Here is a 57,671-nt window from a genome sequence, read left to right as displayed (position 1 = left end):
GCCGGGGCGGCGGGCCGTGACACGCGCGGGCTGATCCGTCAGCACCAGTTCGAGAAGGTTGAGCTCGTCCAGATCGTCCCGGCCGGCGAGTCCGAGCGGGCCCTCGAGGAACTGACCGGGCACGCCGAGACGGTCCTCAACGCCCTGGGATTGCCATACCGCCGGTTGGTGCTATGCACCGGCGACATGGGCTTTTCCGCGGCAAAGACCTACGATCTCGAGGTCTGGTTGCCGGGTCAGGATCGCTATCGCGAGATCTCGTCGTGTTCCAACACCCGCGATTTCCAGGCCCGCCGCATGCAGGCACGTACCCGTAACGCCGAGGGCAAGCCCGAGCCGGTACATACCCTCAATGGCTCCGGCCTGGCCGTCGGGCGGACCCTGGTGGCGGTGCTCGAGAACTATCAGTGCGAGAACGGCGACGTCATCGTGCCGGAGGTCCTGCGTCCCTACATGGGTGGGGTCGAACGTCTCGAGGCGAGGGCATGACGCCGAACACCAGTGCCATCCCGGCACGGGATCCGCTGTTCGTGTCGGTCCGTGACGTGATCGTCCAGACACTCGATCTTGTCGGGCCCAAGCAGCGCTTCACCCCGGAGAGCGGGCTGTTCGGCGAGATTCCGGAGCTCGACTCGATGGGCGTGGTGCTCCTGCTCACCGCGCTCGAGGACCGCTTCGACATCCAGTTGTCCGACGATGAGATCGATGCCGAGTGGTTCGAGACCTTCGGCTCGGTAGCGACCTTCATTCGCGAGCGCGTAGATCAACCGGGCTGAGACCCGGCGCCCCGGCTCGTGGGCACCCAAGGTGACCCAGACGTGAAAAGGCCCGCCAAACGGCGGGCCTTTTGCGTTTCCTCGATCGCCCCCTGGGGCCAGGAGCCGGATCAGCTGCCGGTAAGCTGATGGTACTTGTCCATCAGCTGGTCTTCGGTCTCTTCGTTGTCCGGGTCGGTGATGATGCAGTCGACCGGGCAGACCTCAACGCACTGAGGCTCGTCATAGTGACCCACGCACTCGGTGCACAGGTTGGGTGCGATCTCGTAGATCTCGTCACCCTGGGAAATGGCGCCGTTCGGGCATTCCGGCTCGCAGACGTCGCAGTTGATGCATTCGTCGGTAATCAGCAGGGACATGCGGAATCCTCCCCAAGTATCTCGTCGGTTAATGCCGCATAGGATAACAGCTAAACCCGGCTTTGGTGCGCCGGACCGGCAAATTTCGCAGTGTCACGCTCGGTTAATGTCGGCAAGTGCCTCGACCACGGCCGGCGGGACGAAATCGGCCACGTCGCCGCCGAGTCGGGCGAGCTCCCGCACGATACTCGAGGAGATGAAACCAAGATCCTCGGCCGGGGAGAGGAACACCGTCTCCAGCTCGCTGTTCAACCGACGGTTGATGGCGGCCAACTGGATCTCGTACTCGAAATCACTGACTGCCCGCAGGCCTCGCACCAGGGCGGTGGCACCGACTTCCTGGGCAAATTCGACCAGCAGGCCGTCGAAGGATGCCACCCGAATCTTGCCGTCACTCTCACCAATCGCCTGTTCCGCCAGTGAGCGACGTTTATCGAGCGGAAAGAGGGTGCGCTTGCCCGAGTCGCCAGCCACGGCGACGATCACCTCGTCGAACAGGCGGGCGGCGCGATGCGCGAGATCGACGTGCCCAAAGGTGATCGGGTCGAAGGTGCCCGGGTAGACCGCGATGCGTTTGCTGGCTGTCATATGCAGGCCCCCCAAGGGTGTCGAGGTCAAGAGCAAATCGGTGTCGGCTCGGCTCAGGCGAGGATCATGTGCACGCCCAGTCCCATTAGGACGAAGGCGAAGATGCGCTTTAGCGTCCGGGCCGGCAGTATCTGCGCGAGTTTGGCACCGATGGGGGCGAAAAGCACCGAGAACACCGCGATCCCGATCAGTGCCGGCAGGTAGACGTAACCGGCCGTCATCTCGGGCAGGCCCTCGATGGTCCAGCCACTGACCACGTAGCCGGCCGCCCCGAACAGCGCGGTGGGCAGGGTCAACGAGGCGCTGGTGGCAATCGCGTTGCGCGCCGTGATGTTGCAGTAGAGGAAGAACGGCGTGGTCATGGCGCCGCCGCCCATGCCCATGATCGAGGCGATCGCCCCGAAGGTGCTCGACACCCCGGTCAGCGGCACGATCCCGGGGAGTTGCCGACTCGCCGGCGGGGTCTTGCCGAAGGCCATCTGTAGCGCGACCGCGATTTCGAGCACCCCGAACACGATCTTCAGCACGTCACCGGGCAGGTAGTGGGCCACGGTCGAGCCGAGGATCGCGCCCAGGGCCATCCCGGGGGCGAAACGCGCGAATACCCCCCACAGCACGCCACCGTGACGGTGGTGACTGTAGACCGAGGTGATCGAGGCAAAGACGATCGCGGCGAGCGAGGTGCCGATCGCGATATGCACCAGGTGGGGACCGCTGATGCCGATGGTCGGAAAGATCATCAGCAGCACCGGCACCATGATCAGCCCGCCACCGATGCCGAGCAGGCCGGCGGCCACGCCACCGACCATCCCCAGGATGGCGAACAACAGGTATTCCACTGGCCTTCTCCCTTTGCCGGCGCCCGATCAGCGTTTCTTGGGCGGCAACAGGTCCGTGATCGTGCCTTCGGCCATCTCGGCGGCAAAACCGAGCGTCTCCGACAGGGTGGGGTGCGGGTGGATGGTCAGGCCGATATCGGCCATGTCCGCGCCCATCTCGATGGCCAGCATGGCCTCCGCGACCAGCTCGCCGGCGTTCGGCCCCACGATGCCGGCACCGAGGAGACGATGCGTTTCTTTGCAGAACAGGGCCTTGGTCAGCCCCTCGTCCCGGCCAAGGCTGAGCGAACGGCCCGAGGCCGCCCAGGGGAAGGCGCCTTTCTCGTACTCGACGCCCTCGGCCTTGAGCTCTTCCTCGGTCTTGCCAGCCCAGGCGACCTCGGGGTCGGTGTAGGCGACACTGGGGATGCCCATCGGGGTGAAGGCCGACGGCAGGCCGCAGATGACCTCGGCGGCCACCTTGCCCTCGTGCACCGCCTTGTGGGCCAGCATCGGCTGGCCGACCACGTCGCCGATGGCGTGGATGTACTCGACATTGGTCCGCTGGCGTTCGTCGACGGCGATAAAGCCGCGTTCGTCGACCGACACGCCGGCCTTCTCGGCATCGATCTTCTTGCCGTTGGGAGCACGACCGACGGCGACGAGAATGCGATCGAAAACAGCCGTTTCCGGCGTCTTCTTGCCCTCGAAGGTGACGTGCAGACCGTCCTTCTTCGCCTCGACGTTGGTCACCTTCGCGCCCAGGAAGATGTCCTTGTAGCGCTTCTTGAGGATCTTCAGCAGCGGACGCGTCAGGTCCTTGTCGGCCCCCGGGATGATGGTGTCGGCCAGCTCGACGATGGAGATCTCGGCACCGAGCGAATCGTAGACCTGGGCCATTTCCAGACCGATGATGCCGCCGCCGATCACCAGCATCTTGCCCGGTACTTCCTCGAGCTCGAGGGCGTCGGTGGAATCCATCACGCGCGGGTCGTCGTGCGGAATGAACGGCAGCTTTACCGGCTGCGAGCCGGCGGCGATGACGGAATGCTCGAAGCGCACCAGCGTCTCATTGCCCTCGTCGTCGACCACCTTGACGTGGTGGGGATCGACGAAACGGCCGTAGCCGCGCACGATCTGGACCTTGCGCTGCTTGGCCAGGGCCTCGAGCCCGCCGGTTAGCTTCTTGATGGTCTTTTCCTTGAAGCCGCGCAGCTTGTCGAGATCGATCTTGGGCTCGGCGAAGGTGACCCCGTGGTCGCTCATCGAGCGGGTCTCGTTTAGGACCTCGGAGACGTGCAGCAGGGCCTTGGACGGGATGCAACCGACGTTCAGGCAGACGCCACCGATGACCGGGTAGCGCTCGATCAGCACCACCGTCTTGCCCAGATCCGCGGCGCGGAAGGCAGCGGTGTAACCGCCCGGGCCGGAGCCGAGTACGCAGACCTCGCACTCGACGTCCGCCTTCTCGTCGGTGGCGGCAGCGGCGGCCGGGGCAGGGGAGGACGCCTCGTCTTCGCTGCCAGACGCTTGCTCGGCGGGCGCATCGGCGCTGTCGCTCGACTCGCCGGTGCCGCCGGCGGCCGGCTCGTACTTGGCGATCGGCTTGCCCGTGCTCACCTTGTCGCCCACGCCGACCAGCATCTCGGTGATCGTGCCGGCGGCCGGGGCCGGGATCTCCATGGTGGCCTTGTCGGTCTCGAGAGTGATCAGCGAGTCCTCGGCCTCGACGGTGTCGCCGGCCTCGACCAGCACCTCGATGATCTCGACTTCGTCAAAGTTGCCGATGTCGGGCAGGTTGATGGTTTCGATGGTCATCCGGCGCTCCTTACAGCATCAGTTCGCGAAGATCGGTGAGCGTGCGCGAGAGCGTGGTCATGAACCGCGCGCCCTCGGCGCCATCGATGACGCGGTGATCGTAGGAAAGGGCCAGCGGCAGCATCAGGCGCGGCTCGAACTCCGAGCCGTTCCAGACCGGCTGCATGCTGGCCTTGGAAACCCCCAGGATCCCGACTTCCGGCCCGTTGACGATCGGCGTGAACTGCGTGCCGCCAATCCCGCCGAGGCTGGAGACCGAGAAGGTACCGCCGGAGAGGTCGGCCCCGGTGAGCTTGCCGTCACGGGCGCGTGCCGAAATCTCCATGAGTTCCTCGGAGAGCTCGAAGATGCCCTTCTGGTCGACGTCGCGGACCACCGGCACGACCAGGCCGTTCGGGGTATCCACGGCCACGCCCAGGTTGATGTACTTCTTGACGATCAGGTGCTCGCCGTCCGGGGCGAGCGAGGCGTTCATGTTGGGGAATTCCCGCAGCACGTGCGCCAGCGCCTTCAACACGAACACCAGCGGCGTCATCTTGATACCGGCCTTCTCGGCCCGCGGCTTCAGCGACTTGCGGAAGGCCTCGAGCTCGGTGATGTCGGTCTCGTCGAACTGGGTGACGTGCGGGATGTTGAGCCACGCGGTCGACAGGTGCTTGCCCGAGAGCTTCTTGATCCGGGAGAGCGGACGCTCCTCGATCTCGCCGAACTGCGAGAAGTCGATCTCCGGCAGGGGCGGGATGCCGGCCCCGGTGGCGGCACCGCCCTTGGCCACGCCTTCCATCACCTTCTTGATCGCGCCCTCGACGTCCTCCTGCCGGATCCGCCCCTTGGGGCCAGTGCCGGTTACGTTGGCGAGATCCACGCCCAGCTTGCGAGCGAACAGGCGCACCGACGGGCTAGCGTGTGACTTTGCGCCGGCACTCTGGCGATTGACCGGAGCGGCAGCCGGGGCGGCCGGTTCAGGAGCCTTTTCGGCAGCCGGTGCCGGCGTTTCCGGCTCGGCCGGCTTCTGCTCGGCAGGTGCCTCGGATGCCGGCTCCTCGGCCGGCTTTTCCTCGGCCGCCGGCGCCTCAGCCTCGTCGTCGGCCTCGATCTCGGCGATCAGGTCGCCCTGGTTGAGGGTGTCGTCGACCTTGACCAATACCTTCTTGATCTCGCCCGTGTAGGGGGACGGGATCTCCATCGTGGCCTTGTCGGACTCCAGCGTGATCAGCGAGTCTTCCTTTTCGACCCGGTCACCGGGCGAGACCAGCACCTCGATGACGGGGGTGTTGTCGTAGTTGCCGATGTCGGGGAGGGTGATCGACTTGATGGCCATCAGCCTGTCTCCATGAAAGGTTGCATGCGCGCCCGCAAGGTCCTGCAGGCGTCGGATCGAATGGGGCCATGCCACCGGCCGACCATTCGGTCACCGATGGCGGGCGTGGCGGGTCTTAGCGCTCGATCGGCGGGGCGCAGTCCGGATCGATGCCGTACTTCTTGATCGCCTCGCCGACCTTGGATGCCGGGATGCTGCCCTCGTCGGCCAGCGACTTGAGCGCGGCGACCACGATGTGCGCGGCGTCGACCTCGAAGAACCGGCGCAGTGCCGCCCGGGTATCGGAGCGGCCGTAACCGTCGGTACCCAGGGTGGTGTACGAGCCGGGCACGAAGCGACGGATCTGGTCCGGGTAAGCCTGGATGTAGTCGGTGGCCGCGATCACCGGGGCCTCGCGCTCGGCGAGTGCCGTGGTGATGTACGGCGTCTTGGGATCCGCGTCCGGATGCAGGCGGTTGTGACGCTCGCAGGCCTGGCCTTCACGGGCCAGCTCGGTGAAGCTCGTGGCCGACCAGACGTCGGCGGCGACCTTCCACTCGTCCTCGAGCATGACGGCGGCGGCCTCGGCCTCGCGCAGGATGGTACCGGAGCCCATCAGCTGCACCCGGTTCTTGAGCTTCTTCTTGCTCTCGCGCAGGCGGTAGGCGCCCTTGAGAACCCCTTCCTCGACATCCTCGGGCATGGCCGGGTGCGAGTAGTTCTCGTTCATCGCCGTGATGTAGTAGTAGCAATCCTGCTTCTCCTCGACCATCGCCTTGAGGCCATCACGAATAATGATCGCCATCTCGTAGCCGTAGGTCGGGTCATAGACGCGGCAGCTCGGTACGGCGGAGAACATCATGATGTTGTGGCCGTCGTTGTGCTGCAGGCCCTCGCCCTCGAGCGTGGTCCGACCGGCGGTCGCACCGATCAGGAAGCCGCGCGCTCGGATGTCGCCAGCCAGCCAGGCCAGATCCCCGATGCGCTGATAGCCGAACATCGAGTAGTAGATGTAGAAGGGCACCATTGCCTCGCCGTAGTTGGCGTAGGCGGTCGCCGCGGCCAGCCAGGAGGACATGGAACCGGCCTCGTTGATGCCTTCCTGCAGCACCTGGCCGTTGGCCGCCTGCTTGTACCAGGCAACCTGGTCGGCATCGACCGGCTCGTAGAGCTGACCGGCCGGGTCGTAGATGCCCACCTGGCGGAACAGGCCCTCGAGGCCGAAGGTCCGGGCCTCGTCCGGGATGATGGGCACCACGCGCTTGCCGAGCTTCTTGTCGCGCAGGATCATCGCGAGGATACGACCGAAGAGCATGGTCGAGGACATCTCGCGCTCGCCGGTGCCCTTGAGGATCATGTCGAACGCCTTGAGGTCCGGCGCCGGGATCGACTCGGCCCGATCGACGCGGGCAGGCAGGTAGCCGCCCAGGTCCTTGCGTCGCTCGTTCATGTACTTGATCAGCTCGTGGCTGTCGTCCGGCTTGTAGAACGGAACGTCCTTTTCCAGCTGCTCGTCGGAGATCGGCAGGCCGAAGCGATCGCGGAAGTACTTGAGGCCTTCGTTGTCGAGCTTCTTCTGCTGGTGGGCCGTCATCGCACCTTCGCCGAACGGGCCCATGCCGTAGCCCTTGATGGTCTTGGCGATGATGACGGTGGGCTTGCCCTTGCAATCGTTGGCCGCCTTGTAGGCCGCGTACATCTTGCGCGGGCTGTGGCCGCCGCGGGTGAGCGAGAAGATCTCGTCGTCGGTCATGTTCTTGACCAGCTCGGCGGTCTCCGGGTACTTGCCGAAGAAGTGCTCGCGCACGAAGCCGCCGTCCTTCGCCTTGTAGGCCTGGTATTCGCCGTCGGGGACTTCCATCATGCGCTGGATCAGCTTGCCCGACTTGTCGCGGGCGAGCAGCTCGTCCCAGCCCGGGCCCCAGATGACCTTGATGACGTTCCAGCCGGCACCGCGGAAGCTGCCCTCGAGTTCCTGGATGATCTTGCCGTTGCCGCGTACCGGGCCGTCGAGGCGCTGCAGGTTGGCGTTTACCACGAAGACCAGGTTGTCGAGCTTCTCGCGCACGGCCAGGCCGATCGCGCCCAGGGATTCCGGCTCGTCCATCTCGCCGTCACCGAGGAAGGCGTAGACCTTGCGGCTGTTGACCTTGCCGAAGCCGCGCGCGTCCATGTACTTCATGAAGCGCGCCTGGTAGATCGCCATCAGCGGGCCGAGGCCCATGGAGACGGTCGGGAACTGCCAGAAGTCGGGCATCAGCCAGGGGTGCGGGTAGGAGCTCAGCCCGTCCTTGTGTGCCTCCTGGCGGAAGTTGAGCAGCTGCTCCTCGGTGATCCGTCCCTCGAGGAAGGCCCGGGCGTACATGCCCGGGGCCACGTGCCCCTGGAAGAACACCATGTCGGCGCCTTCCGGGTGGTCGTGGCCCTTGAAGAAGTGGTTGAGGCCGACCTCGTACATGGTCGCGCTGGACTGGTAGGAGGCGATGTGGCCCCCGACCGAGTTTTCCTTGTTGGCTCGCACCACGATCGCCATCGCGTTCCAGCGGATCAGGGCGCGCAGGCGCTGCTCGATCTGACGGTCGCCGGGATACTGCGGCTCGTCCTCGGGCGGGATGGTGTTGATGTACGGGGTGGTGGCGGCGTACGGGGTGTCGATGCCGTGCTGGCGCGCCAGCTCGATCATGTGGCCGATCAAGTGTCGGGCCTTTTCCGTGCCTTCGAAGCTGACAACCGCCTCGAGCGCGTCAAGCCATTCCCGGGTTTCCTGCGGATCCTGATCGATGTAATCGGTCACAAGCACTCCTCAAAGCTGTCGTTGGGTGCGTTCGAAATCCTCGCAAACCGCATCAGGGCGGGGTTTCGATGGTCGCACCGGACCTAAATTTGCGCCTCATTATGCGCGATTCCGTCGTGATTTCCTATGTTCGAGCGCACGGGCAAGCCGTTTCACGCCGTTTTGTCGGACCCTCGGTGGCGCGGCGAGTGCCGTATTGACGCCGCTCGTGGTGGTGTAATCGGGGGATTGAAAAACCCTATGCCCTGTCAAGGCGCGGCGGTGTCTATATAATGGCGCGATCACGTGCCACGCACATCGCAAACACAAATCGAAATCAGGAGTTCTGATGAGCAATCCCGCGGCCCCCAAGAAGCTCGGCAAGGTGGTTCTGGCCTACTCCGGCGGCCTGGACACCTCGGTGATCCTCAAGTGGCTGGAAGAGACCTACGACTGCGAAGTGGTCACCTTCACCGCGGACCTGGGGCAGGGCGAGGAACTCGACCCGGCACGCGAGAAGGCCGAGAAGATGGGCGTCAAGGAGATCTACATCGACGACCTGCGCGAGACCTTCGTCCGTGACTACGTCTTCCCGATGTTCCGCGCCAACGCCATCTACGAAGGCGAGTACCTGCTGGGCACCTCGATCGCCCGCCCGCTGATCGCCAAGCGCCTGGTCGACATCGCCCGCGAGACCGGCGCCGATGCGGTCGCCCACGGTGCCACCGGCAAGGGCAACGACCAGGTGCGCTTCGAGCTCAACGCCTACGCGCTCAACCCGGAGATCCAGGTGATCGCCCCGTGGCGCGAGTGGGACCTCAACTCCCGCGAGAAGCTGATGAACTACGCAGAGAGTCGCGACATCCCGGTCGATTTCGCCGCGGCCGGCAAGAAGTCGCCGTACTCGATGGACGCCAACCTGCTGCACATCTCCTACGAGGGCGGCAACCTCGAGGACCCGTGGTGGGAGCCGGAAGAGGAAATGTGGCGCTGGTCGGTCAGCCCCGAGCGTGCCCCGGACGAGGCCACCGAGATCGTCATCGGCTTCGAGAAGGGCGACCCGGTCTCGATCAACGGCGAGAAGCTCTCGCCGGCCGAACTGCTCCTCAAGCTCAACCAGCTGGGTGGCGCCAACGGCATCGGCCGTCTCGACATGGTCGAGAACCGCTACGTCGGCATGAAGTCGCGCGGCTGCTACGAGACCCCGGGCGGCACGATTCTCCTCAAGGCTCGCCGGGCACTCGAGTCGCTGACGCTCGACCGTGGCGAGGCCCACATGAAGGATGAACTGATGCCCAAGTACGCCGAGTTGGTGTACAACGGGTACTGGTTCGCCCCCGAGCGCGAGATGCTGCAAAAGGCCATCGACGCGACCCAGGCCAACGTCAATGGTGACGTGCGTCTGCGCCTGTACAAGGGCAACGTGATCGTGGCGGGTCGCCAGTCGGACAACAGCCTGTTCGACCCGGCCATCGCCACCTTCGAGGACGACGCCGGTGCCTATGACCAGCGCGATGCCGAGGGCTTCATCAAGCTCAACGCCCTGCGCCTGCGCATCGGCGCGAAGGCCGGCCGCCGAGGTTGAGTCATCGCCCCGCCGAACCCCGGTGACAACCCCGGGGGCGGGCGCCAGGGACGAGCCGACCCGACCCCGCAAGGGTGTGTTTCACAGGCAAGGGATGTCTGGCATGCAGCGTGTGGCAAACCGCAGGAAGTTCGGCACCAATCCGCAAGGGCGGGGCGTGACGTCGGTCACGGCCCGCCTTTTTCATGTCTGCGGTCCCGTTCGTGGGGTCGCCTGCTGGGCGCAAGGCGTGATGGCACTCCTGTTGACGGCCTTACTGCTGCTCGGCGGGCAGTCGACGGCACTCGCCCAGGCCTGGGCGAGCGAGGATCGGCTGATCACGATCGGTGTGCTGACCATCACCAGCAAGGAGGAGGCGCAGGCGCGCTGGAACCCGACCGCGGATTTTCTCAGTGACCGAATCGATAGGACGCGATTCGAGATCCGGCCACCCTATCTTCAGGAGGTGGCTCGAGCGGTTCGCCAGAACGAGCTGCACTTCGTCCACCTTCAACCGCTGCAGTTCGTTCAGTTGCGCGCCGATTACGGGCTCGAGGCGCTGGCCACGCGGGTGGTCAACGGGGCGGGCAGTCCGAGCAACCGCTTCGGCTCGGCGATCGTGCGGTTGAGCGATCGCGAGGAAATCCAGGATCTGGCCGATCTGCAGGGGGCGATCGTCGCGGGGGTCGCCCCCAACGCGCTCGGCGCCTGGATCCTGGGCATGGAGGAGATCGAGCGGGCGGGGCTATCCATCGAGGCGGACATCCTGCCGCTGTACGTCGGCCTGCCGATGAGCAACGTGCTCGGCGCGGTGGCGGCCGGTCGGGCCGATGCGGGTATCGTGCGGGCCGACGTGCTCACCCGCGAGATCGAGGCCGGACGGTACGGACCGGAGACCTTCACCGTCCTCAACCGGATCAGCGAGCCGGGGTATCCACACCCCCTGTCCACGCGACTGATGCCGCAATGGCCGCTCGCCGCCACCTCGCGGGCCGAGGAACCGTTGCGTGAGCAGGTGCGGGCAACGCTCCTGACCATGCCGGCCGATTCGGCGCCCATGCAGGCGGCGAACCTGGCCGGCTGGTCCGAGCCGGTCGATTACAGCGACCTCCAGACGCTCGCCGACCGTTGGTTGACGCCCCCGGTGAGCGTGGTCGACTGGTTGCGCGCGCACTGGTGGGTGGTCCCGGTGGCACTCAGCGCGGTGTTGTCGCTCCTGCTCTGGCAGCAATGGCGTGCCCGGCAATTGCTGACACGTCGGGAACGCGAGCACCGCGCCGCCCTGACGGCGATGCACGAAGCGGTCATCACGCTGGACGGGGAAGGGCGCATCCAGTTTCTCAATCCGTCGGCCGAGCGGCTGCTGCCCGAGGGCTGCGACGCGGCCACGGCGATGGGGCAACGACTGACCGACGTCTTCGCCCTGATGCTGCGCCACGACAACCATGACTTCTCGCTGGTGGGCATGCTGGAACAACTCGCGACCCGCCAGTGGATGGAATACGCCGTGATACTCGCCCACGGTCACCCCCGGCGGGTGCTCAACCTGACCGTTGCGCGCATGGATTCGGCAGGCGAGCCCACGCGGCGCCTGGTCGTCTCGATGATGGATATCACCGAGCTCGACGAGACCAGCCGACAGCTGGCCTACCGCGCCACGCATGACGAACTGACCGGCCTGCTGACGCGTCGACACTTCCTCGAGAAGATCCGCGGCCTGTTGCACCCAGACGACGCCACCCGGTCGATCGAGGAGGGCATCCTGCTGTGGCTGGACCTGGATCATTTCCGCCTGGTCAACGAGGGTGGTTCCCACCGCATGGGCGACGAGCTGGTGCGCCGCCTGGCCGGCTACCTGCGGGTGGTGCTGCCGGCGAACACCCCGGTCGGGCGCGTCGGCGGCGACGAGTTCGGCATTTTTCTCAGGGGCGCCGACGCTGGCAGCTGGCCGGAGCGTATCCTGCAGGCGATCCGGGATTTTCGCCTCGACGGTGAGGGCCGGGCGCTACGCACCTCGGCGAGCATCGGTGTCCGGCCGCTGGCCGCCGGGGGCAACTACAACGCGGAAACCGTCATCGAAGAGGCGGAATCCGCCTGCGTGACCGCGCAGAAGCTGGGCGGCAATCGCCTGGTGATATTCGAGGAAAGCGGGGCCGAACGCTCCCTGCGTCAATCGGATTTCGCCGAGCTCAACCGGCTCAAGCAGGCGGTCGAGCAGGATCGCTTCGTGCTGCATGCCCAGGAAATCCACGCCATCGGCGCCGCGGAGACGGTCGGCGTGCGTCTGGAGGTGCTGCTGCGACTGGCGGACGAGGCCGGCAACCTCGGCTCGCCGGCGCCGCTGATCGAGCTGGCCGAGCGATTCAATTTCATGCCCCAGATCGACCGCTGGGTGGTTCGACGCGCGCTCGAGGGGCTGCGCGCCCACCGCACCGACACCGGCGAGCCGCCAGCACGGCTCACGATCAACCTCTCGGGTCAGTCGATGCAGGACGGCGAGTTGATCGGGTTCGTCCGCGAGGAATTGCAGCGCAACGAGATCGACCCCACCTGGCTGTGCTTCGAGATTACCGAGACGGCGGCGATCTCGAATTTCGATCAGGCGGCGGAACTGATAGCCTCGCTACGCGACGTGGGATGCCTGGTGGCGCTTGACGACTTCGGTGGCGGGTTGATCTCGTTCGAATTCCTGCGTCAACTCAAGCCCGACATCGTCAAGATCGATGGCAAGCTGGTCAGCGACCTGGAACACGACCCGGTCGCCGCCGTGATCGTCGAGTCGATCCACGAGGTGGCACGCGTGATGGGGGCGCGGACCGTGGGCGAATGGGTCGAAACCCCGGCCACGCTGGCCCAGCTGGAAACGATCGGCGTGGATTTCGCGCAGGGCTATCTCCTGCATCGCCCCGAGCCGTTGATCGCGCGGCTGGCCCTTGAGCAGCGAGCGCTGGCCGATTGACGAAAACGCTTCCCTGGCCCGTCTTGGCGCGGCCCGTTCGGTGTGGGGCACGTGGACGGACTGGCGCCCGCCAACATCGGCTCGCGAGTGCGCGGGGCAATCCAACGGATACGGAAGGTGAGATTGGCATGCCGCGAAACGGCAAGGACTGGCTGCAGATGATGAGCGCGCGTGTTCCGGGGCGGCTGCCGATCAACACGGTGGTGCCTCGCTTGCTTGTCGCGGCCATCGTTTGCCTGGCGGTGATCGTCGCCGGCCCGGCCGAGGCCCAATCCGCCGGCACGGAGAAATCCGCCACCCCGATCCATGTGGGCGTGCTCGCGTATGCCGGCAAGGACGAGGCGATCAACCGCTGGCAGGCGACCGCCGACTACCTGAGCGAACGCAACCCGGGGTATCGATTCGAGATCGTGCCGCTGTTCCTGTCGGAGTTGCGCCACGCCTTTGTCCAGGGACGGCTCGATTTCGTGCTGACCCAGTCGTTGCAATACTCGGAGCTCTCGCGGCTCGGCGCGATCTGGCCGCTGGCAACCCTCGTGGTCAGGGGAAACGGCGGTGAGCTCGAACAGTTCGGGGCCGTGGTGTTCACCCGCCAGGGCACCGGGTTTGCCGCACTCGACGACCTGGTGGGTACCCGGATTGCCGGCACCAGCCCCAACGCGTTGGGCGGCTGGCTGCTTGGCATGCAGGCGTTGGAGAACGCCGGTCTCGATGTGGAACACGAGATCACCCCGATATTCACCGGATTGCCCTTGGAGGCGGTGGTCGACGCGGTGCTCGACGGACGCGCCCACGCCGGCGTGGTGAGGGCAAGCTTCTTCCAGCGCTATCTCGAGGCCTATCCCGACAGCCGGCTGATCCCTGTCGGCGAGGCGAAGCGCGAGGGCTTTCCCTACCCAAGCAACACGCCACTGGTCCCGGAGTGGCCGTTTGCCGCGACCGAACGCGCCCCCGACGGGCTCGCGGCCCGGGTCGCCCGCCAGCTGATCGCCATGCCCGCTCAGGCGTCGGCCGCCGAGCAGGCCCGGATTGCCGGCTGGCGTACTCCGCTGGACTACTCGATCGTCGATCGCCTGCACGACAAGTGGTTGCCGGATCCGGTGTCCCTGGGTTCCTTGCTGCGCCATTTCTGGCACTACCTGGTGCTGATTCTCGCCGTCGTGCTGGCCCTGTTCGCCTGGCAGGCACGGCGTGCGACCCGCCGCCTGGGCGCCGAGAAGCGCCGCCTGCGCCGGGCATTTTCCGGCCTGCACACCGGCGCGGTGCTCACCGATACCGAGGGTCGCATCCTGTTGACCAATCATGCCGTCGAGGCCTTCGCGCACCCCGAACTGACGGGGCAGCTGGCCGGGCGGGCGTTCTGCGATGCCTTCAACCTGCAGATCGATGGGTTGTCACCGCAATGTGCCTTCGGTGACCTGGTCGAGCGCGTCGAGACGCGGGAAACGCAATCGATCGACGGGGTGATCGAACGGGACAACCAGCGTCTTGACGTGAACGTGAAGATCAGCCGCCTGGAGGCCCACGGCGACGAGGGTGACAGTCAGTTGCTCGTTTCCATGCTCGATGTCACGGATCTGCGTTCGGCCAACGCCTTGCTCACGTACCGGGCCACACACGATCGCCTGACCGGGGTGCTCAATCGCGAGGCGATGGAGGAATTTCTCTCCCAGGCCATGCCGGGCAAGACGCCGCGCAACGAGCCGACCCATGCAAGCTGCCTGGTCTGGATCGATCTCGACGAGTTCCGTCTGCTCAACGAGATCGGTAGCCGTGAACTGGGGGACCGTATCCTCGCCTCGCTGGCCAGCCACTTCTCGCTGGAATTACCCTCGGATGCGGTCCTCGCACGCATGGGGGTAGACGAATTCGTCATCTGGATGCCGCTGTCCAGCCGGGATACCTGCACGCTGGTCGCGCGCGAGGTGCTCGAGATCATCCACGCCTTCCGTCTGCCGGACGAACACGAGCACCTGCGCCTGAAGGCCAGTGTGGGCGTCACGCGCATCGACAGTGACGATCTGCTGGCCTCCCGCCGCCTGGAGGATGCCGAGCGTGCCTGCCAGAGCGCCCAACGGCTCGGCGGCGACCGCGTGGTGCAGTTCTCCGGCGAGGACACCGAACTCCTGGAACGCGAGCAGCAGATCGAGCGCTACAACGCCTTGCGTGCCGCCATCGCCGAGGACCGGCTCGATCTGGCGGCCCAGCGAATCGCCCCGGTCGACCCGGCTCGCGGCGTGATCCACGAAATGCTCCTGAGGGTGACCGACGCCGATGGTCGGATGCGTTTCCCCAGCGAATACATCGAGATCGCCGAGAAACATCACGCCATGGGTGAGATTGACCGGTGGGTGATTCGACAAAGCTGCCGTTGGTTGTCGCAGCAGCCCGCGGAGGCCGGCACGGTCAGTATCAACCTCTCGGGGCATTCGGTGCAGGACCCCGAGATGCTCGAGTTCATACGCCAGGCACTGGGGGAATCGGGCGTCGATCCGGCTCGGGTGATCTTCGAGATCACGGAGACCGCCGCGATCCTCAATCTCGACCAAGCCGAGCGCCTCATCGGCGCGATGCGTCGCATTGGTTGTCGCTTTGCCCTGGATGACTTTGGTGGAGGGTTCCTCTCGTTCGAGTATCTGCGGCGCCTGAACCCGGACATCGTCAAGATCGACGGACGATTGATCGACGACCTGTCGCACGATCCCGTGGCCGCAGTGATCGTCGCGGCCATCGCGCAAGTCTCACGGGTGATGGGGGCGCAGACCGTGGCCGAATGGGTCGAGACCGACGATCAGTACGACAAGGTGATCGAGGTGGGCGTCGACTACGTACAGGGCTTCCTGCTGCACCGTCCCACGCCGCTGACCCGGCCCTGATGACCTCCTGATCATCGGGATGCCGGCGGCGCTCGCAAGCATCGACCGGATCGACTAGAGTCTCGCGCCCACGCTCTCGTTAAAGACACCCATCCACCCGTGGAGATCAATTATGCGCATTTTGCACACCATGATCCGTGTCAGTGACCTGGAAAAGTCGCTGGCCTTCTATACCGACGTGCTCGGCATGAAGCTGCTGCGCCAGCAGGATTACCCGGCCGGGGAATTCACGCTCGCCTTCGTCGGTTATGGCGACGAGAGCGAAACGGCCGTGCTGGAGCTCACCTACAACTGGGGCGATCATCAGTACGACCTCGGCGACGGCTATGGGCACATTGCGATCGAGGTGGATGACGTCTACGAGGCGGCGGAAAAGATTCGTGAGAAAGGGGGCAAGATCCTGCGCGAACCCGGCCCGATGAATGCCGGTTCGACCATCATTGCCTTCGTTGCCGATCCGGACGGTTACGCGATCGAGTTGATCGGCGCGAAATGATGGGAAAAATCGCCACTGTCAAGGGTTGACAGCCGGCATTTTCCACATCAACAAAGGCGCAACGTCGGTTGCGCCTTTTTCGTGGACGACGAATCAGTCAGTTAGGGAGCGTTCGTCGATAACCCGTTGTTATTCATGGGTTTGGCCTCGAGGGTGACGAGATGGCGAAAAAATGACCAACAACGTCTCCTGCCTTGTGGGACCGTGGATTCTCGGGTTCTTCCACACAGTTATCCACAGTTTCTGTGAAAAACTCGGGACGGCCGGATTCCGGTCGAATCAGGCCAAAATCTTGACGTCGTCAACGGCATGAAAATCGGCGGGTGTCGGGGCAAGGCAGGGTGGGTCTCACGTCCGGGCAGTGAATCGACCTCCCTTGAGGGGCAGTTCCGCGTCACGCGGTCGGGAACCGAACGACATCCTCTTGTCATAATCCCGGGCTAGGATCGCCGTAATATACTTCGTAACGCATATAAAAGGCGTCGACCGCGACGGCCTTGAGACACCCGTAGCTCGGCGGGCGGGAAGGTTTCCTCGATCACAACCAGGAGTTTGATGACATGACCATCCGTGTAGGGATCAACGGCTTTGGCCGGATTGGGCGCCTGGCGTTCCGGGCGCTTGCGGATCGACCGGAGCTCGACCTGGAGGTCGTGCACATCAACGAAACGGCCGCGGATGCCGCCTGCATGGCCCACCTGACCGAGTTTGACTCCGTGCACGGACGCTGGTCGCGTTCCCTTGCCGGGGAGGGCGGCACGCTCGCGCTCGACGGGCGTGAGATCCGTTTCACGCAAAGCGACGCCATCGAGGGGATTGATTGGCGCGGATCGAACGTGGACGTGGTGATCGAGTCGACTGGCCGCTGGCGCCAATTCGACGAAATCACGCCGCACCTGGAGCAGGGCGTCTCTCGCGTGGTCGTCGCGGCACCGGTCAAGCACGCCGACGTCGTGAACATCGTCATGGGCGTGAACCACCAGCGCTTTGATGCCACCCGGCATCGGATCGTCACCGCGGCCTCCTGCACCACCAACTGCCTCGCCCCCGTGGTCAAGGTCCTGCACGAAGGCCTGGGTATCCGGCGTGGCACGATGACCACCATGCACGACCTCACCAACACCCAGGTGGTGGTCGACAAGGGTGACAAGGACTGGCGCCGCGCCCGGGCCTCGTCGATGTCGCTGTCACCGACCACCACCGGATCGGCCAAGGCGATCGGCGCGATCTTTCCGGAACTCGACGGCCGTCTCAACGGGCTGGCCGTGCGGGTGCCCTTGCTCAATGCCTCGTTGACCGACTTCGTCTTCACCCCCGAGCGCGCCACGACTGTCGAGGAGGTCAACGACTTGCTGCGTGTCGCCGCCGAGCGCGGCCCGCTGGCCGGCATTCTCGGATTCGAGACCCGCCCCCTGGTCTCCGTGGATTACGTCAACGACCCGCGCTCCTCGATCGTGGATGCCCCCTCGACCATGGTGATCGACGACGACCTGGTGAAGGTGCTGGCCTGGTACGACAACGAATGGGGATATGCCCAGCGGCTGGTCGAGCTCGTCTCGATGGTCGGTCGGGCCTGAGTCATCAACCCATGCCACTCGCCATGACCCAGGCATTGCGCCATTACCTGACCATCACCGGCAACTATTGGCTGTTCACCCTGACCGACGGGGCGATCCGCATGCTGGTGGTGCTGCATTTCTATCAGCTCGGCTACTCGCCGTTCGCCATCGCGATGCTGTTCCTGTTCTACGAGTTCTTCGGCATCGTCACCAACCTGGTCGGTGGATGGCTCGGGGCGCGCATCGGCCTGAATCGCACCATGCAGCTTGGCACCGGTCTGCAGATCGTCGCGCTGTTGATGCTCACCGTGCCCGATGCCTGGCTCACGGTGGCCTACGTGATGCTCGCCCAGGCGTTGTCCGGCATCGCGAAGGATCTCAACAAGATGTCGGCCAAGGCCGGGGTCAAGCTGGTGGCGCGCGAGGGCAACGCGCAGTTGTTTCGCTGGGTGGCGTGGATTACCGGCTCGAAGAACGCCCTGAAGGGCGCGGGGTTCTTTCTCGGGGCCGTGCTGCTGGCCGCACTCGGCTTCCAGGGGGCGATGGGGGCGCTCGCCGCCGTGCTGGTCGCGGGTTTCCTGATGACCCTGACGTTGCCGGGCGGTTTCGGCGCGATCAAGGAAAAGACCGGCTTCCGTCAGATGTTCTCGCGTGAGCCGTTGATCAACTGGCTGGCCGCGGCGCGCCTGTTCCTGTTCGCGGCCCGGGATGTCTGGTTCGTGGTGGCGCTGCCGGTGTTCCTGGTCTCGATCGGCTGGGATTTCCACTGGGTGGGTGCCTACCTGGCCCTGTGGGTGATCGGCTACGGGCTGGTCCAGTCGAGCGCCCCGTGGCTACTCGGGGCGCGACGCAAGCCGGGGGAGGGCCATGCCAACGGGCCGGGCGCCCGCACCGCCGTGATCTGGAGCTTCGCGCTGGTCCTGCCGCTGGCCGCGCTGTTGCTCGCGATCGCCTCCGGACAGACCGCCGGCTGGATCATCACGCTGGGCCTCGCCTTCTTCGGCATCGTGTTCGCGCTCAATTCGGCCACGCATTCCTATCTCGTGCTGCGCTACTCGCCGGACGTGAAGGCCTCGCAGAACGTGGGCTTCTACTACGCGGCCAACGCCGGCGGGCGCCTGCTGGGCACCGTGCTTTCCGGGGCGAGTTACCAGTGGCTGGGCATCGCCGGGAGCCTCGGTTTTGCCTTGGCCTTCGTGGTAATCGCCGGGCTGATCAGCACCCGACTGGTCGCGCTCGAGACCGCCCACGAGACAACGGCAGGCTGATGCCGTTCCGCGCGCACCATCGTGTCGTCAGTCAGCGACGTTCTCTGCCGGGCCCTGGAGAGTGGCTGCGGCGTCGACCAGCTCACTGAACGCCTCGGCCAGCGGGTGGGGCGCTCGACCGAGCGGCGTGATTTCTCCCAGGCGTCGATGCGGCAAGCGATCGTCGCCATTGCCCCCGGGGTCGCCCAGGTCCAGGCGTACGAGATCGTCCCGTAACAGCGTGGGCGGCAGCACCGCCCAACCAACGCCGGTGGCGGCAAGGACCGCGATCGAGTCGAGCTGGTTGATCTCGATGATGGCCGGCGGCAGTAATTGCCGGTCGTCGAGCCAGCGGTCGATGGCCGTGCGGGTGCTGGTCGCCTCGGCCGGCAGGATCAACGGCAGGCGCTTGCCGATCGCCTCGAGGCCAGCCGGCATGCCGCCGGGACAATGGCGGCGGGCGACCACCGGTTGCATGACTTCTTCCCACAGCACGCGGGTGCGCACGCGGTCGTCAAGCCGCGGCGGCAGGGTGGCGTAGGCCAGCGCGGTTTCGCCGGTGGCCACCTGGTCGATGGCCCGCTCGGAGTCGTGAAAACTCAGATCCAGCAGCACCTGCGGGTAGCGTTCCGAGAATCGCTCGAGCACCCCGGGCAGCAGGTGCAGGCCGGCGTAGTGGCTCAGCGACAGCGCGAGTCGGCCGCCGAGCGCCTCGCCACTCACCTCAGCGGCCGTGAAGATGTCGTCCAGGCAGCTCTGCATCTCGCGCACTGCCGGAAGCAGTTGCTCGCCCCGGTAGGTCAGCACGACTCGCTGCCCCATCCGGTCGAACAGCGCGAAGCCCAGCCGGTCTTCGAGCTGCGCGAGTCGCTTGGATACCGCCGGCTGGCTGATGTGCAGCCGCAGGGCGGCCGACGAGAACGACCCGGTCTCGGCGACGGCGAGAAAGGTGAGCAGTTGCTGGGTATCGAGGTGAAGGGGGTTCATCGCGTCTCTCCGCGTCGTGCCTGCGCGTGACTATAACCATAAGATATAGCACTCATGCGCGATTTCCATTTTAGTTATTGGTCGGGCATCCCTATGATTGCGCTATGACAAACGCCGCCCTCAACGTGCTTGGCCTGCCACTGGCGAAATGCTCGGTGGATCCCGTAACCGGGTTCTACCGCGACGGCCGATGCCTGGTCGGCGCCGAGGACGGCGGGGTGCACGGCGTCTGCGCCGAGCTCGATGACGCGTTTCTCGACTACACCGCCGCGCAGGGCAACGAGCTGCGCCGGCCGATCCCGGCCTACGACTTTCCGGGACTGACCGCCGGCGATCGCTGGTGCGTCTGTGCCTGGCGGTGGCGCGAGGCCTTCGAGGCCGGCGTGGCGCCGCCGGTGGTGCTGGCCGCGACGCACCACGAGGTGTTGCGCGTGATCAAGCTACGCGACCTGATCGAGCATGCCGTCGACCCGCCCGCCTCGGGGCTGGACGACGGATTTTACGAGTTTTAGCGAACAAGACCTCGCAAGTCACTGACCCAAATTACTTATATGGCGGAATGAATCCCGAGCGGCCTGCGGCGCCGCCCGGGTGATCCGGAGGAAAAGGCCATGGCCGGAAAGACACTCTACGAAAAGCTCTTCGACGCGCATGTCGTCCACGAACAGGACGACGGTACGGCGCTTCTCTATATCGACCGTCACCTCGTTCACGAGGTAACCAGCCCGCAGGCCTTCGAGGGTCTGCGCCTGGCCGGGCGCAAGCCGTGGCGCACCGGCGCGATGCTGGCCGTGCCGGATCACAACGTGCCGACCACCAACCGGGCCGGTGGCATCGTCGACCCCGTCTCGCGCGAGCAGGTCAGCACGCTCGACCGCAATTGCCAGGAATTCGGTGTGCAGGAATTCCCGATGGCCGACATGCGCCAGGGCATCGTCCACATCATCGGCCCCGAGGAGGGCTTCACGCTGCCCGGCGCCACGGTCGTGTGCGGGGATTCGCATACCTCCACCCACGGGGCGATCGGCGCGCTGGCCTTCGGCATCGGCACCTCCGAGGTCGAGCACGTCATGGCCACCCAGACCTTGCTGCAAAAGCGCACCAAGACCATGCAGGTGCGCGTCGAGGGCGAGCTTGGGCCGGGCGTGACCGCCAAGGACGTCGTGCTCGCGATCATCGGCAAGATCGGCACCGCCGGCGGGACGGGCTACGCGATCGAATTCGCCGGTTCGGCGATCGAATCGCTCTCGATCGAGGGCCGCATGAGCGTATGCAACATGTCGATCGAGGCCGGCGCCCGCGCCGGCATGGTGGCCGTCGACGAGAAGACGGTCGACTACTTCCGGGACAAGCCGTTCGCGCCCACCGGCGAGATGTTCGAGCGCGCGGCCGAGTACTGGCGCACGCTCAAGTCCGACCCGGACGCGGTATTCGACAAGGTGGTCACGCTCGATGGCACCAAGATCGAGCCGCAGGTCAGCTGGGGCACCTCGCCCGAGATGGTCGTGCCGGTCAATGCCCGCGTACCGGACCCGGCGGCCGAGTCCGACCCGGTCAAGGCCGAAGGCATGCGCAACGCGTTGAAATACATGGGGCTCGAGGCCAACACGCCGATCACCGACATCCAGATCGACAAGGTGTTCATCGGCTCGTGCACCAACGCGCGCATCGAGGATCTCCGCGCCGCCGCCGCGGCGATCAAGGGCAGGCACGTCGCGGACAACGTGACGCTCGCCATGGTCGTGCCGGGCTCCGGGCTCGTGCGCGAGCAGGCTGAGAAGGAAGGGCTCGACAAGATCTTCCTCGAGGCCGGATTCGAGTGGCGCGAGCCGGGCTGCTCGATGTGTCTCGCGATGAACGCCGATCGCCTCGAGCCGGGCGAGCGCTGCGCCTCGACCTCGAATCGAAACTTCGAGGGTCGACAGGGGCAGGGCGGTCGCACCCACCTCGTCAGCCCGGCCATGGCCGCCGCGGCCGCCGTGGCCGGGCACTTCGTCGACGTCCGTCAAGCGTAAGGAGATTCATCATGCAGGCATTCACCACCCACAAGGGAATCGTCGCGCCGCTGGACCGCTCGAACGTCGACACCGACGCGATCATCCCCAAGCAGTACCTCAAATCGGTCAAGCGCACGGGTTTCGGCCCGACCGCCTTCGACGACTGGCGCTACCTCGACCCGGGCGAGCCGGGCATGGATCACAGCCAGCGCCGCAAGAACCCGGATTTCGTGCTCAACCAGGAGCCGTTCGACCGCGCGACCATCCTGTTGGCCCGCGAAAACTTCGGCTGTGGTTCCTCGCGCGAGCACGCCGTCTGGGCGCTGACCGACTTCGGTTTCCGCGCCGTGATCGCGCCGTCGTTTGCCGATATCTTCTTCAACAACAGCTTCAAGAACGGCCTGTTGCCGATTGCTTTGAAGGAAGAAGAGGTCGACGCCATCTTCAAGGCCGTCGCGGCCAACCCGGGGCTCGAACTCGAGATCGACCTGCCGAACCAGGTGGTCAAGGCGCCCGACGGCAGCGAGTACGCCTTCGAGATCGACAGCTTCCGCAAGCACTGCCTGATCGAGGGGCTCGACGACATCGCCCTGACCCTCGAGCACGCGGACAAGATCAAGGCCTACGAGACCGCCCAGATGGAAAAGACGCCGTGGCTGTTCAACGACCTGCGCGGCAACGTCGGCGGCTGAATACCGAACAACGATTTGAAGAAAGGAAACGCAACACCGTGACAAGCAAGAACATTCTCGTGCTGCCGGGCGACGGCATCGGCCCGGAGATCACCGAACAGGCGGTCAACGTGCTCAAGGCGGTGGTCGAGGGAAGCGACCTCGAGCTGTCGTTCACCGACGGGCTGATCGGCGGGGCGGCCTTTGATGCCGAGGGTCAGCCGTTCCCCGAGATCACGCGCCAACAGGCCAACGAGGCCGATGCCGTCCTGCTCGGCGCCGTCGGCAGCCCGCAGTACGACGAGCTCGATCGCCCGCTGCGCCCGGAGCGCGGCCTACTTGCCATTCGCAAGGAACTGGGCCTGTTCGCCAACCTGCGCCCGGCGATGCTCTACAGCGCGCTGGCCGATGCCTCCTCGCTCAAGCCCGAGGTGGTCTCGGGGCTGGACATCCTGATCGTGCGCGAGTTGACCGGCGGGGTGTACTTCGGCCAGCCGCGCGGCATTCGCGAGGTCGATGGCCAGCGCGAGGGCTTCAACACCATGCATTACAACGAGGGCGAGATCGAACGCATCGGTCGCGTCGCCTTCGAAGCGGCGCAGAAGCGCGGCAAGCGCCTGTGCTCGGTCGACAAGGCCAACGTGCTTGAGACCTCCGAGCTCTGGCGCGAGGTGATGAACCGCCTGGCCGCCGAGTACCCGGACGTCGAGCTCTCGCACATGTACGTCGATAACGCCGCGATGCAGCTGGTGCGCGCGCCCAAGCAGTTCGACGTCATCGTCACCGAGAACCTGTTCGGCGACATCCTCTCCGATCAGGCGTCGATGCTGTCGGGCTCGATCGGCATGCTGCCCTCGGCCTCGCTCAACGAAAAGGGGCAGGGCCTCTACGAACCCAGCCACGGGTCGGCCCCCGACATCGCCGGGCAGGGCGTGGCCAACCCCATGGCCACCATCCTCTCGGCGGCGATGCTGCTGCGCTATTCGTTCGGCCGCGGCGATCTGGCCGAGCGGATCGAGAACGCCTGCGTGGCGGTGCTCGATCAGGGGCTGCGCACGCCGGACATCATGCAGGCGGGCATGCGACAGGTCTCGACCGCCGAGATCGGCGAGGCGGTTGTCAATGCGCTTGGCAACTGATTCCCCAATCCATTTCCCGCTTCGGTCGCCCGGCGTCATGCGCTAGGCTAGAGGCATTGCAGACAGCGGGCACGCGGCCGGTTAACGGCGGGCGGCCCGCCCACGATTTGCACCAGACTTCCAATCCCAAGGAGAAATCTTCATGAGCAAGACGGTCGACGTTGCTGTCGTCGGTGCCACCGGTGCCGTTGGCGAGACCATGCTGTCCATCCTGGCCGAGCGCAATTTCCCGGTCGGCAAGGTGTACGCGCTGGCATCCGAGCGTTCCGCCGGCAAGAAGGTGGCATTCGGCAACTCGTTCCTCACGGTCGAGGATCTGGCGACGTTCGATTTCTCCAAGGTCCAGGTGGGTCTGTTCTCGCCGGGTGGCGCGATCTCCCGCGAATTCGCGCCCAAGGCCGCGGCCGCCGGTTGTGTCGTGATCGACAACACCTCCGAGTTCCGCTACGACGATGACGTGCCGCTGATCGTTCCCGAGGTCAATGCCCACGCGATCGCGGGCTACACCCAGCGCAACATCATCGCCAACCCGAACTGCTCGACCATCCAGATGCTGGTCGCATTGAAGCCGATCTACGACGCCGTCGGCATCGAGCGCATCAACGTCGCCACCTACCAGGCGGTCTCCGGCTCGGGCAAGGAGGCGATCGAGGAGCTGGCTACCCAAAGCGCCCGCAAGCTCAATGGTCAGGACGCGGATGCCGTGGTCTATCCGAAGCAGATCGCCTTCAACGCGCTGCCGCAGATCGACGTGTTCCAGGACAACGGTTACACCAAGGAAGAAATGAAGATGGTCTGGGAGACCAAGAAGATCTTCGAGGACGAGTCCATCCTGGTGAACCCGACTGCCGTTCGCGTACCGGTGTTCTTCGGGCACTCGGAAGCGGTCCACATCGAGACCCGCGACAAGATCACCGCCGAGCAGGCCTGGGAGCTGTTCAAGAACGCCGAGGGGATCGAGGTGCTCGACACCCGGCGTGACGGCGGCTACCCGACGGCCGTGACCGAGGGCGCGGGGCACGACCCGGTCTACGTCGGCCGCATCCGCGAGGACATCTCGCACGAGCGCGGCCTGAACCTCTGGGTGGTTGCCGACAACGTGCGCAAGGGCGCGGCATTGAACAGCGTCCAGATCGCCGAGTGCCTGGTGCGCGACTACCTCTGATCTGTGGCACAATCGGGCTCGAAATGGGGCCAAGGGGAACTCTGCACGAATAACCAACGCCTCGGCGGGTCGCCAGGCGTCCAGATGCTAGGCGCAGCGCGCCGCCAATGGCCGTAGTCATTGGCAAGCGGTGCAACACCGCAGATGGGCGCCTGGCGACCCGCCCGAAGGGGCTTGCCATAGGCATTGGGTATTCGAGCAGATTTCCCCATAAGGAAGGCGCCGGAGCGTAGAAGGGGAGCTACCCATCACGCCGGCACGAGCAAGGAGTCAGTGACATGCGGAAGTTGAGTTTGGTGATTGCGGGTATTCTGGGTGCCGGGACCCCGTTGATCAGCCAGGCCGCCACCCTGGGCGAGGCCCGGGTGCAGTCGTACTTGAGCCAACCCCTCGACGTGCGGGTGCCTCTGGCGCGCTCTAGCGACGAGCCACTCGACGAGATCACCGTCAAGTTGGCCCCGCCCTCGTTCTACCGGGAGGCCGGGGTGCCCTTGGAGAACATCACGGGGAATCTCACCTTCCGCATCGCATCCGAGGGGGGGCGGGAGTTCGTCGTGATCGGGTCCAAGCGCCCGATTCGCGATCCGATCCTGAGCATCCTGCTCGAGGTCGATTCGCCGCAGGGGCGAATGATCCGCGAGTACAACCTCTTGCTCGATCCCCCGTCGATCGGCGCCTCGCAGCAGTCCCGCGTCACCGCGGGCAGCACCGACCAACCGGCCACAACCGCTTCGACACCCCGTGCCAAGCCGGCCTCCACCGCATGGCAGCGCGTGGAGCCGGCTCGTGACGTATCGCTCGACGCCACCCGTGACGTTCAGCGTGGAGACACCCTCTACGAGATTGCCCGCGACTACGTGGACGACGGCGCCGACGTGCGTCCGATGATGCAGGCGATCATCGATGCCAACCCCGAGGCGTTCGCCAACGGCAACGGCAATGCCCTCATGGCGGGGGCCCGTCTGAAGGTGCCCGGCAACGCGTCTGCCGATAGCGTGGCCAGCGATACGGCCGACGCAGGGCAGGAAGAGGGCGCCTCGCCGGTCGAGCGGCTGCCGGCGCTGGAGCTGCTGGGCCCCGAGAACGAAGGCGGTGAAACCGCCGCCACACCGACCGAGCTTGGCGGTTTCGGTGACCTGTCCCGCGAACAACCCCTGGCGGCGATCGCCGACAGCACGCAGGCATCGCCCGATGCCACTGTCGACCGCGAGACGGCGCTCGATCAGGAAGAGGTCGAGTCCGTGCGGGCGGAGAACGAGGCGCTCACGGAACAGCTCCGCGCGCTCAAGGACCAGATCGATTCGGTCAAGGTCGCGATCGACGAGCGCGACGCGCAGATCGCCGAGTTGCAGGAAGTCGTGCAGCAGTCGCGCGCCGAATTGGCCCAGGCCCAACAGGATTCCGGAAATTTCTGGGTCCAGTGGGGCAAGTACCTCACCGGCGCGCTGGGTCTGGTCGTCATCGCCTTGTTGATCGCCCTTGGCCTGCGACGCGGTCGTCGTGACGAGGAGCCCGCCATTGCCATGCCCGTCACGGCGGACGCCGCCGATCGTTCCGACACGCGCCGCAGTGAGCGCGAGCCGGTGGTCGAATCGACCCCGCCCGGTTCTTCGGCGGCAACCACCGCCGGTGCCGCCGCCTTTGGCGCGGCTGCCGTTGGTGCCCAGTCGTCTGCCGGGGCGGCTTCCGAGGATGCGTCGGAGGAGTCGACCTCCGCGTCGGCCACGGGCATGGACGACCCGATGAACCCGGAGATGGCGCTGGAAGAGGCGAGGGTGCTCGAGTCGTTCAACCTGACCCACCAAGCAGTGGAATTATTGCAGGACAGCTTGGCGGAGCATCCGGGTCACGCTGGCCTTCAGTCGGCGCTCAACCGACTCAAGGGCATCGAGGACGCCGAAACCCACAACGCCGCCGTGACGCCGTCCGACGTGGACGCGTCCGGTGAAGGGACTCAAGAGGATGACCTGACCCCGGAGATTGGCGACTCGGATGCTTCGACCGCCGGTGCACCGGAATCGACCGACGATTGGAGTGCCGCGGAACCGGAAGGTCAGGAGGGTGCGGTCGATTGGGACGATGCCGACGACATGCTCGCCACGCCGGAGCCTGAAGCGACGCCGTCCGAGGACGATCAGCTGATGGACTTCGATGACTCGTTCGCGCTGGAGACCCCGGCCGCCGAAGAGGGCGATGCCACGGCATCGACCGCGACGAGCGGCGAGGAACCGGGCGAGCTCGAATTGCCGAACAACGAAGCGCCAGCGGCCAGTGTCGAGGATCAGGGCATCGAGACGGGCGAACCCGAACCGCTGGACCTGGACCTGTCCGGTTACGAGCCGGCCGGAGAGGCACAAGAGCCGAAGGCCACGCCGGACGAGGACGTGGGCCTTGATCTCGATCTCGGCGAAACGCCGGCCAGCGACGAGCAGGCCCAGGACGAGGCGGAGGCGCTCGAGAGCGCTGCCGCCGAGGAGAAGGCCGCGGCGGCGGACGCCGAGGCCGATATCGACACCCGCGTTGGTCTGGCCGAAGCCTTCCTGGACGTTGGCGATCGCGAGAGCTTCGACATGATCGAGTCCGAGCTGCGGGAGGAGGGCGCAACGGCCGCCCTGGAGCGCCTGGAAGCGCTCAAGGCGCGTTTCAACGCCGGCTGACGGCTCGGGGCGCTGCCTCGGGTGGTCCTTTTGCCGCCTCCCGAAGTGGAACAACGAAAAAAGGCCCACCAACGGCGGTGGGCCTTTTGTTATTGTCGGAGGCGGTTCCCGTCCGGATCACGTGGTCCGAAAACGAAAAAGGCCGAGACTGCGTGAGTCGTCGGCCTTGATCGGGTCTTGAATTTGGTGCCCAGGAGAGGACTCGAACCTCCACGGATCTCTCCACTAGTACCTGAAACTAGCGCGTCTACCAGTTCCGCCACCTGGGCAACGCGGCGCATATTAGGAATCCTGAGAGGGGCTGTCAACAGTGAATGCAAAAAAAACGCCGACGTTGGTGATGCGGGCGGTCGAGCCCGCGTCCAGGAATCGGCTGTCCCAAACCGACAACCGGTTGATTGCGTGCAGAAAGCCGTATCCGGACGCCGCGCGTCTGACGGTTTTTGCGCGTCTCGACGGGACGCCGGGCGACTTTCCCGACGTGGCGTCCGACGACCTGGACGTCGACCAGTTGATCGCCAGGACGATCGACACCGAGGTGGTGATTGAACTGATCGTGGAGTTGGACGCGTGGTCGGATGCGCTGTTGCCGCTGTTCGCCGCGTTACGCGATCGCGCGAACCACCCGGTGATCGCGCACGTTGGCCACGATCATCCGATCGGAAGTGACGTGAATCGGAAGATGGTGTCACTGGGATTCACCCGCCAGGCGCCGGACGCGCCCGTCTACCTGTTCGACATAAAGACGTACAAGCACACGCCGGATTGGCTGAACGCGCGCAACTGGGCCAACCCCGAGTTGTGGGGAAAGTACCGGTGGTAGGTGAGAAGACGTCATGTGGCGGCAGCAAGTCCGTCGAAAGGCGGACGAGACTGTTATCCATGGCCGCGCCATCGTTCCGATGGCAGGGATCACTCTCAACTATATTTAACATAATATATATTCTACGAATAGTCATGCCCGGTCAGGCGAGTGAGTGATCCTGGCCGTCACGTGTCGATGCCTGTCGGTCGCCGCTTTCGTCCGCCATGCCGGCAGGCAGTTGCACTACAATGGACGCCATTGGCCCGACCCGGCGTCCGGCCACGTGAATCCACCGTCTCGACAGGCCCGCCATGCGCCCGATCTCGCCCGCCGCACCGATTCCCGGAATGAGCCTTGCGACCATTGCCACCCTGGCCATGGTCGTCGGGCTGGGTTCCGGTTGCTCGATCAGCCCGGCCGCCGAGCGCTCGGTGCCGACCGGTGTCGACGTCTCACAACCCACCGGCACATCTCCCACGGCCACGTCGCGTGAGCTCGAGGCCTTCGATCAGGGACCGATATTTCACATCCTGGCCGGTGAATTCTACGGACGCGAGAAGAACTACGATCAGGCCGCCATGCATTACGCCGAAGTGGCCAGGAACAGCAATGACGCGGCCGTTCTGGAGCGTGCCATCCAGGCCGCGATCTTCGCCGACCGCTTCGACCTCGCTCAGGAATTGGGCGAACGCCTGCGTGGACTCGCCCCGGGCAACGCGCGAGCGGCCGCGGTGATGATGATTTCGTCGCTGGAGCTCGGGGAAACCGAGCAGGCCGACCGGGCACTCAATCAGTGGCTGGAGTCCGATTCCGGCAACGTCGAGAAGATCTTCAACGAAACCGGTCAGTATCTGCAGAAGAGTCTCGAGCGCGAGCGTGCCGTGGCCTACACGCATCACCTGGCCGAGCGCTTTCCCCAGCAGTACGAGGCCCAGGTCGTCGTCGCCAAGCTCGCGTTGTCCTTTGGCGAAATGACGCTGGCGCGCGAGGCGGCCAGCCGGGCCATGTCACTGCGCCCCGACGAAACCATGGCCTACGACCTCGCCATGGTGATCGCCAACCGCGACGGTGACGTCCAGCAGGCGATCCGGGTGCTGGAAAAGGCCCACAATCGCTTCCCGGACCAAGGCCGTTATGCAAGCGGCCTGATCGAAGCGCGCCTCGCCGCCGGCGAGAACGAGAGTGCGCTCGCACTGCTTGAACGCACCCTGCAGACCCGGCCGAACGACCCGGAACTGCTCCGCAACGTTTCGCTGTTCGCGTTCCGGCTGGATCGTCCCGACCTTGCCGAACAGGCGCTGGCGCGCCTCGAGCGATTGCCGGGTCAATCCGACGTGGTTCACCTGATCCGCGGCCGAGTCGCGCTGCAGGAAGCCGATCTCGCCGCCGCCGAATCGGCCCTGTCCCGGGTCAGCGCGCGCAGCGAGCATTACGCCAACGCCCAGGTGCTGCTCGCCGGCGCCCGCGTGGACCAGGGTGAGCCGGACGCGGCCCTACGTGGCCTTGAAACCGCCCTGCTTTCCGAGGAGATCGACGAGGCGGATCAGCAGCAACTGATGCTTGCGCTGGCCTCGACGCTGGCCCAGTCCGGGCGCTTCGAGGAGAGCCTCGATATCGCCGATCAGGCCATCGACGCGTGGCCGGATGCCAGCGACTTCCGGCTCCAGAAGGCCATGACCCTGTTTGCCCTGGACGAATCGGGCTCGGCAATCAGCGTGCTGCGCGAACTGATCGAGCGTGACCCCGAACACGCGCCGGCCCTCAACGCCCTGGGCTACACGCTGGCCGACGAAGACCGCAGCCTTGACGAGGCCGAGGATCTGATCGGGCGTGCCTTGCACATCGATCCGGACAACCCGGCTTACCTCGACAGCCTCGGGTGGCTCAAATATCGCCAGGGCGACGTGCAAGCGGCCCTCAAGGCGCTGCGCAGCGCTTATCGCAGCGCTCCCAACGCCGAGATCGGCGCCCACCTTGGCGAAGTGCTTTGGGTCGACGGTCAGCGTGATGCCGCGCTGGGGGTCTGGCAGGAGTCCCTGAAACTCGATGCCGACGACACGACGCTTCTGGATACCTTGCGCCAGTACGCCCCGGAATTGGTGCCGGCGGACGGACAGCCCTGACCCGACAGGCCCAGCCGCCGTCGTTCCGTGTTTCTCCTGGCGGTCCGATGGCCCGATCCCATACCTGACTACGAATACCTAACCACATGCCTGCCATCGCCTCAGTACCCCTCCCGTTCCCGCGCGCGCTCGCCCTGCTCGCCGCGAGCGCCCTGCTTTCGGGCTGTGCCTCGCTGCTCGGCACACCACCGTCCGAACCGGCCAGCGACGCGCAGCTGGCCGCCTGGGAGTCCCACGAACAGTCCCTCGAATCGATGAGCGACTGGGCCTTCGATGGACGCGCCGCGGTCCGCTCCGGGGTGACGGGCGGTAGCGTGCAGCTCGAATGGACCCAGGTCGGCACGGTCACCTCGCTGGAACTGGCCGGCCCCTTTGATACCGGTCGACTGGCCATGACTGGCACCGCCGATCACATGCTGTTGACCGACGGTAACGGGAATCGCCGCGTCACCGATCGTCCCGAGGCCCTGCTCGAGGAGCAGACCGGCTGGCGCATCCCGTTGTCGACCCTGCCCCGCTGGGTGCGCGGCCTGCCCAGCGATTCGCTCGAGGCACTCGAATCGGACGAGTACCGCCTCGACGACCAGGGACGGTTGCTGTCCTTTACCGACGAGGGCTGGGAGGTGGAATACGACCGCTACCGCGAGATCGGGCGATTCGCCCTGCCCCACTTCGTCGAACTGCGCCACGACGGCATGCGTATCCGTATCGCCGTCCACGCCTGGGACGTGGGGCAAGGCCGCCAATGACGGCCGATGGGCTGACCACCGACCGCCCCCTGGAGAACGCCACCACCAAGGGCGGGAGCCCGGCCTGGCGGCGGGCCGGTAGCAAGCTCAATCTCTACCTGCACATCAATGCCCGACGTCCGGACGGTTACCACGAGCTGCAGACGTTCTTCGAACTGCTCGACTACGGCGACGAACTCCTCGTCGACACGAACCCCGAGGACATCCGCGTCGACTGGATCGCCGGTGACGAGCCGATCGACGGGCGGCCGACCGACCCCGGCGATGATCTCCTGTACCGCACCGCCTTGCGATTGCGCCAATACGCGCACGACCTCGAACAGGCCCCACGGCGGCGACCGCTCGGCGCACACATCACCCTGAAAAAGCACGCGCCCGTCGGGGGCGGATTGGGTGGCGGCTCGGCCGCGGCGGCCTGCCTGCTGCTCGCGCTCAACCGAGAATGGGCACTCGATCTGTCACGCGAGACACTAGCCGAAATTGGCCGGGAACTCGGCGCGGATGTGCCGGTGTTTGTCCGCGGGGAGAGTGCCACGGCCCACGGGATCGGCGAGGAGTTGCATCCCGGCACCGCCGGGCAGACCACCGGCACCTACCTCGTGCTCATTCCGGCGCTGTCATCGCCGACGGCCCGACTGTTCGCCGCCGACGGACTCAAGCGCGACACGCCCAAGCGTTCCGACACCGACCTGCTCGAACACTGGCGCCAGGGGGCAACCAACGTCTTCGAACCGCTACTCCTGGCGGCGCATCCGGCGCTGGCTGCCCTGCGCGATGATCTCGAATCCCAGGCCGGATTCGCCCGCGTGACCGGCTCCGGCGCGTGCCTGTTTGCCCCGGTCACCTCCGCCGACGAAGGCCGGCGAATCGGCCACGCCCTGGCAGCGAAACACCCCGTCCTGCGCCGCTATTTCGTTTCCCGGTCGGTCGGCAACGGCAAATCAGCCAGTTAGAAATCCGTGCGCACCGATTCGGAAAAAATCGGCAAAAAACCGTGCTCAGGCCTTGGCAAACCCGGATCGCTTGGTTAAGATGCGCACCTCTTTCGAATGGGCCGTCGCCAAGTTGGTTAAGGCACCGGATTTTGATTCCGGCATTCGCAGGTTCGAATCCTGCCGGCCCAGCCAAACAACCGGCGAGACCGATGTCACTATCACGCTCCTTGATGGTCTTCACGGGCAACGCGAATCGGCCACTGGCCGAACGGGTTGCGGAAAGTCTGGATAGCCAACTCGGACAGGCATCGGTAACGCACTTCTCGGACGGTGAATCCGCCGTCGAGCTCCTGGAAAACGTCCGCGGTCGCGACATCTTCGTCATCCAGCCGACCTGCGATCCGACGAACGACCACATCATGGAGCTCATGCTGATGACCGACGCGCTGCGTCGGGCCTCGGCTCACCGCATCACCGCGGTCATCCCCTACTTCGGCTACTCCCGTCAGGACCGTCGTGTCCGCTCCTCCCGCGTGCCGATCAGCGCCAAGGTCGTGGCCAACATGCTGCAGAGCGGCGGCGTGGACCGGATCCTGACCGTCGACCTGCACGCCGATCAGATCCAGGGCTTCTTCGATATCCCGGTCGACAACGTCTACGCCTCGCCCATCCTGCTGGGCGACATCTGGCGCCAGAAGTACGAGGACCTGATCGTGGTCTCGCCCGACGTGGGGGGCGTGGTGCGTGCCCGAGCCGTTGCCAAGCGGCTCGACGACGCGGATCTCGCCATCATCGACAAGCGCCGTCCGCGCGCCAACGTCTCCCAGGTGATGCACATCATCGGCGAGGTCAAGGGCAAGACCTGCGTGCTGGTCGACGACATGGTCGACACCGCCGGCACGCTCTGCAAGGCGGCCGATGCACTCAAGAAGCACGGTGCCCGCAAGGTGGTGGCCTACTCCACCCACGCCATCCTCTCGGGCAACGCGATCAGCAACATCGAGGCATCGTCCCTCGACGAGCTGGTGGTGACCGACACCGTGCCGCTCAAGCCCGAGGCCGAGGCCTGCGAGCGCATCCGGGTGCTTTCCGTCGCCGGCATGCTGGCCGAGACGATCCGCCGCATCCACACCGACGAGTCGGTCAGCTCGCTCTACAACGACGACTGACCCGCCCCGCCCTTCCGGTCGGCATCCGAATCCTGTACAATTCGCGCGCCACTCGAACGATCGGGTGGCGCGCGTCGGTTGTGGGCTTGGTCGCGGGCCGCAGCCGTACATCAGACGCCGGGAGTCGGCCTCGAGTCGCCCCGGCGGTTTTCATTTCTGGAGTGGACCCAATCATGTCTCAAGAAACTTTCAAGATTGAAGCGTCCGTTCGCGATGACCTGGGGAAAGGTGCGAGCCGCCGCCTGCGTCGCGAAGGGAACATCCCGGCAATCGTCTACGGTGGCAAGAAGCCGCCGGTCTCGCTGACCATCAACCATAACGAGCTCCTGAAGCACCTCGACCACGAGGCGTTCTTCTCGCATATCCTCGAGCTCAATGTCGACGGCGAGACCGACGAGGTGGTCCTGCGTGACCTGCACCGCCACCCGTACAAGACCACCGTCGTGCTGCACGCCGACTTCCAGCGCATCACCCGTGGTCAGAAGATGCGTATGCACGTGCCGCTGCACTTCGACAATCGCGAAGAGAGCAAAGGCGCGAAGGCCGGCGGCGTCATCAGCGTCATCCACAACGAGATCGAGATCGAGTGCCTGCCGCGTCAGCTGCCGGAATACCTCACCATCGATCTGGCCGACCTGGACGTGAACGAGTCCATCCACCTGTCCGAGATCAAGCTGCCGGAAGGCATCGCCATTCCGGAGCTGGCCCTGGGTGAAGAGCACGACGTCGCCGTCGTTGCCATCCACCCGCCGAAGGTGGAGAAGGAGCCGGAAGAGGAAGAGCAACAGGCCGAGACCGGCGGCGAGGAAGAGAAAGGCGACGAAGAAGCCTGATCTTCCCTGCCTCGATGCTCGACCGACCCCGATCGATTGATCGGGGTTTTTTCGTTTGACCCCGGCGAGCAGCGCGTTCGGCTATGCGATAATCCGCGCCCATGAGTATCAAGCTGATCGTGGGACTGGGTAATCCCGGGCAGAAGTACGACAACACGCGTCACAACGCCGGCTTCTGGGCCGTGGATGCGATTGCGGCGACGCTGGGCGGCCACTGGGCCGAAGAGCGCAAGTTCAAGGGATCGGTCGCCCGCGTGATGGTTGATGGTGTCGACCTGCGGCTACTGCGCCCGGACACGTTCATGAACCGTTCGGGCCAGTCGGTCGGACCGCTGGCTCAGTTCTTCAAGATCGCCCCGGAAGAGATCCTCGTGATCCACGACGAGCTCGACCTGCCGCCCGGCCGCCTGCGGCTGAAATGCGGCGGTGGTCACGGGGGTCACAATGGCCTCAAGGACATCCAGGCGGCCCTGGGCAGCGCGAATTTCTGGCGCCTGCGTATCGGCGTGGGACACCCGGGGCACCGAGACGCCGTGGTCGGCTACGTGCTCACCAGTGCCCCGCCTGACGAACGCCGACTGATCGACGATGCCGTGATCGAGATCCGTCACCTGGCGCCCGACCTGGTCCGTGCCGACGAACCGGCATTGATGCAGGCCATCAACAGCTATCGGCCGTCCTCCTGAGAGGGCGGCACACACATTCCGCGGCCGCCCTGCCCGGCCGCGCCTAAGGAAGGTCTGCACGATTCGATGACGTCTTTGGAGGCCCGCCCGGACGGGGCTCGCGGGTTTGTCCGCACTCGTCGTTGCCGTCCCTCGACGGGCAATGAGCCCGTCTTCGGTCCGGCGCCAGAAAAGCGAACAAACCCGCGGGCCAGAGATGCCATCGCAATCGTGCAGACCTTCCCTAAACATTGAATCAACGGAGTCCCTATGGGTTTCAACTGTGGCATCGTGGGCCTGCCCAACGTCGGCAAGTCCACCCTGTTCAATGCACTGACCAAGGCCGGCATCCAGGCCGCCAACTACCCGTTCTGCACCATCGAGCCGAACGTCGGCGTGGTGGCGGTGCCCGACCCGCGCCTCGACACCCTCGCCCAGATCGTCAAGCCCGAGCGGGTCATCCCCACCAGCATGGAGTTCGTCGACATTGCCGGGCTGGTGGCCGGCGCCTCCAAGGGCGAGGGCCTGGGCAACCAGTTCCTCGCGAACATCCGCGAGACCGATGCCATCGTTCAGGTCGTGCGCTGCTTTGCCAATGACGACGTCGTCCACGTCGCCGGCAAGGTCGACCCGGCCGCCGACATCGAGGTGATCAACACCGAACTGGCGCTCGCCGACCTCGACACCGTGCAGAAGGCAGTCGATCGGCTGACCAAGCAGACCAAGTCCGGGCAGAACAAGGACGCCGCGGCCAAGCTCGAGCTGGTCAAGCAGGTCGCGGAAGTGCTCGACGAGGGTCACTCGGTCCGTTCCATGAAGCTCGAGGCCGACAAGCTCGCCCTGCTCCACGACCTGCACCTGCTCACCGCCAAGCCGCTGATGTTCATCGCCAACGTCGACGAGAACGGGTTCGAGAACAATCCGTTCCTCGACCAGGTGCGCGAGCTTGCCGCGCGCGAGGACGCCACCGTGGTTCCCGTCTGCGCGACCACCGAGGCCGAGCTGATCGATCTCGAGGGGGACGACAAGGCGATGTTCCTCGAGGAGATGGGCCTCGAGGAGCCGGGGCTCGATCGCGTGATCCGCGCCGGCTACGACCTGCTCGGACTGCAGACCTACTTCACCGCCGGGGTGAAGGAGGTGCGTGCCTGGACGATCAAGCGCGGCATGACCGCCCCGCAGGCGGCCGGCGTGATCCACACGGACTTCGAGAAGGGGTTCATCCGCGCCGAGGTGGTCGCCTACGAGGACTTCGTCGCCTGTGGTGGCGAACAGGGGGCCAAGGAGGCCGGCAAATGGCGCCTGGAAGGCAAGGACTACGTCATGCACGAAGGGGATATCGTGCACTTCCGCTTCAACGTCTGAGCGGACGACAAATTCCGCGTGAAAAGGCGCGCGGACAGGGTTGACAAGCCCCCGGGGAATCCCGATAATGCGCGCCTCGCTTGGCTATGTAGCTCAGCTGGTTAGAGCACGGCACTCATAATGCCGGAGTCGGTGGTTCGAATCCACCCATAGCCACCAGACCCGATTTCACCTTGCGATGGAATCACGAAACCCCCGCCGGATGGCGGGGGTTTTTCGTTTCTGGACAATTCGATACGAGCGTTACGCGGGCTCGCCTGACAAGTGGTCGGCTCAGCCCGGCCTGCTCATCGCCCTCGACCGCCATCCCGCCACGGCGAGCACGAGCAACATCAAGCCCAGTACGGGCCAGGCACCCGTAAGGGCCAGGGGCGTGTTGCCCCGGCGGGGCTGCAGCTCGGCCGTCAGCACGCCCTGCTCGCCGGTCCCCAGGATTTCCCGGACACGACCGTTCGTATCGATGATCGCGGAAATGCCGGTGTTGGTCGCGCGTGCCAACGGGCGCTGGAACTCGATGGCACGGGCCCTTGCCATTTGCAGATGTTGGTGCGGTGAGAAGCTATCGCCGAACCAGGAGTCGTTCGACACGGTCACCAACACGTCGGCGGTGGGGATGGTGGCGCGGATGTCACGGGAGAAGTCCGCCTCGAAACAGATCGACGCGCCCAGCATCACGCCATCGACACGCAACGGTGCCTGGTCCGACGGCCCAGGGCTCAGGTCGGACATCGGGACCTCGAAGAGCCATGGCATGCGCTCGATCAGACCGCGTAACGGGAAGTACTCGCCGAACGGCACCAGGTGGCGCTTTCGGTACTCGCCCGACGACCCGGGGAAACCCAGCAGCGCGTTGTAATAGCGACCGGCGGCATCACGCGTGAAGGTGCCGGCAAGGAGCGTGGCGTCGCGGTCGTTGGCAAGCGCGTCGAGCTCGGCGCGAAGGTCGGGAAGATCGCCGATCACCCGCGGAATCGCGGTTTCCGGCCACACGATCAGATCCACTGCCGGCAACGACGCGGTCAGGTCGCGGTAGATCGAGAGCGTGCGCTGGAAGAACGCCGGGTCGAACTTCTGCATCTGCGCAATGTTGCCCTGCACCAGCCCGACAGTCAGTGGCGAGCCGTTCGGCTGCGACCACTCGGCGCGCTGCAGCGGCAAGGAGGCCAGCAAGACGGCGGAAATCAGCGCGACCGGCCCCACCCAGCGACGCCAATCCGGCCCGTGAGACCCCAGTTGGCTCACGACACGCCACACCGCCACGGCGAGCACGAGCAGGATCGCGCTGACACCGTACTCGCCCACGATGGGCAGCCAGCCGACCAACGGCCCGTCCACCTGGCTGATCCCCAGGTTGAGCCAGGGAAACCCGCCAAAGAGCCAGGCGCGCAGGGCCTCGATCAGGACCCAGCTGGCGGCGAACGCCGCGGCGCGCGCCGGCCACTGGCCTCGACGGGTGACACGCACGGCCAGCCAGGCAGAGACGGCCGGGTAGAACGCCAGGCCCATCACGAACAGTGAAGTGACCAGGACGGCCAACGGGGCGACGATACCGCCGAACAGGGTGAAACTCTCGTAGACCCAGCTCACGCCGAGACCGAACTGGCCCAGCCCGAACCACCATCCCAGTCGGAATGCACGACCCGGCGTGCATCGACGGATGAGCCCAAACAGGGCGGCCGGCGCCAGGATGGCGGCCGGCCAGAATTCAAACGGCGCGAAGGCCAGTACCAGGGACGCGCCGGCAAGCAGCGCCAGCAGGCTGCCGAGCCAGCCGTTCAACCGGTCCGGGATGGCAACCGGAGTCGACCCGGTCGCCGCACCGTCTCCCGCTGCCCGGTCAGCCCTCGTCGCTGGCCGATGCGCCATCCGCGTCCTCGCTCGGTTCGAAGTCGAGCTTGGTCACCAGCAGCAGGTGCAGACGGCGCCGGTCGGCCCCGAGGACCTTGAACTCGTACTCGCCCAGACGGGCGACCTCGCCGCGGCGCGGCAGGTGGCCCAACGTGTTGGATACCAAGCCGCCGATGGTGTCGTACTCGTCGTCCGAGAAGTCGGTGCCGAACACCTCGTTGAACTCGCCGATCGGCGTCAACGCGCGAACGGTGTGGCGTCGCGGCGCCTGCTGGCGAATGTTCACCCGCTCCTCGACATCGAACTCGTCGTCGATGTCACCGACGATCTCCTCGAGCACGTCCTCGATGGTCACCAGACCGGCCACTCCACCGAACTCGTCCAGGACGATGGCCATGTGCGTGCGGGTCAGACGGAATTCGGCGAGCAAGGCATCAAGGCGCTTGCTTTCCGGTACGAACATCGGGGTACGGACCAGCGAGAGCAGGTCGAAACCGGTCTCGTCCCCACCCTGCTCCTGCGAATTGGCATAGAAACGCAGCAGTTCCTTGACCAGCAGGATGCCGATCACCTCGTCGCGGTTGCTGCGGATGACGGGGTAACGGGAATGGCCGGTCTCGATCGCGGCCGAGAGGAGTTGCGGCAGCGTGGTGCCCTCCTCGATCACGTCCATCTGGCCACGCGGCACCATGACGTCGCGTACGCGCAGATCGTGGAAATCCAGCACCGAGTCGATCAATCCGCCGGTCGACACGGGGAACACCTCGGTTTCCGTCGCCTGGCGGACCAGGGACTTCATCTGGTCGACCGACCGGATTTCACAGGGACAGAGGCGTTGCTTTACGCGTTGCAACAGGGACCCGCGCGGCGAGTCCGTACTAGGAGGTTCGTCTTCCATGGGGCTCTTTTTCAGAAGGGATAAAGGTGAGGAAAATCAAATGGATCAACCCGACCCGCTACACGCTTTCACCGGTCGCAACGGTGTGGCAAGTCAGGCATAGGGATCGGGGTAACCCAGCGAGGCGAGCACGCGAATCTCGATCGATTCCATCCGCTCGGCCTCCTCATCGGTGAGGTGATCATAGCCCAACAGGTGCAAAATCCCATGAACCGCCATGTGGGCGTGATGCGCGCGCCGACTCTTGCCCTGCTCGGCCGCCTCGCGCTCGACGATCGCCGGGCAGATGACCAGGTCTCCCAGGTAGGGACGATCGGAGCCGGGCAGCGTCATCAGCTCGCCCGGTTCATCCGCGGCCGGGAAGGACAGCACGTTCGTCGGTCGATCCTTGTGGCGAAACTGCGCGTTCAGCTCCCGGCTCTCCCCGGGCTCGACGTAGCGCACCGTCACCTCGCCCTCACCCGGCCCTTGCGCGTCCAGTTCGTCGAGGGTTTGCGCGACCCAGCGCGTCAGCGTCTCCCGGGACGGGCATCGTGCCTGGCAGGCGCGCTGTCGGTCGATCGAGACGCGGGCGTTCAATCGGTCGCCCGTCCCCGGCTTTCGTAGGCATCGATGATGCGCTTGACCAGCGGGTGACGCACCACGTCGCGGCTCTGGAAAAACGTGAACTGCACGCCTTCCACCTCACTGAGCATGTCGATCGCGTGTCGCAAGCCCGAGGTCACCCCCTTGGGCAGGTCGACCTGGGTGATGTCGCCGGTGACCACCGCGGAGGTGCCGAACCCGATGCGGGTGAGGAACATCTTCATCTGCTCGATGCTGGTGTTCTGCGCCTCGTCGAGGATCACGAACGACTCGTTGAGCGTGCGTCCGCGCATGAAGGCTAGCGGCGCGACCTCGATCACGTTGCGCTCGATCAGGCGGTTGACCTTGTCGAAGCCCATCATCTCGTAGAGCGCGTCGTACATCGGGCGCAGGTACGGGTCGATCTTCTGCGCCAGATCGCCAGGCAGAAAGCCCAGCTTCTCGCCCGCTTCCACCGCCGGGCGCACCAGCACGATGCGCTGGACCTGGCCGCGCTCAAAGGCATCGATCGCGCTGGCCACGGCGAGATAGGTCTTGCCGGTACCCGCCGGGCCGATACCGAAGTTGAGATCCGACTCGCGGATCGCCTTGAGGTATTGCACCTGCCGGTTGCCTCGGCCGCGGACGATGCCGCGCAGGGTCTTGATCATCACCTCGTCGCCCGGCGGCGGGGGCGCCTCTTCCATGCCGGCCTGCTGCATGCCCAGATTGACCCGCTCGGGATCGATCACCTGGCTTTCGCTGAGCTTGTACAGGTCGGCGAGCAGGGTCTCCACCTGGCCGGCGACCGCGGCCGGTCCGATCACCGCGAACAGATTGCCGCGGTGATTGATCTCCACGCCCAGTCGACGCTCGATCATGCGCAGATGCTCGTCGAAGGTGCCCGCGAGGTTGGCCAGCCGCTCGTTGTCGGCCGGCTCCAGGGCGAATTCGAGGCGTTCGGCTTGCGTGTCCACCATTACGCTGCCACCAGGTTGCGCGCCTTGGCGCGCTCACGGTCGGTCGGATGGATGTCGATGAACTCGCCACGCAGCGAGTTGGGGTTGACCTGCGTGATCTCGAGATCCACGAACAGCCCCACCAGGCCCGGCCGGCCGCGGAAGATCACGCTGCGATTGTTCTCGGTCTTGCCCATCAGCTCGTTGGGGTCCTTCTTGGACGGCCCCTGCACCAGTACGGTCTGCGTGGTGCCGAGCATCGACTGGGAGATCTCCTGCTCGAACTCAGTGATGCGCGACTGTAGGCGCTTGAGGCGGGCCTTCTTGACCTCCTCGGGCTGGTCGTCCGGCAGGTTGGAGGCCGGCGTGCCCGGCCGCGCGCTGTAGATGAACGAGAAGGAATGGTCGAAACCGATCTCCTCGATCAGCTTCATCGTCTGCTCGAAGTCGTGATCGGTCTCGCCGGGGAAGCCGACAATGAAGTCCGAGGAGATCGAGATGCCCGGGCGCGCCTCGCGCAGCTTGCGGATCTTCGACTTGTATTCCATTGCCATGTGGCCGCGCTTCATCAGCGCCAGCACGCGGTCAGACCCCGATTGCACCGGCAGGTGCAGGAAGCTCGCCAGTTCCGGCACGTTGCGGTAGGCCTCGATCAGGCGGTCGGTGAACTCGACCGGGTGCGAGGTGGTGAAGCGGATGCGGTCGATGCCGTCGATCTGGGCGATGACCTCGATCAGCAAAGCGAGGTCCGCGATCTGCCCGTCGTGCATCGGCCCCTGGTAGGCGTTGACGTTCTGACCCAGCAGGTTCACCTCGCGCACGCCCTGCTCGGCCAGATCGGCCACCTCGGCCACGACGTCGTCGAACGGGCGCGAGATCTCCTCGCCCCGGGTGTAGGGCACCACGCAGAAGGTGCAGTACTTCGAGCAGCCTTCCATGATCGAGACGAAGGCCACCGGGCCGTCGGCGCGTGGGTCCGGCAGGTTGTCGAACTTCTCGATCTCAGGGAAGGAGATGTCGACCACCGGCGTGCGCTCGGCCTCCACCACCGCGACCATCTCGGGCAAGCGGTGAAGGGTCTGCGGGCCGAAGACGATGTCGACGTACGGGGCGCGGTCACGGATCGCCTCGCCTTCCTGGCTCGCGACGCATCCGCCGACGCCGATGATCAGGTCGGGGTTCTTTTCTTTGAGCGGACGCCACTGGCCGAGCTGGGAAAACACCTTTTCCTGCGCCTTCTCGCGGATCGAGCAGGTGTTGAGCAGGATCACGTCGGCCTCGGCCGGGTCACTCACCGGATGGAACCCGCGCGACACGCCGAGCACGTCGGCCATCTTCGCCGAATCGTACTCGTTCATCTGGCAACCCCAGGTCTTGATGAAGAGCCGCTTGCCGGCGCCATCGGTGGGCACGGATGTCTGGTGGGTGGCTGTCGTCGTCACGTGAACGAATTCCTCGTCATTCCGGCTGTCGAAAAAAGGGGATGAAAGATAGCAGAAAACGCCGCCAAACCGAAGTGGGGACAAGGGTTTACCCCCTTCTGCCCGTGTGTGTCGACACCCGGACTCCGTGAGCGGTCGTTATGCTTGAAAAAACCGTACCGGTTTAGTACTTTTAAGCCACTTATTCCCGGTGCCGTGGGCGTGGTCGACCACTTTCGAGTTGGCAGACCGGTCCGGCAACCGGGCCACCGGACCGCCATCCGCGGAGGCAGGCATGTTGAAAATCAGCCGACTGAGCGATTACGCGATCGTGCTGTTGACGGCACTCGCCGGCGATCCGCGCGGAAAGCCGAGCGAGCAGCGCGCCAATGCCCGCGCCCTGGCCGAGCGCACCGGCATCAACATGCCGACGGTCGGCAAGCTGTTGAAACTGCTCAATGGCGAGGGGATCGTGCAGTCGCGCCAGGGCCGCAGCGGCGGGTACTTTCTGGCCCGTCCGGCCGCCGAGATCACGCTGGCCGAGATCATCGAGGCCATCGACGGCCCGATCGCGATGACCGACTGCTTTCGACCGGACCACGACTGCTCGATGCAGGGTGACTGCGCGGTCCGACCCCACTGGGAGGCGATCAACCGGGGCGTGCATGCCCTGCTCGATGCCACCACGCTGGCGGACATGACGCGTCCCGTGGGCAGCCAGGCGACGACCCAGGTGCCGGTCTGGTACGAGCGTTCGCGCGGCGGCGAGCTCAAGGACGCCGAGGCCGGCACGCGTCGAGACGCGTCCTGAACGAATCGAGAACACGAACACCGCCGGGCGGGCACCCGCCCGGCCACCAGCCTTCGACCAGGTGACAACGACATGACCGAAACACAGGAACTCGAACAACTCGTCAAGCGCGAGTACAAGTACGGTTTCACGACCGACATCGAGCAGGAAATCATCCCACCCGGCCTCGATGAGGACGTGGTGCGCATGATCTCGGCCAAGAAGAACGAGCCGGAGTTCATGCTTGAGTGGCGCCTGTCGGCGTTCCGCCAGTGGAAGAAGATGACCGAGCCGGAGTGGGCCCACGTCCACTACCCGAAGATCGACTACCAGGCACTGTCCTACTACGCCGCGCCCAAGAGCCAGGAAGAGCTCGACGCCGAGGCGCCCGAGTCGCTCGACGACGTCGACCCGAAGCTCCTGGAGACCTACGAGAAGCTCGGCATCCCGCTGCATGAGCGGGCCGCACTCGCCGGCGTCAAGGGCGCGAACGTGGCGGTCGACGCCGTGTTCGATTCGGTCTCGGTCACCACCACGTTCAAGGAGAAGCTCGCCGAGGCCGGCGTGATCTTCTGCTCGTTCTCCGAGGCGGTCGAGAACCATCCCGAGCTGGTCAAGCAGTACCTCGGCACCGTCGTGCCGCAGGGCGACAACTTCTTCGCCGCCCTGAACTCGGCGGTGTTCTCCGACGGGTCGTTCGTCTACGTCCCCAAGGGCGTCAAATGCCCGATGGAGCTGTCCACCTACTTCCGCATCAACGCGAAGAACACCGGCCAGTTCGAGCGCACGCTGATCATCGCCGAGGAAGGCGCCTCGGTCAGCTACCTCGAGGGTTGCACGGCCCCGCAACGCGACGAGAACCAGCTGCACGCGGCCGTGGTCGAGCTGGTCGCACTCGACGATGCCGAGATCAAGTACTCCACCGTCCAGAACTGGTACCCGGGCGACGAGGAAGGCCGTGGCGGCATCTACAACTTCGTCACCAAGCGTGGCGAGTGCCGTGGCGATCGCTCCAAGATCACCTGGACACAGGTCGAGGCCGGCTCGGCGATTACCTGGAAGTACCCGAGCTGCGTGCTGAAGGGCGACGACTCGGTCGGCGAGTTCTACTCGGTCGCGGTGGGCAACAACTACCAGCAGATCGACTCGGGCACCAAGATGATCCATCTGGGAAAGCGCACCCGGTCGACGATCGTCTCCAAGGGCATTTCCGCCGGCCGCGCGGAGAACGCCTACCGCGGGCTGGTGCACATCGGCAAGACCGCGACGGACGCGCGCAACTTCACCCAGTGCGATTCGCTGCTGATCGGCGATCGCTGCGGCGCGCACACCTTCCCGTACATCGAGGCGAAGAACGCCAGCGCGCAGGTCGAGCACGAGGCGACCACCTCCAAGGTGAGCGACGACCAGATGTTCTACCTGCGCTCGCGCGGGCTGTCCGAGGAAGACGCGATGAACATGGTGGTCAGCGGCTTCTGCAAGGACGTATTCAACGAACTGCCGATGGAATTCGCCGTCGAGGCGCAGGCCCTGCTGGCCGTGTCGCTCGAAGGCTCCGTGGGCTGACCCGCGGCAACGCGACGAATTACCAACCGGTTACCCGAACAATCTATTGAGGCTTATCAACATGGCGCTTCTCGAAATCAAGAACCTGCACGCCGAAATCGATGGCAAGGAGATCCTCAAGGGGATCAACCTGAGCATCAACGCCGGCGAAGTCCACGCCATCATGGGGCCGAACGGCTCGGGCAAGAGCACGCTCTGTCACGTGCTGGGCGGCCGTGACGGCTACGAGGTCACGCAAGGCACGATCACCTTCGACGGCCACGATCTCCTGGAAATGGAGACCGAGGAACGCGCCGTGGCCGGCATGCTGCTGGGCTTCCAGCACCCGGTCGAGATCCCGGGCGTCAAGAACATCTACCTCTTGAAGGAGGCATTGAACGCCAAGCGCGAGGCGCAGGGTCTCGACGAGATCGACACCTTCACCTTCATGAAGCAGGTGCGCGAGCTGGTTGCCTCCATGGACATGGACGACGCCTTCCTGCACCGCGGCGTGAACGCGGGCTTCTCCGGCGGCGAGAAGAAGCGCAACGAGATCCTGCAGATGTTGCTGCTCGAGCCCAAGCTTGCGCTGCTCGACGAGACCGATTCGGGCCTCGACATCGACGCGCTCAAGGTGGTCTCCGAGGGCATCAACCGCATGCGTGGCGAGGAGCGCGGCATCATCCTGGTGACGCACTACCAGCGCCTGCTCAACTACGTCGAGCCGGACTTCGTCCACGTCCTCTACAAGGGCAAGATCATCAAGTCCGGTGACAAGACCCTCGCCCACCGCCTGGAAGCCGAGGGTTACCAGGAGATTCTCGAGGAGGCATCGTGATGCGCCAAGGGCTTCCCGATTGGCTCAAGACGGCCTTGCCGCAGACGGCGGCGGCCCCGGCAACCATCGCCCGCACCGCGCGTGAACAGGTGGAGACGCTCGGCCTGCCCGGCCTGCGTGACGAGGAATGGCGCTGGACCAACATCCGCGCTATCCAGCGCGGCAACTTCAGCGCCCCGGCCGGCGTTGGTGCGGACATCGAGCCGGCCATCCGTCTGCCGCTCGACAACCCGCTGCGCCTGCGCTTTATCGACGGCGTGTTCCAGGGTGTACCGAACGACGCGCCCGAGGGCCTGACCCTGACCGCACTGGCGGACGCCGACGAGGCCACTCGTCAGGCGGCCTTCTCGCCCAAGCCGGCGCCGAGCGTGGAGAACCCCAACGACGCGCTAGTGACCCTGAACACGGCCATGGCCCGCGAGGGCGTGGTGATCGACGTCGCGGCCAACGCGACCATCGAGCGCCCGATCGTAATCGAGTGGCTCGACGGTGCCACCGAATCGGTCATGAGCCACCCGCGCGTGCTGGTCCGCCTCGGCCAAAGCGCCAATGCCACGGTGGTCGAGCACATCGAGACCGTCGGTGACCAGCCTGCCTGGCGAAACAGCGTGATCGTCTCGACGATCGCCGCGAACGCCGCGTTGACGCACATCGCCCTGGGCCTGGACGGTGCCTCGCGCCTGGCGACCGAGCGCAGCTTTGCCTCGCTGGAGCGCGACGCCCGCTACCACAGCTACAACGTCCAGCTCGGCGGGCAGATGATTCGCCGCGAGTACGACATCCATGTCGGCGGTTCCGGCGCGCACACCGACCTGATCGGGCTGATGATGCCGCGCGGCAAGCAGGTGCTGGATACTCACACCCGCATCACGCACGCGGCCGCCGACACCACCAGCAACGAGCACTACCGCACCATCGCCGACGACGCCGGTCGCGGCATCTTCAAGGGTCGCATCCTGATCGAGGAAGACGCCCAGCGGATCGAGGCGTACCAGTCGAGCAACAACCTGATCCTGTCGGACAACGCGGAGATCGACGCCAAGCCCGAGCTCGAGATCTACGCCGACGACGTCAGTTGCTCGCACGGCGCCACCATCGGCCGGCTGGACCAGGAAGCCCTGTTCTACCTGCGCACGCGCGGCGTGCCGCTGGCCGAGGCGCGTGGCCTGTTGATCGCCGGCTTTGCCCAGGAGGTGATCGACGAGATCCCGCTGGTCGAGCTGCGTGACTGGCTGAGCATCCGCCTCGAAGAGCGCCTGGGCGAGCAGGACCTCGCCGGCCACGAGACCGAGTGATGACGGACGACGGTCGCACCCAGCCGTTCGACGTCGAGTCGATCCGGGCCCAGTTCCCGGCGCTCGACCAGCAGGTGCACGGCAAGCCGCTGGTCTACCTCGACAACGCGGCCACCACGCAGAAGCCGCAGGTGGTGATCGACACCATCCGCGAGTTCTACGAGCGCGACAACGCCAATATCCACCGTGGCGTGCACACGCTCTCCGCCCGAGCCAGCGAACGGTTCGAGAACGCCCGTGCCCGGATCGCCCGGTCGCTCAATGCCGAGAGCGAGCGCGAAATCGTGTTCGTGCGTGGCGTGACCGAGGCGATCAACCTCCTGGCCCACTCGCTGTCGGATGACTGGCAGGCGGGCGACGAGGTGATCCTGAGCGAACTCGAGCACCACGCGAACATCGTGCCCTGGCTGATGGTCGGTCAGCGCAAGGGCATCGTGATTCGCACCATTCCGGTCAACGACCGGGGCGATCTCGAGCTCGACGCCCTGCCCGGCCTGATCACGGACAAGACGCGGCTGATTGCGGTCAACCATGTCTCCAACGCGCTGGGCACGGTCAATCCGGTCGCCCGCATCGCCGAGACCGCCCAGGCACACGGCATCCCCGTGCTGGTCGACGGCGCGCAGGGCCTGCCGCACGGGCCGGTCGACGTGCAGGCGCTGGGCTGCAACTTCTACGCCTGTTCGAGCCACAAGGTCTTCGGCCCCAGTGGGGTCGGCGCCCTGTACGCCCGCGGGGACTGGCTCGATCGCCTGCCGCCGTTCCTGGGTGGTGGTGACATGATCGAGGAGGTCCGCTTCGACGGCGTACGCTTCGCCCCGCCGCCGTCGAAGTTCGAGGCCGGGACGCCCAATATCGAGGGCGCGATCGGCTTCGGCGCGGCCCTCGAATGGGCCGATGGGCTCGACTGGCTTGCGATCGAGCGCCACGAGGCCGCCCTGCTCCAGCGGATGACCGAGGGACTCGCCGAGATCCCCGGCCTGCGCCTCGTTGGCCAGGCGGCGCACAAGGTGCCGGTGGTCTCGTTCCTGATCGATGGTGCCCACCCGCACGATATCGGCACCCTGCTCGATTCGATGGGTATTGCCGTGCGCACCGGCCATCACTGCGCCATGCCGCTGATGCAATGCGTCGAGGCACCGGCGGGGACCGCGCGCGCCTCGGCGGCCTTCTACAACACACTCGACGAGATCGACCAGTTCGTCGCCGCGGTCGCCCGCGTGCGCGACATGCTCGTCTGAACCGGGAGAACCAACCGTGGAACCGATGGAACGCATTCGCCTGGCCCGGGACGTGGTCTGCACCATGGTCCCTTCGGGCCAGAAGGTACTTGCCTCCAAGGACACGCCCGTCGAGCTGATGCAGGCCCTGGGCGGCAGCTTCACCATCAAGGCACGCGGCCATCTGCTCCGGGTCGAGGGCAAGGATGCCGACGCACTGGGCAAGGAGCCGCCCCCGCAGCCCGAGTTGCCGGAAAACGCCTCCGACGAGGAGGTCGAGAAGATGGTCTGGGATCAACTGCGCGGCGTGTTCGACCCCGAGATCCCGATCAACATCGTCGACCTCGGGCTCGTCTACAAGGTGAAGGTCGAATCCCTGCCCGTCTCCGGTCGGCGCGTCGAGGTGGACATGACGCTGACGGCCCCCGGCTGCGGCATGGGTGGCGTGATCGCCTCGGATGCCCACCAGCGGATCATGGAGATCCCCACCATCGAGGAAGCGGCGGTGGAACTGGTCTTCGACCCGCCCTGGAGCCGCGAGATGATGTCCGACGAGGCGAAACTCGCCACGGGCATGTTCTGACCGAACCGGAACGAACCGACCGAAGAAAAATCAAACCCTTGAGAGCCGAACCGTGAGTGAATCGATGGACGACAACTGGATCCGGGTCTGTGAGCAGCGCGAGCTGGCTCCCGGCGAGCGCCGCGTGGTGGAAGGCCCGGACGTCGACATCCTCGTGGTCAACGCCGATGGCGTGATCCTGGCCGTGGCCGACGAATGCAGCCACCAGGAACTGCCGATCTCCGAGGGCCCGCTGGACGGGGACATCATCACCTGCCCTTGGCACAACGCCGAGTTCTGCCTGCGGGACGGCGAGGCACTCTCGGCCCCGGCCTACGAGCCGATCGACTGTTACGATGTTCGAGTCGAGAACGACACCATTTTTGTCGCCAAGACGCCGCGAGAAAGCTGAACCGGAGGTGGTCCATGACCGCTCAGACGCACAGCGCACAACCCGTTACCGACACGCCCGTCACGCCGGTCGACCCGGCGGCGATCAAGGCCGCGCGCGATCGCGCCGTTGCCCTGCCCGAGGGCCAGCGGCTGACCATGACCGAGGCGGCACGCAAGCACCTCGAGCGCACGTTCGCCGACGATCCGACGGCGCTGGGGCTGCGGCTGGGCATCAAGAAATCCGGCTGCTCCGGATTCGCCTACGTGATGGACGTGGCACGCGACGTCGCCGATGACGATCTGTGGTTCGATTGCGACGGCATACCGATCATCACCGACCCGCAGAGCCTCGATGCCATCCGTGGCTCGGAACTCGACTACGTGGTCGACGGCCTGACGCGCATGCTCCACGTGAACAACCCCAACGTCGAGGACAGCTGCGGCTGCGGCGAGAGCTTCACCGTCCGCGAAACCGACTGACCAGGAGGCTACCCATGGCCGATCAGGCGCCCAGCATCGACGCCGAGATCCAGGCGCTCAAGGACGAATTCGCCTTTCTCGGCGACTGGACCGAGCGCTACCAGTACATCATGGACATGGGCAAGCAGATGCCCGCGTTTCCGTGCGAAAAGCAGGACGAGGCGCACAAGTTCCATGGCTGTCAATCGCAGGTGTGGTTCGACTACGAGTGGGACGGCGACCGGCTCGACTTGCGTGGCACCAGCGACGCGATGATCGTCAATGGCCTGATCGCGCTGCTGTTTCGCGTCTATTCCGGTCGCACGGCCGATGAGATCCTCACGACCGACGGCGGGTTCATCGACGAGCTCGGCCTGTCGGCGCACCTCTCGGCCAACCGGGCCACCGGCCTGTCCAACATGATCGAGAAGATCCGGCAGCTGGCCGCCGAGCGCGCGGCTGCCTGACCCTAGGGCTCGTCCCAAAGTAACGGCTTCCGAGGCAACGGATCCCGGGGCAACCTACCCCGAGACCGAGTCGACCAGGGATTCCATCATGCACTGGTGGGCGGGGCTCGCCATCAGGTCGCGTTGCCGATAGAGCATCAGTGCCGCCTCGGGGCACAGGCCGTCGTCGACCGGCAGCACCTCGAGGTCCTTTTCCGCCCGCACCTCGTGTTCGGGAAGCCAACCGAAACCCAGCCCCGAGCGCATCAATTCCACCGCCGTGTGCAGGTGATCGACCGTTATGCGTTGCGCGGCGCCCAGCCAGCCGGCGTTGGCGCTGCGCTCCGGGTGCGAATCGCGCAGGACGACCTGCCGATGCTGCCGCAACTGGCCCTCGGCGAGGCGTTCGTCGTCGGGCAACTCGGCGGCCATCTCCGCCAGCGGGTGATTCGGACCGACACAGGGCACGAACCGCACCCGCCCGACCTGGACGCCGGTGTGGTCACCGACCGGCTCAAGCCCGAGATAGATCCCCACCTCGCCGTCGCGGAACATTGCCGGACCGCCACCCAGTACCGTCTCGCACAGCTCGATCCGCGTGTGCGGGTACTCGGTGGAGAAGGTTTCCATCGCCGCGATCAGGCGGTCGTGCGGGAATACCTGGTCGACGGCCAGCCGCATGACCGAGGCGCCGGTATCCCGGAACTGCTCGATCACCCCACGCACGCCCTCGAGTTCGCGGATCAGCGGGCGCATGTGCTCGAGCAGGATCGAACCGGCCTCGGTGAGCTGGATGCGCCGGGCGCGGGTTTCGACCAGGGTGACTCCGATGCGGCGCTCGAGCTGCTTGATGGCATGACTGATGGTCGATGGGGTGCGATGCAGCCGCTCGGAGGCGGGCTTCAAGCCGCCGAGCTCGATCACCGTCTCCAGCCAGTGCCAGGTGCGAAAATCGTCCATCGTCGCTCCTCTAGGGGGAAACCCGGACTATAACCATCCCGGGGTCATCAAGGCCATGCCTGTCGAGTCCGACCGGGGCCGAACGCAAAAAATCCCCCGCACCCGGCCTGACACGGGCGGCGGGGGAAAGACCGCAGGAGGATCGGTCGACGCCGCCCGTTGCCGGGTGGTCAGAGCGCGTACGGGATACGGATGCCGAGGGTGAAGTCGGGTGCATCGGGCGTCAGGCCGACGCCAAGCGTGGTGACCAGGGTGGTCTTCTTGCCCAAGGCGTAGGTCAGCCCGAGGTTGAACATCGCCGAGTTGGCATCGCTGCCGATCAGGTCGACCCATTCCTCGCCGTCGTACTTGGTGCGGGCCTTGCCGTTGATCTGCTGCGAGTAGGACATCGACAGGCTGGCGCGATCGTTCAACGCGAACGCCAGGCCCAGTCCCCAGTTCCAGCTATCGCCCAGGCTCACCTCGCCGGGATTGACGGTGTCCGGATCGTTGTTGAGATCGTCGAAGCTGCGCGAGATGTAGTGCGTGTAGCCGAAGTTGGCGAACAGCAGCGCCGGGTCGAGCGTCTTGACCGCGGACACCGAGGCGCCGACGCCCCAGAGCCCGTTGCCGGTCGCCTGCTCCTCGGGGACGGCGAAACGGACAAATGAGTTGCCATCGGCATCCTCGCCGGTCTCGATCACCCGCCAGTCGATCCCGTAGGGCTCACGCCCCGTGGGCGCGATCACGCTGCCGGTCAGGACCACGTCGGGACGACTGGCCGTCTCGGGCAGCAACCGGTAACTGACATTGACCGTGGTGTCGCCGATGGCGAGATCGCTGGTCTGGTCCACCTCGGCAAAGGCGGCCGCCGATCCGCCGGCCCCGCCCTTCTGGTAGGTCGTGTAGCGCTGGATGAACGGCGCCGAAACGCCGATGTTCCATCGTGGCGTCAGGCCGTAGCGGGCCGCCAGGGTGTACTTGAAGGTGTCCGAGGCGACGTTGTCGACGGCGATGTTACCGAGGAATATCGCGTCGAGGGCAAGAAAACCGTTCAACGTCAGTTGCGTGCGATCGTAGCGGCTGTACTCGAAGCCCGCCTCGAGCACCAACGGCCGGTCGAAGGCGACGTGTTCCTGCTGGAGGAAGTCGTCGACGCTGCGGCGAGTGGCCTGGCGCTTGTCCTCGGCGGTGGGGGCGCTACCCGCCGCCTCGCCGGCGTCGGCCTGCGCCCCCAATGAAGGACTGGGTTCGAGATCGCCTTCGGGTTCCACGCCCGCCTCGGACAATCGCGTCTGCACCGCCATCAGGCGCGCGTCGATCTCGCGCAATCGCCGCACCTCGTTGACGTAGCGCTGCTTGAGCTCGTCGAGCTCGGCCCGCAGTTGTTCGACGTTGTCGGCCTCGTTGGCCGCCCAGGCCATCGGCGCCAGTCCCAGTGACAGGCAGACCGTCAGTGTCGACAACCCAATCGGCAGGCGACTCATACGCCCTGCCCCATCCCTTTCCGGTAAATCCATGGCCCGACTCCTTGGGGATTTTCCCCTCGCTCGCCATTCGTTGCCTTGCTCACGCGGTTTCCCCGACGTGAGCGGCCGGTGTCAGATGCCGCCTCGCAGGGTGGCCAGCGATTGACCCACCTGACGCTGCAACTGCTCTCGACTGCTCATCCGGCTGGGGTCGATGCCCACCACCAGACGCAGCTGGTTGTTGACCACCTGGTGATCGCCGGCCAACTGGATTACCTGGGCGGCGTTGCCGGACTGAAATCCCTGGAAGACCCGCGAATTGCCCAGCTGCATGCTTACCCCGGCCTGCCGTCCGCCGTTGGAAAGCCCGGCGGCCACCACCGCCCCGCCCTGGCGCACCTCGACGTTGTAGCCGCCTTCCGAGCCGGTGCTGCCACCCCGATGCGGCTCGATCCGCACGTCGAATTGGTTTGCCGCGCGGTTGTCGTTACCGGCGACCTGGATCTGCTGACGCACCCCGCGACTGCGATCCGTGGCATTTCCCTGAACAAGGTGTGAGCCCGAGCTGTCGATGCCGGGGTCGCCCTGGATCGACACGGTCGGGGCAAAGGTCACGGAGGGGGTCCGACCGGCCCGGTCGATGCCGACGCTCAGGCCGGCGGCCATCGTGCCGCCCGTTGTCTGCCACTGCGTGATCATCTCGACGCCGAAATACATCACGCGATTGTCCGCAGCGAGGAAGCGGCCTCGCATTTCGGCAAGTTCCGGGTCGGTAAGCGCGACGATGGCGGGGTTGGCCGCAAGCACCGAGCCACTGATCAACAAGCCGGCGCAGGCCAGCCCGACCGCGACACCGCCAACCAGTAGCGCCTTGGTGGGCAGACCCGGTACGGGCCGCTCTCGGGTGGGTGCGGGCTGGTTGTGATAGTGCATGGATCGAATGCAGTGCTTGCGTTTCATGTTCGTACCCTCGTAACGCCGCCGGCCTCAGAACAGGTCGGCATGCTGAAAACCGAAATCGAGCAGATCGGCCGTGGGCACCTGCCCCGAGCGTCGATGCAGGTCGCCGCTGCTGGGAATGTCGGTGCGTTCGAGCAGCACCGTCTGGCGATCGAATCCGGGACCGATCACCGCGAAGACCGTCCGTGACGGCCAGGCCTCGATGAATGCCTCGGTGGTATAGCGCTTGTTGCCGAGCGCCGGGTCGGCCACGTGCACGTAACCGTCACCGGCCGTCTTGAGCACGACAAAGTGCTGGTAGCCGTTGACGTCCATCAACACGATCGTGGGCACGTTGATCCGGCCCAGCCGTGACAGGTCGATTTCGTAACCTCGGCCGCGATAGCCAAGCCGCTCGAGGTAGTGCTTCATCTCCAGCAGGGAAAAGCCCCGGGTGCGCACCTGCTCGGGGTCGGAAACACCCCACATCCCGGCCAGCACCGTCGCCTCGTCAAGGTTCAGGCCATAGGCGTGCTTGAGCAGCGTCGCGAGCGCCGCCGCCCCGCAGGAGAAATCGAACTGCTGGCGTACCACGTTGCGATACCGTCGCTCGAGCAGGCTTTCCACGGGCTTCTCCACCATCTGGCCGTGGGGAAGAACACCGGCAAACCGCACGTCGGCCGCCGAGGCCGGCAAGGCGGCAATCGCCGAGAGGCACCCCGAGACCAACAAGGCCCACCCCGCCGCGCAAAGCGCGCGCGTGAAGATGACGCTGCTGGGTCGGAGGGAGGGTGCCTGCACGGTGATATCTCGCTCTGGGGTGGCCGTGATGGGAATCGAGTCAATCGTCTTTCCGGGCGACACCGATCTAGGGTGGTCGCCTGGAAAGACGAGGCGCTTGCGCGCCCCGTCGACCGATCAAGTGATCGGGTTATTCGCCGGTTCCACCAGCGCAGGTGTTGCAGGCCACGGCCATGGAGAGCGCGTTGCTCTGCAGGTTGCCGGTGCCCGAGGCGACGTTCACGCCGATGTTGCCGGAGGCGTTGGCAAACGCGTTGCCCAGCAGGGAGGCGTCGTTCTTGGCGTTGACGACCACGTAGCGTGTGGTAGCCACTTCGCCGCTCATGACGCTGCCGAGCAGAACCTTGCCGCCTTCGACGAAGCCCAGCCCACCAGACTCCTCGCCCTCGTAGGTCATCTCGTGGGTGCCGAAGGCCAGCGCGCCGCCATCGTCGTTGAGGTCAAGGCCACCTTGGGTGCCGTTGGTACCGTCGTCCCCGTTGTCGAGGTCGAAGTGACCGTCGGCGGAACCGCCGGTGTGCTGCGAACCAGTCCAGATGTCTGGGTAGACATTGTTGATCTGGTCCATTTCACCGTCGATGGTGCCGCTGGTGGTGCCGGAGTAGCCACCGACGCCGCCACCCATGTAGCCACCCATGCTCCAGCCGGCCAGCTGCACCTGGGTCGAGTCGGTGTACTTCTCGGTACGGCCTTCGTTGCGAATGCTGTTACCGATCGACTCCTGGTTGCTGCTCAGCGTGGCGTTGGCCACGCGTGCCGTGGAGACCGAGGCCGCCATGGTGTTCTTCTGACCGTTGCCGGTGCCGGCGGCGACGTTGACGCCGATATTGCCCGAGGCGTTCGCGAACGCGCTCTGGCCGATACTGGCGTTGTTCATCACGCCGCTGTTGCGGGTGGTGTTGGCCAGGTTCGACTGGTCGACATTCACGCTGGCGTAGGACTCGCCGAAGACGAAGCCGGCATCAACAGCGGCCAGTGCGGCGGCGTTGTCCTGCACGTTGGTGTCCCCGGCGGCGACGTTCATGCCGATGTTGCCCGAGGCCCCGTTGCCGACGTTGTCACCAATGCTGGCGTTGTTGGTCAGCTTCTTGTTGCGCACGTCGTTGGCGTGGATGAACTGGGTATCGTGTGCCGAGGCACCCGCCGAGGCGTTGATCACGATGTCACGCAACTCACGATCGACGTGGTCGATCTCGTTACGGGTCTTGTTGAGCGTGAGGTTCTTTTCGACGTCCACGGTCTTGTCGACATCGATGTTCTTGTCGACATCGATCTTCACCTTCATGTGGATGTTGTGGTGGCCGCCCTCATGCTCACCGTTGGACTCGGAGGCCATTACCGGGCCGGAGACCAGCGCGGCGACCGCCGAGGCGATCAGGGTCATCTTGAGTTGCGTTTTCATGGCATCTACCTTCTTGTTGGGGTTTCTTCGATCATGAGTTCAGGGTCGGTGGCCGGACATCGAGAAGTGATTTGCCGTCACGTTTCGGCTTCCCGACACCTGATTGATTTGGAGAACCCCTCCGAATCCGCTAAAGGCGGTGTCGGTGACAACCGCGCGATACCGTCCCGAAGAGACCTCCCCCGACTGCCCGTCGTCCCGGGCGGCCGAATCCGACGCCCCAACCGGGTTCACCGGTTCGAGCGTGCGAATCTCCTTGAATCCCTTGCCTGCGGGGGCAAGGGCCATTGAATTGATCTGGGCGTTGCCGTCGCCGGCCACCTGGTTCACTCCCAGCACGCCCTGTCCACGACTGAATGCCTGCCCGTCGATGCGCGTGTTCGTCTCCATCCATGCAGGGCGTGCCTGGCCTGGGTTGTCGATGCGTTGAGTCGCATCGATCGTCCCGTTCAACGCGCGCTGGTTGGTCTGGAGATTTGCCGCGCCGGCGGCCGTATTGACGGACACGTTGCCGGTCGCCCCCTGGGCGAAGTGCTCGCCGATGTGGTTGTCGTTGAGCACGGCGAGCATCCAGTCGTATTCGCCGGGCACGGAGGCCTCGGCGCGGGCGTCGCCGGCAACGATCATCTGGGCGGTCATTGCCAGGGCGAACAGCCCGAGCCCCACCAGCGCAAACCGGATCAGGTGCGTGAAATCGGGCGAATGCTTGCTGCGGCTGGCCATCACCGTGTCCCTCCCTGTCCAAGCAGGCCGGCGCCGGACAGCGCTCCGGTCACGGTCGAGCCAATCGACCCGGTGGCCGAGCCGATCGCCCCGCCGGCTACCGAGGGTGCCGAGTGGCGTCCGTGCGTGGACCCGCCCAGTTGTTGGGTGATCGTGGTGATGGAGCCGCCCATGCCGCCGGCGTGCGACGGGCCGTTACCTGCGCCCGCGGCCACCTGCCCGTAACCGCCCGGGGATATTTCCAGGTGAGACAGGCCCTGTTCCATTTCCGACCTGGGACTCGGATCGATCAGCAAGGCCCGCCCCGGGGGCTGGGCACGGGCGGCATGGCGGGTCGGGACGGCACGCTGGAGCACGATCTCGCCCGGCCTGGCCTCGACCGCGGCCCTTGAGCCGGCGGCAAACGCATCGATCGACCACAGCGAGGCCGCCAGCGTGGCGGTGATGGTCAGGGTCAGCGTGAGGGAGGCCGTAAACGCGGGATTCGGGCGGGACTCGTTAACCGACGAAGGCACGGAGGTCATCCGTGGTGCGGATCGGGTTGGGGTTACCCGAATCCTGTCCCCGGCGATCGAGATGAAATCCTGTTTGCCGAACACGTCGTTCATGACCTGGCTCCCGAAGTGGTGGGGAGCGTCGTGCTCCCACGCCACCCACTGGAGCAAGTCCGGGGCCAAGATTTTGAGTGCCGTAAAATCAGCGGCTTACGAAATGAGCCCCCGTGATCCGGTGCCGAGTGATGCAGGCGTGATACAGCCGGCAATGCGGGGCCCCGCGCGAGTCGCATCCAGGCGTGGTGTCGGCCCGGTCGAACCGTCGCAATCCTGATACAGCGCCAATGGCCGTTGATCCACTCTGGCGCATGGGCGCGTGCAATGACGCCGTTGGCGTTGGGTGCCCGGTGTGACGCGTTGATGCGTGTCGCGTGTTGGAAACGACTCGGCCCCGACCGTGAGCCCAGAAGAAATGACGGGACGGGAACCGGTGAAGGTGGACCTGGCGCCCTCGACGTGGCAACGCCGGGTCAGTCGATCGAGAGGTCGTGCTTGCGGATCAGTCGGTGCAGGGTGCAGCGCGAGACGTCGAGCAGGCGCGCGGCCTCGGTGACGTTGTTGCCCGCGCGGGCGATTGCCTCGGCGATCACCCGTCGTTCGGCCAGTTCCCGGGCGCGGGCCAGGGTGGGGAAATTGCTGTCGTCGTCGTGGTGCGGCCTGATCTCCGGCAGCGAGACCATGTTCCCGTCGGCCAGCACGATGCCGCGGCGCAGCCGGTTCATGAGTTCGCGGATGTTGCCCGGCCAGGCATAGGTACGCAGTGCCGCCTCGGTCGCCGGGGTCAGACGCTTTCGCTTTACTCCCAGCTCGTCGCAAAAACGGGCCAGGTAGTGCTCGGCAAGCTCGAGCACGTCGGCACCCCGCTCGGCCAGCGGCGGCATCTCCAGGGGCAGCACGTCGAGGCGGAACAGCAGGTCTTCGCGGAACGTGCCCTCGAGCACGGCGCGATTGAGATCGACGTGGGTGGCGGCAATGATGCGGGCATCGACGGCGATCGTGGCGTCCCCGCCGACGCGCTGGATCTCGCCCTGTTGCAGGAATCGCAGCAGGTTGACCTGCACGTCCAGCGGCAGATCGCCGATCTCGTCGAGGAACAGGGTCCCGCCCTGGGCCTGCTCCACCCAGCCGATTCGGCGCTTGGTCGCGCCGGTGAACGCGCCCTTTTCATGGCCGAACAACTCCGACTGGATCAGGTTAGGGCTCAATGTCCCGC

51 protein-coding genes and 3 tRNA genes (1 of these 54 running past the window's edge) are annotated in these 57,671 nt (G+C 65.6%); 33 read left to right on the top strand and 21 right to left on the bottom strand.

The features are described 5' to 3' along the window. Together serS and FAZ79_RS01370 are read left to right on the top strand one after the other, a co-directional pair. Positions 1-489, top strand: the 3' portion of a protein-coding gene (serS, locus tag FAZ79_RS01375) for a serine--tRNA ligase (RefSeq protein WP_136866123.1). Its footprint begins 792 nt before the window's first position; only the last 489 of its 1,281 coding nucleotides appear in the window; its start codon lies off the left edge, out of view; the stop codon is at positions 487-489. Continuing rightward, positions 486-776, top strand: a complete 291-nt coding sequence (locus FAZ79_RS01370; protein ID WP_136866122.1) for a phosphopantetheine-binding protein — start codon at positions 486-488, stop codon at positions 774-776. Before serS ends, FAZ79_RS01370 begins: the two co-directional genes overlap by 4 nt. 110 nt (positions 777-886) lie before the next feature. Here the strand turns inward: FAZ79_RS01370 and FAZ79_RS01365 are convergent, their stop codons facing one another. From FAZ79_RS01365 to aceE, 6 genes are all read right to left on the bottom strand, one after another. Continuing rightward, the gene (locus FAZ79_RS01365; RefSeq protein ID WP_136866121.1) at positions 887-1,135 is read right to left on the bottom strand and encodes a YfhL family 4Fe-4S dicluster ferredoxin; all 249 of its coding nucleotides are present in this window, start codon (positions 1,133-1,135) and stop codon (positions 887-889) included. A 93-nt stretch (positions 1,136-1,228) separates the two neighbouring features. Beyond that, complete coding sequence (gene coaD / locus FAZ79_RS01360; protein ID WP_136866120.1) at positions 1,229-1,723, bottom strand: pantetheine-phosphate adenylyltransferase; 495 nt, start codon at positions 1,721-1,723, stop codon at positions 1,229-1,231. Positions 1,724-1,776: 53 nt separating this feature from the next. Beyond that, positions 1,777-2,562 carry a sulfite exporter TauE/SafE family protein gene (locus FAZ79_RS01355; RefSeq protein WP_231505733.1) on the bottom strand — a complete coding sequence of 262 codons (786 nt, stop codon included), beginning with the start codon at positions 2,560-2,562 and terminating at the stop codon, positions 1,777-1,779. Between the two features lie 27 nt (positions 2,563-2,589). After that, positions 2,590-4,359 (bottom strand): dihydrolipoyl dehydrogenase, encoded by a 1,770-nt coding sequence (gene lpdA, locus FAZ79_RS01350; RefSeq protein WP_136866119.1) that lies wholly within the window; start codon positions 4,357-4,359, stop codon positions 2,590-2,592. A 10-nt stretch (positions 4,360-4,369) separates the two neighbouring features. Next, a complete protein-coding gene (gene aceF, locus FAZ79_RS01345) occupies positions 4,370-5,680 on the bottom strand; it encodes a dihydrolipoyllysine-residue acetyltransferase (RefSeq protein ID WP_136866118.1) in 1,311 nt (436 codons plus the stop codon). 115 nt (positions 5,681-5,795) lie between these two features. Further along, positions 5,796-8,453 (bottom strand): pyruvate dehydrogenase (acetyl-transferring), homodimeric type, encoded by a 2,658-nt coding sequence (gene aceE, locus FAZ79_RS01340; protein ID WP_136866117.1) that lies wholly within the window; start codon positions 8,451-8,453, stop codon positions 5,796-5,798. Positions 8,454-8,781: 328 nt separating this feature from the next. Here aceE and FAZ79_RS01335 point away from each other — a divergent pair, with 328 nt between their 5' ends. The 6 genes from FAZ79_RS01335 to arsJ all read left to right on the top strand — a co-directional run bounded on the left by FAZ79_RS01335 (position 8,782) and on the right by arsJ (position 19,154). Beyond that, positions 8,782-10,017, top strand: a complete 1,236-nt coding sequence (locus FAZ79_RS01335) for an argininosuccinate synthase (RefSeq protein WP_136866116.1) — start codon at positions 8,782-8,784, stop codon at positions 10,015-10,017. A gap of 232 nt (positions 10,018-10,249) precedes the next feature. After that, positions 10,250-12,955 carry an EAL domain-containing protein gene (locus FAZ79_RS01330; protein WP_169303513.1) on the top strand — a complete coding sequence of 902 codons (2,706 nt, stop codon included), beginning with the start codon at positions 10,250-10,252 and terminating at the stop codon, positions 12,953-12,955. Positions 12,956-13,083: 128 nt separating this feature from the next. Continuing rightward, positions 13,084-15,831, top strand: coding sequence for an EAL domain-containing protein (locus FAZ79_RS01325; protein ID WP_136866114.1), 2,748 nt, complete (start codon positions 13,084-13,086; stop codon positions 15,829-15,831). 112 nt (positions 15,832-15,943) lie between these two features. Continuing rightward, positions 15,944-16,327, top strand: a complete 384-nt coding sequence (gene gloA, locus FAZ79_RS01320) for a lactoylglutathione lyase (protein WP_136866113.1) — start codon at positions 15,944-15,946, stop codon at positions 16,325-16,327. 560 nt (positions 16,328-16,887) lie between these two features. Further along, entirely contained in the window at positions 16,888-17,904 is a 1,017-nt protein-coding gene (locus tag FAZ79_RS01315; RefSeq protein ID WP_136866112.1) for an ArsJ-associated glyceraldehyde-3-phosphate dehydrogenase, read from the top strand. Between the two features lie 11 nt (positions 17,905-17,915). Further along, on the top strand, positions 17,916-19,154 hold the full coding sequence (arsJ, locus tag FAZ79_RS01310; RefSeq protein WP_247709457.1) for an organoarsenical effux MFS transporter ArsJ: 1,239 nt from the start codon (positions 17,916-17,918) through the stop codon (positions 19,152-19,154). 27 nt (positions 19,155-19,181) lie between these two features. Here the strand turns inward: arsJ and FAZ79_RS01305 are convergent, their stop codons facing one another. After that, the gene (locus FAZ79_RS01305) at positions 19,182-20,120 is read right to left on the bottom strand and encodes a LysR family transcriptional regulator (protein WP_136866111.1); all 939 of its coding nucleotides are present in this window, start codon (positions 20,118-20,120) and stop codon (positions 19,182-19,184) included. A gap of 104 nt (positions 20,121-20,224) precedes the next feature. Here FAZ79_RS01305 and FAZ79_RS01300 point away from each other — a divergent pair, with 104 nt between their 5' ends. The 6 genes from FAZ79_RS01300 to FAZ79_RS01275 all read left to right on the top strand — a co-directional run bounded on the left by FAZ79_RS01300 (position 20,225) and on the right by FAZ79_RS01275 (position 27,749). Further along, positions 20,225-20,632 carry a DUF2237 domain-containing protein gene (locus FAZ79_RS01300; RefSeq protein ID WP_136866110.1) on the top strand — a complete coding sequence of 136 codons (408 nt, stop codon included), beginning with the start codon at positions 20,225-20,227 and terminating at the stop codon, positions 20,630-20,632. Positions 20,633-20,731: 99 nt separating this feature from the next. After that, on the top strand, positions 20,732-22,135 hold the full coding sequence (leuC, locus tag FAZ79_RS01295) for a 3-isopropylmalate dehydratase large subunit (protein ID WP_136866109.1): 1,404 nt from the start codon (positions 20,732-20,734) through the stop codon (positions 22,133-22,135). A gap of 11 nt (positions 22,136-22,146) precedes the next feature. Next, positions 22,147-22,809, top strand: a complete 663-nt coding sequence (gene leuD / locus FAZ79_RS01290) for a 3-isopropylmalate dehydratase small subunit (RefSeq protein WP_136866108.1) — start codon at positions 22,147-22,149, stop codon at positions 22,807-22,809. 62 nt (positions 22,810-22,871) lie between these two features. Next, on the top strand, positions 22,872-23,927 hold the full coding sequence (leuB, locus tag FAZ79_RS01285) for a 3-isopropylmalate dehydrogenase (protein ID WP_136866220.1): 1,056 nt from the start codon (positions 22,872-22,874) through the stop codon (positions 23,925-23,927). Between the two features lie 142 nt (positions 23,928-24,069). Continuing rightward, positions 24,070-25,092, top strand: a complete 1,023-nt coding sequence (locus FAZ79_RS01280; RefSeq protein WP_136866107.1) for an aspartate-semialdehyde dehydrogenase — start codon at positions 24,070-24,072, stop codon at positions 25,090-25,092. A 278-nt stretch (positions 25,093-25,370) separates the two neighbouring features. Further along, complete coding sequence (locus FAZ79_RS01275) at positions 25,371-27,749, top strand: FimV/HubP family polar landmark protein (protein ID WP_136866106.1); 2,379 nt, start codon at positions 25,371-25,373, stop codon at positions 27,747-27,749. Positions 27,750-27,933: 184 nt separating this feature from the next. On the opposite strand, the gene FAZ79_RS01270 is transcribed toward FAZ79_RS01275, so the two are convergent. After that, a tRNA-Leu gene (locus FAZ79_RS01270) sits at positions 27,934-28,018 on the bottom strand. Between the two features lie 41 nt (positions 28,019-28,059). Here FAZ79_RS01270 and FAZ79_RS01265 point away from each other — a divergent pair. The 10 genes from FAZ79_RS01265 (at position 28,060) to FAZ79_RS01220 (ending at position 36,552) form a co-directional block, all read left to right on the top strand. Then, on the top strand, positions 28,060-28,572 hold the full coding sequence (locus tag FAZ79_RS01265; protein ID WP_169303512.1) for a DUF6231 family protein: 513 nt from the start codon (positions 28,060-28,062) through the stop codon (positions 28,570-28,572). Between the two features lie 329 nt (positions 28,573-28,901). After that, the gene (locus FAZ79_RS01260; protein WP_169303511.1) at positions 28,902-30,677 is read left to right on the top strand and encodes a tetratricopeptide repeat protein; all 1,776 of its coding nucleotides are present in this window, start codon (positions 28,902-28,904) and stop codon (positions 30,675-30,677) included. 86 nt (positions 30,678-30,763) lie between these two features. Continuing rightward, a complete protein-coding gene (lolB, locus tag FAZ79_RS01255; RefSeq protein ID WP_136866103.1) occupies positions 30,764-31,426 on the top strand; it encodes a lipoprotein insertase outer membrane protein LolB in 663 nt (220 codons plus the stop codon). Then, the gene (ispE, locus tag FAZ79_RS01250; protein WP_136866102.1) at positions 31,423-32,379 is read left to right on the top strand and encodes a 4-(cytidine 5'-diphospho)-2-C-methyl-D-erythritol kinase; all 957 of its coding nucleotides are present in this window, start codon (positions 31,423-31,425) and stop codon (positions 32,377-32,379) included. The genes lolB and ispE overlap by 4 nt, the downstream gene beginning before the upstream one ends. Before the next feature lie 97 nt (positions 32,380-32,476). After that, positions 32,477-32,553 (top strand) — tRNA-Gln (locus FAZ79_RS01245). A gap of 17 nt (positions 32,554-32,570) precedes the next feature. Beyond that, a complete protein-coding gene (locus FAZ79_RS01240) occupies positions 32,571-33,530 on the top strand; it encodes a ribose-phosphate diphosphokinase (protein WP_136866101.1) in 960 nt (319 codons plus the stop codon). Positions 33,531-33,703: 173 nt separating this feature from the next. Beyond that, positions 33,704-34,363 carry a 50S ribosomal protein L25/general stress protein Ctc gene (locus FAZ79_RS01235; protein ID WP_136866100.1) on the top strand — a complete coding sequence of 220 codons (660 nt, stop codon included), beginning with the start codon at positions 33,704-33,706 and terminating at the stop codon, positions 34,361-34,363. A 101-nt stretch (positions 34,364-34,464) separates the two neighbouring features. Beyond that, positions 34,465-35,049, top strand: coding sequence for an aminoacyl-tRNA hydrolase (gene pth / locus FAZ79_RS01230; protein ID WP_136866099.1), 585 nt, complete (start codon positions 34,465-34,467; stop codon positions 35,047-35,049). Positions 35,050-35,298: 249 nt separating this feature from the next. Continuing rightward, positions 35,299-36,393 carry a redox-regulated ATPase YchF gene (gene ychF, locus FAZ79_RS01225; protein WP_136866098.1) on the top strand — a complete coding sequence of 365 codons (1,095 nt, stop codon included), beginning with the start codon at positions 35,299-35,301 and terminating at the stop codon, positions 36,391-36,393. Between the two features lie 82 nt (positions 36,394-36,475). Beyond that, positions 36,476-36,552, top strand: a tRNA-Met gene (locus FAZ79_RS01220). Positions 36,553-36,666: 114 nt separating this feature from the next. On the opposite strand, the gene lnt is transcribed toward FAZ79_RS01220, so the two are convergent. The 5 genes from lnt to miaB all read right to left on the bottom strand — a co-directional run bounded on the left by lnt (position 36,667) and on the right by miaB (position 42,104). Next, positions 36,667-38,172 (bottom strand): apolipoprotein N-acyltransferase, encoded by a 1,506-nt coding sequence (gene lnt, locus FAZ79_RS01215; RefSeq protein ID WP_169303510.1) that lies wholly within the window; start codon positions 38,170-38,172, stop codon positions 36,667-36,669. A 58-nt stretch (positions 38,173-38,230) separates the two neighbouring features. Then, positions 38,231-39,040 (bottom strand): transporter associated domain-containing protein, encoded by an 810-nt coding sequence (locus FAZ79_RS01210; RefSeq protein WP_231505731.1) that lies wholly within the window; start codon positions 39,038-39,040, stop codon positions 38,231-38,233. Positions 39,041-39,232: 192 nt separating this feature from the next. Then, complete coding sequence (ybeY, locus tag FAZ79_RS01205; RefSeq protein WP_247709456.1) at positions 39,233-39,718, bottom strand: rRNA maturation RNase YbeY; 486 nt, start codon at positions 39,716-39,718, stop codon at positions 39,233-39,235. Further along, the gene (locus FAZ79_RS01200) at positions 39,715-40,683 is read right to left on the bottom strand and encodes a PhoH family protein (RefSeq protein WP_136866095.1); all 969 of its coding nucleotides are present in this window, start codon (positions 40,681-40,683) and stop codon (positions 39,715-39,717) included. Before FAZ79_RS01200 ends, ybeY begins: the two co-directional genes overlap by 4 nt. Continuing rightward, positions 40,683-42,104 (bottom strand): tRNA (N6-isopentenyl adenosine(37)-C2)-methylthiotransferase MiaB, encoded by a 1,422-nt coding sequence (gene miaB, locus FAZ79_RS01195; RefSeq protein WP_282097221.1) that lies wholly within the window; start codon positions 42,102-42,104, stop codon positions 40,683-40,685. Before miaB ends, FAZ79_RS01200 begins: the two co-directional genes overlap by 1 nt. 274 nt (positions 42,105-42,378) lie before the next feature. On the opposite strand from miaB, the gene FAZ79_RS01190 reads away from it, so the two are divergent. From FAZ79_RS01190 to FAZ79_RS01150, 9 genes are all read left to right on the top strand, one after another. Continuing rightward, positions 42,379-42,894, top strand: a complete 516-nt coding sequence (locus FAZ79_RS01190) for an SUF system Fe-S cluster assembly regulator (protein WP_197039037.1) — start codon at positions 42,379-42,381, stop codon at positions 42,892-42,894. A 72-nt stretch (positions 42,895-42,966) separates the two neighbouring features. After that, positions 42,967-44,439 carry a Fe-S cluster assembly protein SufB gene (gene sufB / locus FAZ79_RS01185; RefSeq protein ID WP_136866094.1) on the top strand — a complete coding sequence of 491 codons (1,473 nt, stop codon included), beginning with the start codon at positions 42,967-42,969 and terminating at the stop codon, positions 44,437-44,439. A 61-nt stretch (positions 44,440-44,500) separates the two neighbouring features. Beyond that, complete coding sequence (sufC, locus tag FAZ79_RS01180) at positions 44,501-45,256, top strand: Fe-S cluster assembly ATPase SufC (RefSeq protein ID WP_136866093.1); 756 nt, start codon at positions 44,501-44,503, stop codon at positions 45,254-45,256. Beyond that, a complete protein-coding gene (gene sufD / locus FAZ79_RS01175) occupies positions 45,256-46,551 on the top strand; it encodes a Fe-S cluster assembly protein SufD (protein WP_136866092.1) in 1,296 nt (431 codons plus the stop codon). The genes sufC and sufD overlap by 1 nt, the downstream gene beginning before the upstream one ends. After that, entirely contained in the window at positions 46,551-47,792 is a 1,242-nt protein-coding gene (locus tag FAZ79_RS01170) for a cysteine desulfurase (RefSeq protein WP_136866091.1), read from the top strand. Before sufD ends, FAZ79_RS01170 begins: the two co-directional genes overlap by 1 nt. Positions 47,793-47,808: 16 nt before the next feature. Then, complete coding sequence (sufT, locus tag FAZ79_RS01165; RefSeq protein ID WP_136866090.1) at positions 47,809-48,354, top strand: putative Fe-S cluster assembly protein SufT; 546 nt, start codon at positions 47,809-47,811, stop codon at positions 48,352-48,354. Between the two features lie 52 nt (positions 48,355-48,406). After that, the gene (locus tag FAZ79_RS01160; protein ID WP_247709455.1) at positions 48,407-48,745 is read left to right on the top strand and encodes a non-heme iron oxygenase ferredoxin subunit; all 339 of its coding nucleotides are present in this window, start codon (positions 48,407-48,409) and stop codon (positions 48,743-48,745) included. Between the two features lie 14 nt (positions 48,746-48,759). After that, complete coding sequence (locus FAZ79_RS01155) at positions 48,760-49,206, top strand: iron-sulfur cluster assembly accessory protein (RefSeq protein WP_136866089.1); 447 nt, start codon at positions 48,760-48,762, stop codon at positions 49,204-49,206. Between the two features lie 14 nt (positions 49,207-49,220). Then, the gene (locus FAZ79_RS01150) at positions 49,221-49,652 is read left to right on the top strand and encodes a SufE family protein (RefSeq protein WP_136866088.1); all 432 of its coding nucleotides are present in this window, start codon (positions 49,221-49,223) and stop codon (positions 49,650-49,652) included. 54 nt (positions 49,653-49,706) lie between these two features. Here FAZ79_RS01150 and FAZ79_RS01145 read toward each other — a convergent pair whose 3' ends face one another. The 8 genes from FAZ79_RS01145 to FAZ79_RS01110 form a co-directional block, all read right to left on the bottom strand. Next, on the bottom strand, positions 49,707-50,591 hold the full coding sequence (locus tag FAZ79_RS01145) for a LysR family transcriptional regulator (RefSeq protein ID WP_136866087.1): 885 nt from the start codon (positions 50,589-50,591) through the stop codon (positions 49,707-49,709). Positions 50,592-50,761: 170 nt separating this feature from the next. Further along, on the bottom strand, positions 50,762-52,057 hold the full coding sequence (locus FAZ79_RS01140; RefSeq protein WP_211238768.1) for a hypothetical protein: 1,296 nt from the start codon (positions 52,055-52,057) through the stop codon (positions 50,762-50,764). 114 nt (positions 52,058-52,171) lie between these two features. Beyond that, the gene (locus FAZ79_RS01135) at positions 52,172-52,999 is read right to left on the bottom strand and encodes a hypothetical protein (RefSeq protein ID WP_136866086.1); all 828 of its coding nucleotides are present in this window, start codon (positions 52,997-52,999) and stop codon (positions 52,172-52,174) included. 27 nt (positions 53,000-53,026) lie between these two features. Next, a complete protein-coding gene (locus tag FAZ79_RS01130; RefSeq protein ID WP_211238767.1) occupies positions 53,027-53,779 on the bottom strand; it encodes a C39 family peptidase in 753 nt (250 codons plus the stop codon). 130 nt (positions 53,780-53,909) lie between these two features. Next, positions 53,910-55,181, bottom strand: a complete 1,272-nt coding sequence (locus FAZ79_RS01125; protein ID WP_136866085.1) for an adhesin — start codon at positions 55,179-55,181, stop codon at positions 53,910-53,912. Positions 55,182-55,220: 39 nt separating this feature from the next. Further along, positions 55,221-55,904, bottom strand: coding sequence for a hypothetical protein (locus FAZ79_RS01120; protein WP_136866084.1), 684 nt, complete (start codon positions 55,902-55,904; stop codon positions 55,221-55,223). Next, positions 55,904-56,512: a hypothetical protein gene (locus FAZ79_RS01115; RefSeq protein ID WP_136866083.1), complete on the bottom strand. Its 609-nt coding sequence runs from the start codon at positions 56,510-56,512 to the stop codon at positions 55,904-55,906. The genes FAZ79_RS01120 and FAZ79_RS01115 overlap by 1 nt, the downstream gene beginning before the upstream one ends. Before the next feature lie 416 nt (positions 56,513-56,928). Continuing rightward, a partial coding sequence (locus tag FAZ79_RS01110) for a sigma 54-interacting transcriptional regulator (RefSeq protein WP_136866082.1) occupies positions 56,929-57,671 on the bottom strand: 743 nt, incomplete at its 5' end.

This window comes from Guyparkeria sp. SB14A, assembly GCF_005096345.1.
GTDB classification, from domain to species: domain Bacteria; phylum Pseudomonadota; class Gammaproteobacteria; order Halothiobacillales; family Halothiobacillaceae; genus Guyparkeria; species Guyparkeria hydrothermalis.
This window is presented reverse-complemented; position numbering and strand designations above follow the sequence as displayed.

Coding starts and splice junctions, on each gene's coding strand:
- FAZ79_RS01370 (WP_136866122.1), top strand. CDS start 486: ATGACGCCGAACACCAGTGCCATCCCGGCACGGGATCCGCTGTTCGTG.
- FAZ79_RS01365 (WP_136866121.1), bottom strand. CDS start 1,135: ATGTCCCTGCTGATTACCGACGAATGCATCAACTGCGACGTCTGCGAG.
- coaD (WP_136866120.1), bottom strand. CDS start 1,723: ATGACAGCCAGCAAACGCATCGCGGTCTACCCGGGCACCTTCGACCCG.
- lpdA (WP_136866119.1), bottom strand. CDS start 4,359: ATGACCATCGAAACCATCAACCTGCCCGACATCGGCAACTTTGACGAA.
- aceF (WP_136866118.1), bottom strand. CDS start 5,680: ATGGCCATCAAGTCGATCACCCTCCCCGACATCGGCAACTACGACAAC.
- FAZ79_RS01335 (WP_136866116.1), top strand. CDS start 8,782: ATGAGCAATCCCGCGGCCCCCAAGAAGCTCGGCAAGGTGGTTCTGGCC.
- FAZ79_RS01330 (WP_169303513.1), top strand. CDS start 10,250: ATGGCACTCCTGTTGACGGCCTTACTGCTGCTCGGCGGGCAGTCGACG.
- FAZ79_RS01325 (WP_136866114.1), top strand. CDS start 13,084: ATGCCGCGAAACGGCAAGGACTGGCTGCAGATGATGAGCGCGCGTGTT.
- gloA (WP_136866113.1), top strand. CDS start 15,944: ATGCGCATTTTGCACACCATGATCCGTGTCAGTGACCTGGAAAAGTCG.
- FAZ79_RS01315 (WP_136866112.1), top strand. CDS start 16,888: ATGACCATCCGTGTAGGGATCAACGGCTTTGGCCGGATTGGGCGCCTG.
- arsJ (WP_247709457.1), top strand. CDS start 17,916: ATGCCACTCGCCATGACCCAGGCATTGCGCCATTACCTGACCATCACC.
- FAZ79_RS01305 (WP_136866111.1), bottom strand. CDS start 20,120: ATGAACCCCCTTCACCTCGATACCCAGCAACTGCTCACCTTTCTCGCC.
- FAZ79_RS01300 (WP_136866110.1), top strand. CDS start 20,225: ATGACAAACGCCGCCCTCAACGTGCTTGGCCTGCCACTGGCGAAATGC.
- leuC (WP_136866109.1), top strand. CDS start 20,732: ATGGCCGGAAAGACACTCTACGAAAAGCTCTTCGACGCGCATGTCGTC.
- leuD (WP_136866108.1), top strand. CDS start 22,147: ATGCAGGCATTCACCACCCACAAGGGAATCGTCGCGCCGCTGGACCGC.
- FAZ79_RS01280 (WP_136866107.1), top strand. CDS start 24,070: ATGAGCAAGACGGTCGACGTTGCTGTCGTCGGTGCCACCGGTGCCGTT.
- FAZ79_RS01275 (WP_136866106.1), top strand. CDS start 25,371: ATGCGGAAGTTGAGTTTGGTGATTGCGGGTATTCTGGGTGCCGGGACC.
- FAZ79_RS01260 (WP_169303511.1), top strand. CDS start 28,902: ATGAGCCTTGCGACCATTGCCACCCTGGCCATGGTCGTCGGGCTGGGT.
- lolB (WP_136866103.1), top strand. CDS start 30,764: ATGCCTGCCATCGCCTCAGTACCCCTCCCGTTCCCGCGCGCGCTCGCC.
- ispE (WP_136866102.1), top strand. CDS start 31,423: ATGACGGCCGATGGGCTGACCACCGACCGCCCCCTGGAGAACGCCACC.
- FAZ79_RS01240 (WP_136866101.1), top strand. CDS start 32,571: ATGTCACTATCACGCTCCTTGATGGTCTTCACGGGCAACGCGAATCGG.
- FAZ79_RS01235 (WP_136866100.1), top strand. CDS start 33,704: ATGTCTCAAGAAACTTTCAAGATTGAAGCGTCCGTTCGCGATGACCTG.
- pth (WP_136866099.1), top strand. CDS start 34,465: ATGAGTATCAAGCTGATCGTGGGACTGGGTAATCCCGGGCAGAAGTAC.
- ychF (WP_136866098.1), top strand. CDS start 35,299: ATGGGTTTCAACTGTGGCATCGTGGGCCTGCCCAACGTCGGCAAGTCC.
- FAZ79_RS01210 (WP_231505731.1), bottom strand. CDS start 39,040: ATGAAGTCCCTGGTCCGCCAGGCGACGGAAACCGAGGTGTTCCCCGTG.
- FAZ79_RS01200 (WP_136866095.1), bottom strand. CDS start 40,683: ATGGTGGACACGCAAGCCGAACGCCTCGAATTCGCCCTGGAGCCGGCC.
- FAZ79_RS01190 (WP_197039037.1), top strand. CDS start 42,379: ATGTTGAAAATCAGCCGACTGAGCGATTACGCGATCGTGCTGTTGACG.
- sufB (WP_136866094.1), top strand. CDS start 42,967: ATGACCGAAACACAGGAACTCGAACAACTCGTCAAGCGCGAGTACAAG.
- sufC (WP_136866093.1), top strand. CDS start 44,501: ATGGCGCTTCTCGAAATCAAGAACCTGCACGCCGAAATCGATGGCAAG.
- sufD (WP_136866092.1), top strand. CDS start 45,256: ATGCGCCAAGGGCTTCCCGATTGGCTCAAGACGGCCTTGCCGCAGACG.
- FAZ79_RS01170 (WP_136866091.1), top strand. CDS start 46,551: ATGACGGACGACGGTCGCACCCAGCCGTTCGACGTCGAGTCGATCCGG.
- FAZ79_RS01155 (WP_136866089.1), top strand. CDS start 48,760: ATGACCGCTCAGACGCACAGCGCACAACCCGTTACCGACACGCCCGTC.
- FAZ79_RS01150 (WP_136866088.1), top strand. CDS start 49,221: ATGGCCGATCAGGCGCCCAGCATCGACGCCGAGATCCAGGCGCTCAAG.
- FAZ79_RS01145 (WP_136866087.1), bottom strand. CDS start 50,591: ATGGACGATTTTCGCACCTGGCACTGGCTGGAGACGGTGATCGAGCTC.
- FAZ79_RS01140 (WP_211238768.1), bottom strand. CDS start 52,057: ATGAGTCGCCTGCCGATTGGGTTGTCGACACTGACGGTCTGCCTGTCA.
- FAZ79_RS01135 (WP_136866086.1), bottom strand. CDS start 52,999: ATGAAACGCAAGCACTGCATTCGATCCATGCACTATCACAACCAGCCC.
- FAZ79_RS01125 (WP_136866085.1), bottom strand. CDS start 55,181: ATGAAAACGCAACTCAAGATGACCCTGATCGCCTCGGCGGTCGCCGCG.
- FAZ79_RS01120 (WP_136866084.1), bottom strand. CDS start 55,904: ATGGCCAGCCGCAGCAAGCATTCGCCCGATTTCACGCACCTGATCCGG.
- FAZ79_RS01115 (WP_136866083.1), bottom strand. CDS start 56,512: ATGAACGACGTGTTCGGCAAACAGGATTTCATCTCGATCGCCGGGGAC.